Origin of the sequence: Afipia sp. OHSU_II-C1 (assembly GCF_000497575.1) — a bacterium.
In the GTDB taxonomy this organism is placed as follows: domain Bacteria; phylum Pseudomonadota; class Alphaproteobacteria; order Rhizobiales; family Xanthobacteraceae; genus Afipia.
Map to the genome: position 1 here is coordinate 1 of NZ_APJI01000005.1, position 54,733 is coordinate 54,733.

General features: G+C 61.9%; 57 protein-coding genes, 1 tRNA gene and 1 pseudogene (1 of these 59 cut by a window edge). 37 read left to right on the forward strand and 22 right to left on the reverse strand.

Features of this window, described 5'->3' with window-relative positions; translation table 11 throughout:
* Positions 1 to 492: 492 nt before the first annotated feature.
* The gene (locus tag I554_RS0104035) at positions 493 to 1,620 is read right to left on the reverse strand and encodes an S-(hydroxymethyl)glutathione dehydrogenase/class III alcohol dehydrogenase (protein WP_024575064.1); all 1,128 of its coding nucleotides are present in this window, start codon (positions 1,618 to 1,620) and stop codon (positions 493 to 495) included.
* 113 nt (positions 1,621 to 1,733) lie between these two features.
* On the opposite strand from I554_RS0104035, the gene I554_RS0104040 reads away from it, so the two are divergent.
* On the forward strand, positions 1,734 to 2,645 hold the full coding sequence (locus tag I554_RS0104040; RefSeq protein WP_024575065.1) for a DMT family transporter: 912 nt from the start codon (positions 1,734 to 1,736) through the stop codon (positions 2,643 to 2,645).
* Here I554_RS0104040 and I554_RS0104045 read toward each other — a convergent pair.
* Positions 2,642 to 4,096, reverse strand: a complete 1,455-nt coding sequence (locus I554_RS0104045) for a deoxyribodipyrimidine photo-lyase (protein WP_024575066.1) — start codon at positions 4,094 to 4,096, stop codon at positions 2,642 to 2,644. The genes I554_RS0104040 and I554_RS0104045 overlap by 4 nt on opposite strands.
* 125 nt (positions 4,097 to 4,221) lie before the next feature.
* On the opposite strand from I554_RS0104045, the gene I554_RS0104050 reads away from it, so the two are divergent.
* Together I554_RS0104050 and I554_RS0104055 are read left to right on the forward strand one after the other, a co-directional pair.
* Positions 4,222 to 5,958 (forward strand): methyl-accepting chemotaxis protein, encoded by a 1,737-nt coding sequence (locus I554_RS0104050; RefSeq protein WP_024575067.1) that lies wholly within the window; start codon positions 4,222 to 4,224, stop codon positions 5,956 to 5,958.
* A 90-nt stretch (positions 5,959 to 6,048) separates the two neighbouring features.
* Positions 6,049 to 6,450: a DUF2177 family protein gene (locus I554_RS0104055; RefSeq protein ID WP_024575068.1), complete on the forward strand. Its 402-nt coding sequence runs from the start codon at positions 6,049 to 6,051 to the stop codon at positions 6,448 to 6,450.
* 57 nt (positions 6,451 to 6,507) lie between these two features.
* On the opposite strand, the gene I554_RS0104060 is transcribed toward I554_RS0104055, so the two are convergent.
* On the reverse strand, positions 6,508 to 7,167 hold the full coding sequence (locus tag I554_RS0104060) for a peroxiredoxin (RefSeq protein ID WP_024575069.1): 660 nt from the start codon (positions 7,165 to 7,167) through the stop codon (positions 6,508 to 6,510).
* A gap of 383 nt (positions 7,168 to 7,550) precedes the next feature.
* On the opposite strand from I554_RS0104060, the gene I554_RS0104065 reads away from it, so the two are divergent.
* Positions 7,551 to 8,147, forward strand: a complete 597-nt coding sequence (locus I554_RS0104065; RefSeq protein WP_024575070.1) for a hypothetical protein — start codon at positions 7,551 to 7,553, stop codon at positions 8,145 to 8,147.
* Between the two features lie 33 nt (positions 8,148 to 8,180).
* Here the strand turns inward: I554_RS0104065 and I554_RS0104070 are convergent, their stop codons facing one another.
* Positions 8,181 to 10,043, reverse strand: coding sequence for an alkaline phosphatase family protein (locus I554_RS0104070; protein ID WP_024575071.1), 1,863 nt, complete (start codon positions 10,041 to 10,043; stop codon positions 8,181 to 8,183).
* A 162-nt stretch (positions 10,044 to 10,205) separates the two neighbouring features.
* Between I554_RS0104070 and I554_RS0104075 the strand changes: the two genes are divergently transcribed.
* The 3 genes from I554_RS0104075 to I554_RS0104085 are packed head-to-tail and all read left to right on the forward strand — an operon-like array spanning position 10,206 to position 13,413.
* Entirely contained in the window at positions 10,206 to 12,221 is a 2,016-nt protein-coding gene (locus tag I554_RS0104075) for an acetyl/propionyl/methylcrotonyl-CoA carboxylase subunit alpha (protein ID WP_024575072.1), read from the forward strand.
* A 7-nt stretch (positions 12,222 to 12,228) separates the two neighbouring features.
* Complete coding sequence (locus I554_RS0104080) at positions 12,229 to 13,095, forward strand: isocitrate lyase/PEP mutase family protein (protein ID WP_024575073.1); 867 nt, start codon at positions 12,229 to 12,231, stop codon at positions 13,093 to 13,095.
* 18 nt (positions 13,096 to 13,113) lie between these two features.
* Positions 13,114 to 13,413 carry an acylphosphatase gene (locus I554_RS0104085; protein ID WP_024575074.1) on the forward strand — a complete coding sequence of 100 codons (300 nt, stop codon included), beginning with the start codon at positions 13,114 to 13,116 and terminating at the stop codon, positions 13,411 to 13,413.
* A gap of 13 nt (positions 13,414 to 13,426) precedes the next feature.
* On the opposite strand, the gene I554_RS0104090 is transcribed toward I554_RS0104085, so the two are convergent.
* Positions 13,427 to 14,281 (reverse strand): LysR family transcriptional regulator, encoded by an 855-nt coding sequence (locus I554_RS0104090; protein WP_024575075.1) that lies wholly within the window; start codon positions 14,279 to 14,281, stop codon positions 13,427 to 13,429.
* A gap of 114 nt (positions 14,282 to 14,395) precedes the next feature.
* Between I554_RS0104090 and I554_RS0104095 the strand changes: the two genes are divergently transcribed.
* On the forward strand, positions 14,396 to 14,824 hold the full coding sequence (locus I554_RS0104095; protein WP_024575076.1) for a 4-oxalocrotonate tautomerase family protein: 429 nt from the start codon (positions 14,396 to 14,398) through the stop codon (positions 14,822 to 14,824).
* Positions 14,825 to 14,895: 71 nt separating this feature from the next.
* Here I554_RS0104095 and I554_RS0104100 read toward each other — a convergent pair whose 3' ends face one another.
* Positions 14,896 to 16,425 (reverse strand): GNAT family N-acetyltransferase, encoded by a 1,530-nt coding sequence (locus I554_RS0104100; RefSeq protein ID WP_244432707.1) that lies wholly within the window; start codon positions 16,423 to 16,425, stop codon positions 14,896 to 14,898.
* A gap of 248 nt (positions 16,426 to 16,673) precedes the next feature.
* The gene (lipB, locus tag I554_RS0104105; RefSeq protein ID WP_024575078.1) at positions 16,674 to 17,381 is read right to left on the reverse strand and encodes a lipoyl(octanoyl) transferase LipB; all 708 of its coding nucleotides are present in this window, start codon (positions 17,379 to 17,381) and stop codon (positions 16,674 to 16,676) included.
* Between the two features lie 38 nt (positions 17,382 to 17,419).
* On the opposite strand from lipB, the gene I554_RS0104110 reads away from it, so the two are divergent.
* The 3 genes and pseudogenes from I554_RS0104110 to I554_RS26220 all read left to right on the forward strand — a co-directional run.
* Positions 17,420 to 17,683 (forward strand): FliM/FliN family flagellar motor switch protein, encoded by a 264-nt coding sequence (locus I554_RS0104110; RefSeq protein ID WP_192817766.1) that lies wholly within the window; start codon positions 17,420 to 17,422, stop codon positions 17,681 to 17,683.
* Between the two features lie 110 nt (positions 17,684 to 17,793).
* A tRNA-Leu gene (locus I554_RS0104115) sits at positions 17,794 to 17,878 on the forward strand.
* A 236-nt stretch (positions 17,879 to 18,114) separates the two neighbouring features.
* Positions 18,115 to 18,335, forward strand: a pseudogene (locus tag I554_RS26220) (SUMF1/EgtB/PvdO family nonheme iron enzyme); the annotation flags it as partial.
* Here the strand turns inward: I554_RS26220 and I554_RS0104120 are convergent.
* Together I554_RS0104120 and I554_RS0104125 are read right to left on the reverse strand one after the other, a co-directional pair.
* Positions 18,268 to 19,416, reverse strand: coding sequence for a polysaccharide deacetylase family protein (locus I554_RS0104120; protein WP_024575080.1), 1,149 nt, complete (start codon positions 19,414 to 19,416; stop codon positions 18,268 to 18,270). The pseudogene I554_RS26220 and the gene I554_RS0104120 overlap by 68 nt on opposite strands.
* A 76-nt stretch (positions 19,417 to 19,492) precedes the next feature.
* The gene (locus I554_RS0104125; RefSeq protein ID WP_024575081.1) at positions 19,493 to 20,272 is read right to left on the reverse strand and encodes a polysaccharide deacetylase family protein; all 780 of its coding nucleotides are present in this window, start codon (positions 20,270 to 20,272) and stop codon (positions 19,493 to 19,495) included.
* Between the two features lie 157 nt (positions 20,273 to 20,429).
* Between I554_RS0104125 and mgtE the strand changes: the two genes are divergently transcribed.
* From mgtE to I554_RS0104155, 5 genes are all read left to right on the forward strand, one after another.
* Positions 20,430 to 21,860, forward strand: a complete 1,431-nt coding sequence (gene mgtE, locus I554_RS0104135) for a magnesium transporter (protein WP_024575082.1) — start codon at positions 20,430 to 20,432, stop codon at positions 21,858 to 21,860.
* Positions 21,861 to 22,086: 226 nt separating this feature from the next.
* The gene (locus I554_RS0104140) at positions 22,087 to 22,707 is read left to right on the forward strand and encodes a hypothetical protein (protein WP_244432708.1); all 621 of its coding nucleotides are present in this window, start codon (positions 22,087 to 22,089) and stop codon (positions 22,705 to 22,707) included.
* Positions 22,708 to 22,809: 102 nt separating this feature from the next.
* Positions 22,810 to 23,121 (forward strand): helix-turn-helix domain-containing protein, encoded by a 312-nt coding sequence (locus I554_RS0104145; RefSeq protein ID WP_024575084.1) that lies wholly within the window; start codon positions 22,810 to 22,812, stop codon positions 23,119 to 23,121.
* 101 nt (positions 23,122 to 23,222) lie between these two features.
* Positions 23,223 to 24,041, forward strand: coding sequence for an aldo/keto reductase (locus tag I554_RS0104150; RefSeq protein WP_024575085.1), 819 nt, complete (start codon positions 23,223 to 23,225; stop codon positions 24,039 to 24,041).
* 44 nt (positions 24,042 to 24,085) lie between these two features.
* Positions 24,086 to 24,892 carry a YdcF family protein gene (locus I554_RS0104155; protein WP_024575086.1) on the forward strand — a complete coding sequence of 269 codons (807 nt, stop codon included), beginning with the start codon at positions 24,086 to 24,088 and terminating at the stop codon, positions 24,890 to 24,892.
* 32 nt (positions 24,893 to 24,924) lie between these two features.
* Here the strand turns inward: I554_RS0104155 and I554_RS0104160 are convergent, their stop codons facing one another.
* Both I554_RS0104160 and I554_RS0104165 read right to left on the reverse strand, forming a co-directional pair.
* Positions 24,925 to 25,206, reverse strand: a complete 282-nt coding sequence (locus I554_RS0104160; protein WP_024575087.1) for a DUF3253 domain-containing protein — start codon at positions 25,204 to 25,206, stop codon at positions 24,925 to 24,927.
* Between the two features lie 46 nt (positions 25,207 to 25,252).
* On the reverse strand, positions 25,253 to 25,933 hold the full coding sequence (locus I554_RS0104165; protein ID WP_024575088.1) for a DUF599 domain-containing protein: 681 nt from the start codon (positions 25,931 to 25,933) through the stop codon (positions 25,253 to 25,255).
* 139 nt (positions 25,934 to 26,072) lie between these two features.
* On the opposite strand from I554_RS0104165, the gene I554_RS0104170 reads away from it, so the two are divergent.
* The 5 genes from I554_RS0104170 to I554_RS0104190 all read left to right on the forward strand — a co-directional run bounded on the left by I554_RS0104170 (position 26,073) and on the right by I554_RS0104190 (position 29,124).
* The gene (locus I554_RS0104170; RefSeq protein WP_024575089.1) at positions 26,073 to 26,729 is read left to right on the forward strand and encodes a glutathione S-transferase family protein; all 657 of its coding nucleotides are present in this window, start codon (positions 26,073 to 26,075) and stop codon (positions 26,727 to 26,729) included.
* Between the two features lie 15 nt (positions 26,730 to 26,744).
* The gene (locus I554_RS0104175; protein ID WP_024575090.1) at positions 26,745 to 27,110 is read left to right on the forward strand and encodes a YidB family protein; all 366 of its coding nucleotides are present in this window, start codon (positions 26,745 to 26,747) and stop codon (positions 27,108 to 27,110) included.
* A gap of 283 nt (positions 27,111 to 27,393) precedes the next feature.
* Positions 27,394 to 27,585, forward strand: coding sequence for a hypothetical protein (locus tag I554_RS0104180; RefSeq protein WP_006020957.1), 192 nt, complete (start codon positions 27,394 to 27,396; stop codon positions 27,583 to 27,585).
* Positions 27,586 to 27,655: 70 nt separating this feature from the next.
* The gene (locus I554_RS0104185; protein ID WP_024575091.1) at positions 27,656 to 28,630 is read left to right on the forward strand and encodes a hypothetical protein; all 975 of its coding nucleotides are present in this window, start codon (positions 27,656 to 27,658) and stop codon (positions 28,628 to 28,630) included.
* Between the two features lie 56 nt (positions 28,631 to 28,686).
* Positions 28,687 to 29,124: a DUF1489 domain-containing protein gene (locus tag I554_RS0104190; RefSeq protein WP_024575092.1), complete on the forward strand. Its 438-nt coding sequence runs from the start codon at positions 28,687 to 28,689 to the stop codon at positions 29,122 to 29,124.
* 1 nt (position 29,125) lies between these two features.
* Here I554_RS0104190 and panC read toward each other — a convergent pair whose 3' ends face one another.
* Positions 29,126 to 29,977: a pantoate--beta-alanine ligase gene (gene panC / locus I554_RS0104195; protein WP_024575093.1), complete on the reverse strand. Its 852-nt coding sequence runs from the start codon at positions 29,975 to 29,977 to the stop codon at positions 29,126 to 29,128.
* 177 nt (positions 29,978 to 30,154) lie between these two features.
* Between panC and I554_RS0104200 the strand changes: the two genes are divergently transcribed.
* The 5 genes from I554_RS0104200 to I554_RS0104220 all read left to right on the forward strand — a co-directional run bounded on the left by I554_RS0104200 (position 30,155) and on the right by I554_RS0104220 (position 34,296).
* On the forward strand, positions 30,155 to 31,075 hold the full coding sequence (locus I554_RS0104200) for a division plane positioning ATPase MipZ (protein WP_024575094.1): 921 nt from the start codon (positions 30,155 to 30,157) through the stop codon (positions 31,073 to 31,075).
* Positions 31,076 to 31,408: 333 nt separating this feature from the next.
* On the forward strand, positions 31,409 to 32,260 hold the full coding sequence (locus I554_RS0104205; RefSeq protein WP_024575095.1) for an alpha/beta fold hydrolase: 852 nt from the start codon (positions 31,409 to 31,411) through the stop codon (positions 32,258 to 32,260).
* 164 nt (positions 32,261 to 32,424) lie between these two features.
* On the forward strand, positions 32,425 to 32,607 hold the full coding sequence (locus I554_RS0104210; RefSeq protein ID WP_029659806.1) for a hypothetical protein: 183 nt from the start codon (positions 32,425 to 32,427) through the stop codon (positions 32,605 to 32,607).
* 86 nt (positions 32,608 to 32,693) lie between these two features.
* Entirely contained in the window at positions 32,694 to 33,434 is a 741-nt protein-coding gene (locus tag I554_RS0104215) for a hypothetical protein (protein WP_024575097.1), read from the forward strand.
* 127 nt (positions 33,435 to 33,561) lie between these two features.
* Positions 33,562 to 34,296 carry a DnaJ domain-containing protein gene (locus I554_RS0104220; protein WP_024575098.1) on the forward strand — a complete coding sequence of 245 codons (735 nt, stop codon included), beginning with the start codon at positions 33,562 to 33,564 and terminating at the stop codon, positions 34,294 to 34,296.
* A 220-nt stretch (positions 34,297 to 34,516) separates the two neighbouring features.
* On the opposite strand, the gene I554_RS0104230 is transcribed toward I554_RS0104220, so the two are convergent.
* Positions 34,517 to 36,496, reverse strand: coding sequence for a serine hydrolase (locus I554_RS0104230; RefSeq protein ID WP_024575099.1), 1,980 nt, complete (start codon positions 36,494 to 36,496; stop codon positions 34,517 to 34,519).
* Positions 36,497 to 36,897: 401 nt separating this feature from the next.
* Here I554_RS0104230 and I554_RS0104235 point away from each other — a divergent pair, with 401 nt between their 5' ends.
* Positions 36,898 to 37,236: a phasin family protein gene (locus I554_RS0104235; protein WP_006020947.1), complete on the forward strand. Its 339-nt coding sequence runs from the start codon at positions 36,898 to 36,900 to the stop codon at positions 37,234 to 37,236.
* Between the two features lie 72 nt (positions 37,237 to 37,308).
* Here I554_RS0104235 and I554_RS0104240 read toward each other — a convergent pair whose 3' ends face one another.
* Entirely contained in the window at positions 37,309 to 38,658 is a 1,350-nt protein-coding gene (locus I554_RS0104240) for a pilus assembly protein TadG-related protein (protein WP_024575100.1), read from the reverse strand.
* 217 nt (positions 38,659 to 38,875) lie between these two features.
* On the opposite strand from I554_RS0104240, the gene I554_RS26765 reads away from it, so the two are divergent.
* The 6 genes from I554_RS26765 to I554_RS0104270 all read left to right on the forward strand — a co-directional run bounded on the left by I554_RS26765 (position 38,876) and on the right by I554_RS0104270 (position 44,834).
* Positions 38,876 to 39,058, forward strand: coding sequence for a hypothetical protein (locus I554_RS26765; RefSeq protein ID WP_152527731.1), 183 nt, complete (start codon positions 38,876 to 38,878; stop codon positions 39,056 to 39,058).
* Positions 39,059 to 39,326: 268 nt separating this feature from the next.
* Positions 39,327 to 39,662: an ATP-dependent Clp protease adapter ClpS gene (gene clpS / locus I554_RS0104245; protein ID WP_024575101.1), complete on the forward strand. Its 336-nt coding sequence runs from the start codon at positions 39,327 to 39,329 to the stop codon at positions 39,660 to 39,662.
* A gap of 130 nt (positions 39,663 to 39,792) precedes the next feature.
* Entirely contained in the window at positions 39,793 to 42,186 is a 2,394-nt protein-coding gene (clpA, locus tag I554_RS0104250) for an ATP-dependent Clp protease ATP-binding subunit ClpA (RefSeq protein ID WP_024575102.1), read from the forward strand.
* A 209-nt stretch (positions 42,187 to 42,395) separates the two neighbouring features.
* On the forward strand, positions 42,396 to 43,232 hold the full coding sequence (locus tag I554_RS0104255; protein WP_244432716.1) for a lytic transglycosylase domain-containing protein: 837 nt from the start codon (positions 42,396 to 42,398) through the stop codon (positions 43,230 to 43,232).
* A 523-nt stretch (positions 43,233 to 43,755) separates the two neighbouring features.
* Positions 43,756 to 44,493 carry an AzlC family ABC transporter permease gene (locus tag I554_RS0104265; protein ID WP_024575104.1) on the forward strand — a complete coding sequence of 246 codons (738 nt, stop codon included), beginning with the start codon at positions 43,756 to 43,758 and terminating at the stop codon, positions 44,491 to 44,493.
* A complete protein-coding gene (locus I554_RS0104270; RefSeq protein WP_024575105.1) occupies positions 44,490 to 44,834 on the forward strand; it encodes an AzlD domain-containing protein in 345 nt (114 codons plus the stop codon). Before I554_RS0104265 ends, I554_RS0104270 begins: the two co-directional genes overlap by 4 nt.
* 62 nt (positions 44,835 to 44,896) lie before the next feature.
* On the opposite strand, the gene I554_RS0104275 is transcribed toward I554_RS0104270, so the two are convergent.
* From I554_RS0104275 to I554_RS0104295, 5 genes are all read right to left on the reverse strand, one after another.
* Positions 44,897 to 45,322: an HIT family protein gene (locus I554_RS0104275; RefSeq protein ID WP_024575106.1), complete on the reverse strand. Its 426-nt coding sequence runs from the start codon at positions 45,320 to 45,322 to the stop codon at positions 44,897 to 44,899.
* Positions 45,323 to 45,403: 81 nt separating this feature from the next.
* A complete protein-coding gene (locus tag I554_RS0104280; RefSeq protein WP_244432709.1) occupies positions 45,404 to 46,471 on the reverse strand; it encodes an FUSC family protein in 1,068 nt (355 codons plus the stop codon).
* Positions 46,472 to 46,584: 113 nt separating this feature from the next.
* Positions 46,585 to 47,757 (reverse strand): GNAT family N-acetyltransferase, encoded by a 1,173-nt coding sequence (locus tag I554_RS0104285; protein WP_024575108.1) that lies wholly within the window; start codon positions 47,755 to 47,757, stop codon positions 46,585 to 46,587.
* A gap of 99 nt (positions 47,758 to 47,856) precedes the next feature.
* The gene (locus I554_RS0104290) at positions 47,857 to 48,612 is read right to left on the reverse strand and encodes a glycerophosphodiester phosphodiesterase (protein WP_024575109.1); all 756 of its coding nucleotides are present in this window, start codon (positions 48,610 to 48,612) and stop codon (positions 47,857 to 47,859) included.
* A gap of 61 nt (positions 48,613 to 48,673) precedes the next feature.
* A complete protein-coding gene (locus I554_RS0104295) occupies positions 48,674 to 49,141 on the reverse strand; it encodes a RidA family protein (protein WP_024575110.1) in 468 nt (155 codons plus the stop codon).
* A gap of 221 nt (positions 49,142 to 49,362) precedes the next feature.
* Between I554_RS0104295 and I554_RS0104300 the strand changes: the two genes are divergently transcribed.
* Positions 49,363 to 50,220, forward strand: a complete 858-nt coding sequence (locus I554_RS0104300) for a cell envelope integrity EipB family protein (protein ID WP_024575111.1) — start codon at positions 49,363 to 49,365, stop codon at positions 50,218 to 50,220.
* 7 nt (positions 50,221 to 50,227) lie between these two features.
* Here the strand turns inward: I554_RS0104300 and I554_RS0104305 are convergent, their stop codons facing one another.
* Together I554_RS0104305 and I554_RS0104310 are read right to left on the reverse strand one after the other, a co-directional pair.
* Positions 50,228 to 51,553, reverse strand: a complete 1,326-nt coding sequence (locus I554_RS0104305; RefSeq protein ID WP_152527730.1) for a DNA polymerase IV — start codon at positions 51,551 to 51,553, stop codon at positions 50,228 to 50,230.
* Positions 51,519 to 51,803 (reverse strand): DUF3572 domain-containing protein, encoded by a 285-nt coding sequence (locus I554_RS0104310; protein ID WP_024575113.1) that lies wholly within the window; start codon positions 51,801 to 51,803, stop codon positions 51,519 to 51,521. The genes I554_RS0104305 and I554_RS0104310 overlap by 35 nt, the downstream gene beginning before the upstream one ends.
* Positions 51,804 to 51,929: 126 nt before the next feature.
* On the opposite strand from I554_RS0104310, the gene I554_RS0104315 reads away from it, so the two are divergent.
* Both I554_RS0104315 and I554_RS0104320 read left to right on the forward strand, forming a co-directional pair.
* Positions 51,930 to 52,295, forward strand: coding sequence for a response regulator (locus tag I554_RS0104315; protein WP_002712171.1), 366 nt, complete (start codon positions 51,930 to 51,932; stop codon positions 52,293 to 52,295).
* 18 nt (positions 52,296 to 52,313) lie between these two features.
* The gene (locus I554_RS0104320) at positions 52,314 to 53,687 is read left to right on the forward strand and encodes a PleD family two-component system response regulator (protein ID WP_024575114.1); all 1,374 of its coding nucleotides are present in this window, start codon (positions 52,314 to 52,316) and stop codon (positions 53,685 to 53,687) included.
* Here the strand turns inward: I554_RS0104320 and I554_RS0104325 are convergent.
* Positions 53,684 to 54,412 (reverse strand): CBS domain-containing protein, encoded by a 729-nt coding sequence (locus tag I554_RS0104325; RefSeq protein WP_024575115.1) that lies wholly within the window; start codon positions 54,410 to 54,412, stop codon positions 53,684 to 53,686. The genes I554_RS0104320 and I554_RS0104325 overlap by 4 nt on opposite strands.
* A gap of 182 nt (positions 54,413 to 54,594) precedes the next feature.
* Here I554_RS0104325 and I554_RS0104330 point away from each other — a divergent pair, with 182 nt between their 5' ends.
* Positions 54,595 to 54,733, forward strand: partial view of a universal stress protein gene (locus I554_RS0104330; RefSeq protein ID WP_024575116.1) — the 5' end (the start) only. Its footprint extends 740 nt past the window's final position; the window shows 139 of its 879 coding nt (coding positions 1-139); it begins with the start codon at positions 54,595 to 54,597; the stop codon falls past the right edge of the window.

Genomic DNA, 54,733 nt, shown 5'->3' on the forward strand with positions numbered 1-54,733 from the left:
TGCGGCGATTTTGGGCGAGGGGACCGTACTTCCGGGTGCGGACGGGGGAGGTACTCGACCCCTGATCCGGACGGCTTTCGCCGCCTTCGTCCGCTCCGCGTCCAGCCGCGAACGGCAGAGCCACGTAGTTGGCCCGGACGGTGACCCCAGCCTCCCGGACGCGTGTGTGCGAGACACGCGCGCAGGCGCCGCATCCTGCTCCGCTTCAAAGCGCCCTCGAGAAGCGCCCCTCACAAACAGGACATGGCGAACTTAAGCGCGCTTCAGAGCACGGGGATACGTATCCCCATCACGAAATGTTTCGAGCCGCACGCCAGCAATGCTTTCCGCCGTCATTCCGGGGCGCGCGTTCGCGCGAACCCGGAATCCAGGTTCACTCACCGGATTCCCGCAGGATGGATTCCGGGCCTGCGCCAAGCGGCGCATCCCGGAATGACGAACGCAAAGCGGAAAATCGCGGCGTGCGAGGACGAGACACCCGCAGTGCCTCCGTTAGAACGTCACCACGCCTCTGATCGACTCTCCGCGCTTCATCAGGTCGAATGCCTTGTTGATGTCGTTCAGCGGCATCACGTGCGTGATCATCGGGTCGATCTGGATTTTTCCCTGCATGTACCAGTCGACGATCTTCGGCACGTCGGTGCGCCCGCGCGCGCCGCCGAAGGCGGTGCCTTTCCAGACCCGGCCCGTTACGAGCTGGAACGGACGCGTTGCGATTTCCGCTCCCGAGGGCGCAACACCGATGACGATCGACTGGCCCCAGCCGCGATGGCACGCCTCCAGCGCCTGACGCATCACCGTGACATTGCCGGTGCAGTCGAAGGTGTAGTCCGCGCCGCCGATCTGGTCTTCCTTCGTCTTCGTCATGTTGACGAGATAGGGGACAAGGTCCTTGCCGACTTCCGTCGGGTTGACGAAATGAGTCATGCCGAAGCGTTCGCCCCAGGCCTTCCGGTCGTTGTTGATGTCGACGCCAATGATCATGTCGGCACCGGCGAGCCGCAGGCCTTGCAGCACATTCAGTCCGATGCCGCCGAGGCCGAACACGATGGCCTTCGCGCCTTGCTCAACCTTCGCGGTATTGATCACCGCACCGATACCGGTGGTGACGCCGCAGCCGATGTAACAGACCTTGTCGAACGGCGCGTCCTCGCGGATCTTCGCCACGGCGATTTCCGGCAGCACGGTGTAGTTCGCGAACGTCGAGGTGCCCATGTAGTGATGGATCGGCTTGCCGCCCAGCGAGAAGCGGGATGTGCCGTCCGGCATCAGGCCTTGTCCCTGCGTGGCGCGGATCGCGGTGCAGAGATTGGTCTTCCGCGAAAGACAGGACGGACATTGGCGGCATTCCGGCGTGTACAGCGGAATGACGTGGTCGCCTTTCTTGACGCTGGTGACGCCGCGGCCGACGTCGACAACAACACCTGCGCCCTCATGGCCGAGAATAGCGGGGAAGAGGCCTTCCGGATCGGCACCTGACAGCGTGAATTCATCAGTGTGACATACGCCCGTCGCCTTGACCTCGACCATGACCTCGCCCTCGCGGGGGCCTTCAAGCTGAACGGTTGTGATCTCGAGCGGTTTACCGGCAGCGGTGGCGACGGCGGCGCGAACATCCATGAACTGAACCCTTCTTGTAGCTTGCGGCTGTGTCGGTCTGCGTTTTTTGAACGCATGACCCGGCACATTTGATGATTGCCCGACACCATAGGATCGGGCAAGCAGTTGCGCAAATGAGCCAATCGCCGCCCCAGCACACATTCGAATCGATTGCCTCGCGCGCCGCGCCGGCGATCTTCGTCCTGCTGTGGAGCACTGGATTTATCGGCACAAAATACGTGCTGGCCGGCGCGGAGCCGCTGACCTATCTCACAGTGCGGATGGCGCTCGTGGCGCTGCTGATGGGCGTGACCGCAACGATCTGGCGCCCGAAATGGCCCGATCGCGCGGGCGTCATTCACAGTGCGATTGCCGGGCTTCTTGTCCATGGCTTCTATCTCGGCGGGACTGCGGTCGCGATCTTCCACTCCGTGCCTGCGGGGCTGTCTGCGCTCATTCCGGGACTGCAGCCGATCCTGACATCCACACTCGCAAATCGCTGGCTCGGTGAGCGAGTCACGCCGCTGCAGTGGCTCGGGCTCTTGATGGGCCTCGCCGGGACGCTGATCGTCCTGCATGGGCGTTCACTCTCGGGAGAGGCGGGCTGGGGCTGGTTGGGCACGTGCGTTGCACTCATCAGCATCACGCTCGGCACGCTTTATCAGAAGCGCTACTGCACCCATATCGACTGGCGGACCGGGAATTTCATTCAGTTCGTCGCGGCGGGGCTGCTGTTTGCGCTCGGTGCATGGTTGTTTGAGACGCGTGTGATCGTCTGGAATCGCGAGTTTGTGCTCGGCCTCGCCTGGCTTGTCATCGCGCTTTCGATCGGGTCGATCGGGTTGCTCTACTGGCTGATCCGGCATTCGGCCGCGACACGTGTGGCGAGTCTCTTCTATCTGGTGCCTGGCGTCACCGCGATCATGGCGTACGTGCTGTTTGACGAGCGGCTTGATGTGATCTCGATCGCCGGCATGGTGATCTGCGCCGCGGCTGTGCTGCTGGTCAATCGCCCGATGAAGACGGACGTCTCGCCGGGCAGCTAGTCGCGCGTTTTTGCGTAAGCCGCGAGCGCCCGCGCGCGTGCAGCCCTGTGGTCGACGATCGGCTCCGGATAGGTTTTTCCCAGCGTCACGCCGGCTGCGGCCAATTCCATCGGCGTGGCTTCCCACGGCTGATGGATCAGTTTGGCCGGAAGGCGCGCCAGCTCCGGCACCCACTTCGAGACGTAACAGCCGTCGGGGTCGAACTTCTCGCCTTGCAGTATCGGATTGAAAACGCGGAAGTAGGGCGCGGCATCGGCGCCCGAGCCGGCAACCCACTGCCAACTCGCCGGATTGCTACCGGGATCGGCATCAACCAGCGTGTCCCAGAACCACTTCTCCCCCTCGCGCCAGTCGATCAGCAGATGCTTCACAAGGAACGATGCGACAACCATCCGCACGCGATTGTGCATGATGCCGGTGTGCCAGAGTTCGCGCATGCCGGCATCGACGATGGGATAGCCGGTGAGACCGCGCTGCCAGGCGCGCAACGCCTTGCGATCGTTGCGCCATGGGAAGGCGTCGAACGAGGGCTGGAGATTTTTCTCGGCCAGTTGCGGAAGATCGAACAGCAGATGGCGCGAGAACTCGCGCCAGCCGAGTTCGCTCAGGAATTTCCCGACACCGCTGGACACCGCGGGTTTTCTCGCGGCGGCGAAATTGGCGGCGTGCCAGACTTGTCGCGGACTGATTTCGCCGAAGCGGAGATGTGGCGACAGCTTTGAGGTGCCGTCGCGATCGGGGCGGTCGCGCAGGGATGCGTAGTTTGCGATGTCGTTGTCGAGGAAGTCCTGCAGTCGTTCCTGCGCGGTGACTTCGCCCGGCGTCCATGTCTCGCGCAATCCCGACGCCCAATCGGGACGCGTCGGTTCCAGGTTCCAGGAGGCGAGGTCGTCGGTGGCAACCTTCGGGCCGGCTTTCAGTGTCTTTGGCGCGGGCAGGGGCTGCGGCGGGTCGCCGAGGCTCAGGACGCGTTTCCAGAATGGTGTGAATACGCGCAGGCCACGGCCCTCCTTGTTGCGCAGGTTTGAGGGCCTCACCAGCAGGTCGCCCGGAAAGCCGTGCGATGCCACGCCAATACGGTCGAGGGCCGCGGTGACAGCCCGCTCGGCTGCGGCCTGTCCTGGGACATCGCTCTCGATCCAGTGGACCGCGGCGGCACGGGCCTCCTGTGCAAGGCCTGCAATGACCTCCGTGGCAGGGCCCCGGCGCAGGATCAGTGACTGGCCATGCGCGTCTAGGCTTCCGTGCAGGCTCCGCAGCGACTGGGCGAGCCACCATCGCGACGCACTGCCGATCGGCCGTTCGTGCGGGTGTTTGCCGTCCTCGTCCAGGACATAGAGGCAAAGGAGCGGCGCGCCGGTCTCTGCGGCCGCGTGCAGCGCCGGATGGTCGGAAAGCCGCAGGTCGTCACGGAACCAGACGATCAGGGGGGAGGCCGGGGAACCCGTCATTGCGCTGGCGATCGTGACTGCCGCAGCCGGATGCGGCCGCCTGGCGAACTGTTAAGGGGACGGTAAATATAAACTGTCAAAATCAATCGATTTTTCATCGGAATACATTTTCTGAGGACGACACGATGGCACTCGGCTTGGGGAAGAATTCCTTCGGTTTCCTGAAGTTCAAACTCGGGACAAAGGCCACGATCTGCGCGGCGATGCTGATCGCGGCAACCACCTCGATGGTGGTGGGCGCAGCCTACTGGTCGCTGAGCACGGAGTTCGAGGCAAGGGGCAAATCCGACATCGAAACCAGTCTTCGAACGCTGGCTCTGGCATTCGCCGAGACCTATGGCGACGCCAGGATCACCATCAAGGACGGCATTGTCAGCCGCGCCGAAATCCCGGCGATGCCTGAGTTCAAGGATCACCAGACCGTGGACCGGGCGACGTCCTATGTGGGCGGCAACGCAACTCTCTTTGTCTATGACGAAGCGATCCGGCAGTTCGTTCGCCGGACCACCAACGTCAAGAAGGAAAACGGCGACCGAGCCGTCGGGACCCAGTTGGCGCCGGATCATCCCGCGCAGCCGGTTATCCGGAGCGGGCAGGCCTATAAGGGACCCGCTGTGCTGTTCGGCAAGAGTTTCATGACCGCCTATCAGCCGGTGTTCGACCCGGCAGGGAAAATCATCGGAATTCTCTACGTCGGAATTCCGACGGCGCCGCTCGATGCGATGCTTCTTCACGCCATGCAGATGATGACCGCCGCCGCAATCGTGGGAGCGTTGCTGGTTCTCGGTCTGACGATGCTGATCGTGCGCAGCGTGACAAAGCCACTGCGCTCCGTCACCGATACGCTCACGTCGCTGGCAGAGGGCAAGCCCGATGTGACGATCAATCATGTCGATCGTTATGACGAAATCGGCTCCATCGCCCGGACCATTGGCGTGTTTAAGAACAACTCGCTCGAGCGACGCCGGCTTGAGGCGGAGCGGAAGACCGCCGAGGCGGAGTCGGCCCAGCGACGCAAGGCGGAACTGCAAAGCTTTGTGGATGAATTCCAGTCCAACGTTGGCGGCATCATCGACAAGGTGCTGCATTCGTCCGGTGAATTCGAGAGTGCTGCACGCAATCTCATGGAGACCGCGCGCAGCACGGCGCATCTGTCAAAGGCCTCCGCTAATGCCTCGACACAGGCATCCGAGCATGTGCGCAACGCAGCCGCTGCATCGGAGGAACTGACAAGCTCCATTGCCGAAATCAGCCGCCGGGTTCAGGAGTCAAACGGCATTGCCGCCAGCGCCGTTCAACAGGCGGTCGCCACCGATGCGCGGATGGCCGATCTGTCGAAGGCGGGCGATCGCATCGGCGATGTCGTAAAGCTGATCACATCAATTGCGGAGCAGACCAACCTTCTGGCGCTCAACGCGACCATCGAGGCTGCGCGGGCAGGCGAGGCCGGACGCGGTTTCGCCGTGGTGGCGCAGGAGGTCAAAAACCTGGCCGGCCAGACCGCGAAGGCGACCGACGAGATCAGCAGCCACATCGTCAACATGCAGTCCGCTACCCGTGAATCGGTCGCCGCGATCAAGGCCATCGGACAGACCATCGAACAGATCAACGACATCGCGACATCGATTGCTGCGGCGGTCGAGCAGCAGGGGGCGGCGACGGAGGAAATCGCCAAAAGCGTTCAGGCTGCCGCGAGCGTTACTACCGAAGTCGCCGCCAATGTCGGCGACGTTGCCAGCGGTGCGAACCGGACCGGCGAAACCTCAGACGAGATATTCAAGTCGGCGCAGGTGCTGAGCGGCGAAAGCCTGCACCTTCAGGCCGAGGTCGGGCGCTTCCTTGATGGCGTCAGGGCGGCGTGACGGTTTTCTGCGCTGGAACCCTTGCCTGAGTGCAACCGGAACGGCAGTGATGCGTACCTACTGCGGGTCTGGATAGCTCGGGAGGTTCATTTGAAGCGAAATGTCATTCTTTATCTGGCGACGCTGCTGGTCATTGTCCCGATCGATTTTCTGTTTCTCGGACTTGTCGCAAAAGGTTTTTTCACCTCGCAGGTCGGCGAGATGCTGGGCACAATCCGCATAGCGCCGGCGATCCTGTTCTATCTGCTCTATGCGGCGGGCATCCTGATCTTTGTCAGTGCAGGTCCTGACGCGACGTGGCAGTCGACGCTTTCCTACGGCGCACTGTTCGGTTTCTTCTGCTACGCGACGTTTGAACTGACATCGCTGTCGCTGCTGAAACACTGGACCTGGCCGGTGGTGATCGTTGATATCGCATGGGGCTCCTTCGTGACGGCGGTGTCCTCCACGCTGGGGCTGTTCGTCGCGAACTGGCTGACCCCGCGGATTTGACGGCGGCAATAAAAAAGGGACGCAACGCGTCCCTTTTTCTTCTCGGTGTCCGCCGGGTTACCTCGGCTGCGGAACGATCCGGATATAGGGCTTCGGCGATTTCCAGCCGCCCGGATAGATCGTCTTGGCTTCTTCGTCGCTGACCGAGCCCGCGATGATGACATCCTCGCCCTGTTTCCAGTCGGCGGGGGTGGCAACGCGATGCTTGGCCGTCAGTTGCAGCGAGTCGATCACGCGCAGGATCTCGTCGAAGTTGCGCCCGGTGGTCATCGGATAGACCAGCACCAGCTTCACTTTCTTGTCGGGTCCGATGATGAACACCGTCCGCACCGTCGCGTTGTCGGCTGCCGTGCGGCCATCCGCGCCGCCGGTCGTATCGGCCGGCAGCATGTTGTAGAGCTTCGCGACCTTGAGTTCGGTGTCGCCGATCATGGGATAGTTCGGCGCGTATCCCTGCGTCTCCTTGATGTCCTCGCCCCACTTCTCGTGCCGGTCGACCGGATCGACGCTGATGCCCATCAGTTTGACGCCGCGCTTGTCGAATTCCGGTTTCAGCCGCGCCAGCGTTCCGAGTTCGGTGGTGCAGACGGGGGTAAAGTCCTTGGGGTGCGAGAACAGCAGGGCCCAGCTATCGCCGATCCAGTCGTGAAATTTGATGCGTCCCTCGGTGGTATCAGCCTCGAAATCGGGCGCCACCGCGCCAATCTGGATTGTCATGGTTTTGGCCTCACGTACTTGGAGTTGCGAGGAAAATCTCGCTGCGGTGATATATCGGCATATGCTCCAAAACGAAACCGGGTCGCGAAAAGGGCAACGTCTTTCTCTCGAAGGACGGCTCTTCGGAAAATCCGTTCTGCCGCAAGCTGGATTAATGAAAATTCATAATTGTCCGGTGCGCGCTCACTTTTTCGCTATGCCCCGAATTTGACTTTGATGCGCCGCAACGCCGCCGGTTCCGGCTGGCATTGGATGAACCATGCGGACGGTCAGTGCGACCAATCCGCAACCATAAAGGAAAGAAGCGCGCTCCGAATCGCTTCATTAACGCTTCGTTTACATCCGCATGAAAATGCTGCGGGACACAAAAAGAGAATAGTAACATGACGTCCGCCTCGATCATCTCCAACGCTCCGCTTTCCGAACTGATCCGGAAAATCGAAACCAGCTCCGTTGCCGACCGCGATGTGTCCGCTTACGCGCTCGCTTTCGTCCGCGATGGGGTCATCACCGGTGAGGGGCCAACGACCACAGGCCGCGTGCATTTCTCGCGGGCGCTGGATGCGGACGATGCAGCCTGGTGCGCGCGCATTCTCAACGCCGCGGCGAACACCAACGAGCCCATCAGCCGCGCCGAGGCTGAAACCCTTTTCGAGATCAACAAGGCCGCGACCGAGCGCAGCGACGGCGGCCGGTTCGACGATCTTTTCACCAAGGCAATCGTTCATCACGCGGCAGCCGCTTCCGGCCTGCCGGTGCCGCCTCGCTCCGTTGCGCTTTCTCCCGAAACTTCGATCGAGAGCTGGGCGCCCACCACGGCGGTTGGCGTCAATACCGAAGTACTCGAGTGGATCGCCGGCCAGATGCGTGGCACCCGCCGCAACAATCGCGCACTTGCGGTGCTGGTCGCGAGCCTGATCGGCGCGGCGACCATGCCGCTTGCACATACGCTTCCGAACTTCCTCGACCTTGGAATGTAAGGCGAGCGGTTCGCGAAACAGGACGAGCAGGCGTTACTTCACGCCTGCCGTCTTGGCCATCTCCGGAAGGCCAACCGTTTTTCCCGGAAATCCCGCCACATCGAAGTAGTGCTGCTGCTGGACGCGCTGGAATTTCAGCACGGTTCTCAGGCCGTTGGCCGCCGGCTTGCCGGAGATGGTGGTGGCGAACGATTTCGGCGTCAGGCCATTCGGCATCGCTTCCGTTATCACACGGCCCATCAGTATGCCCTTTGGCTTGCGCTTCAGGCCGAGAAGGTGCGCGGCGGTGATGCCGACGTCGGCATTGCTCACGGGCAGTTCACTGACAAAACCGGTTTTGAAATCAGGACCAATCGCCGCCATGAAATTCATGGTGTCGCCCCGGCTGAAACTGCCGTGCATGCCTTGACCCTGCCGGAGCACGGTGTCGGCGATCTCGACAGAACACAGCGTCGGTTCATCGCAATCCGTGGAGTAGGAACGGAAGTTCACGACGATTGCCGGGTGCGGCGTCACCGCCTTGCCCCTTAGGCTGAGAGTCGACAGCGGCAGCGTGCCGGGAAATTTCCCGAGTTTGTCTTCGACGAAAATGCCGCTGACATAGTCCTGCTCCAGCAGCGCCTGCACGGTGCGGCCTGCAAGCTTCTTGTCGCCCTTCGGCAGATAGATCAGATCGGAGCCGCCGTTGGTTGCGACCACGAGGTCCGGCTTCAGCGGGTCTTTGCCCAGCAGACCGTTGCCGGCCTTGGGATAGGCGTTGGCGCCAATCTGCTTGTTGCTGTCGTTGGGATCGAACAGCGGCAGGTTCAGCGTTTTTGCAAGATCGAGTGCGAGGAAACCGAGTGGCAGAAAGCCCGTCGGTGTATCAGGATAGGTGTTCTTCACCGTCGGACTGGTCTTGCTCTCCTTCGAGATCGTCGAGAAGCCGTGATCCGCTGAAACGATGATGTTGGTGCTGGCGGAGAGCCCGAGATCGTCCAGCGCCTTGCGCAGTAGCGCGAGATTGTTGTCGGCGTTCCTGATCGCCGCGAGCGAGGAGGCGCCGTTGATGCCGGGCGTCACGCTGTTGAGGCTGTCGCCCTGATTGTGCTGGGTGCCGTCCGGATCGCGCGACCAAAACACCAGCACGAAAGGCTTGTTGCGCGCCTTGAACATCGGCAGCACGACCTTGCTGGCGACGTCGGCGAGATATTCCTGCTGCTTGATGTTGGCGACGACCGTTCCGGGCGTCTTGGCGTCACCGGCTTTCCCGTTATCGCCGCGGCCAGGTGTCGCGAGGGGAAGGTTTGCGGCGGTCAAGGCGGCCTTCATTTCATCGGACAGCGGAATGCCGATCGGCTTGCCGTCTTTTTCGACCGCGCCGGTCTGATCATCGATCGTGATCGTCTTGGTTCCGGTCCGTTCGGTATGATCGAACAGGAATGTCGGGCCAACCTTGCCGATGGCGGCGGTGCTGAACCCCGCGTCTCGCGCGGCTTTCAGTAGGGTTTCCTCGTTGAGGTAGTCGCCGTTGAAGTCCTTATCGATCTCACCCAAAATCTGGTCATGCTCGATGAACGGTACCACCGTGCCCAATTGGCTCGGAACCGACTGCACGGGATGGCCGGTATAGATCGAGTTGCTGAAGGTGCCGGTGTCGCCGAGATAGTGCCCGGTCGACATCCCGGACGCATTGGCCATGGTGAAGGTCGGGAACAGGGAGTGGGGGTTCTTGAAATTCACGCCCTTGTCGCGCACGGCGGCCATCGCAGGCGCCAGTTCGGGGGTGACCTTAAGCGCGCGGAGCCCATCTGGCACGAACAAAATCAGGTTGCGGGGCTGGCTGTTTTGAGCGAAAGCCATAGCCGATGACAACGCCAAAAAACCGAAGGAAATGAAAGAAATGGTGCGGCGCATGGGAGACTCGCTTTGGCTGGATATGCGGTCAATGCAGGTGTGCGGAGCGGTAGCTTGGTGTAGTTAGGCCCCGCGACAGAATTGTTACAACCAGCCAAGCATGCAAAATTGCGGTTGAAAGCTATTCCGGCCGAATTCCGCCCTTAAGGTCCAAATCACCTCATGTTCAAGAAGATACTGATCGCCAATCGCGGCGAAATCGCCTGCCGGGTCATCAAAACCGCGCGCCGTATGGGCATCAAGACGGTCGCCGTCTATTCCGAGGCCGACCGCGATGCGCTCCATGTCGAGATGGCGGATGAGGCCGTCTTCATCGGGCCGCCGCAGGCCGCCGAGAGCTATCTCGTGATGGAGAAGATCGTCGAGGCCTGCCGCCAGACCGGCGCCGAGGCGGTGCATCCGGGCTACGGCTTCCTGTCCGAACGTGAGGCCTTCCCGCGCGCCCTTGCGGCGGCAGGGATCGTTTTCATCGGCCCCAATCCAGGGGCGATCGCCGCAATGGGCGACAAGATCGAATCCAAGAAGGCCGCGGCCAAGGCCAAGGTTTCCACCGTGCCGGGTTATCTCGGCGTGATCGAAGACAGCGCGCATGCAGCCAAGATTGCCGACGAGATCGGCTATCCGGTGATGATCAAGGCATCAGCCGGGGGCGGCGGCAAGGGCATGCGCATCGCGCACTCGAAGTCTGAAGTCGAGGAAGGCTTCAACCTGGCCAAGGCCGAAGCGAAAGCATCGTTCGGCGACGACCGCGTTTTCGTCGAAAAGTTCATCGTCGATCCGCGCCACATTGAAATTCAGGTGCTCGGCGACAAGCATGGCAACGTGATCTATCTCGGCGAGCGCGAATGCTCGATCCAGCGCCGCAACCAGAAGGTCATCGAAGAGGCGCCGTCGCCGCTGCTCGACGAAGCCACGCGCCGCAAGATGGGCGAGCAGGCCGTCGCGCTGGCCAAGGCCGTGAACTACGATTCCGCCGGCACGGTGGAGTTCGTGGCGGGCCAGGACAAGAGCTTCTACTTCCTCGAAATGAACACCCGTCTTCAGGTCGAGCATCCGGTGACCGAACTCATCACCGGTGTCGACCTTGTTGAGCAGATGATCCGCGTCGCGGCCGGCGAGAAACTCGCGCTGACGCAGAAGGACGTCACGCTGACGGGGTGGGCCGTCGAGTCGCGCGTCTACGCCGAGGATCCGTTCCGGAATTTCCTGCCGTCGATCGGCCGCCTGGTGAAGTATCGCCCGCCCGCGGAGAGCAAGGTGGACGATATCACCGTGCGCAACGACACCGGCGTGCAGGAAGGCGGCGAGATCTCGATCTATTACGATCCGATGATCGCCAAGCTGGTGACCCATGCGTCATCGCGCGCCGCCGCCATCGAAGCGCAGTCGCAGGCGCTTGATGCGTTCTATGTCGACGGCATTCGTCACAACATCCCGTTCCTGTCGGCGCTGATGAATCATCCGCGCTGGCGCGAGGGCAATCTTTCGACGGGCTTCATCAATGAAGAATTTCCGAAAGGCTTTGGCCCGCGCACACCGGAAGGCGAAACCGCAAACCGGATCGCGGCGGTAGCTGCCGCCGTCGATCATATTCTGGGCGAGCGCAAGCGCCAGATTTCCGGCCAGTTGAACGGCCGCGCCGTGTCGCGTGAGCGTCGCCGCGCGGTGTGGCTCGACCGGAACGAAGTGCAGCTCGAAGTCGCGCGGGACGGTGAGGGCATCGCGGTGCGTCTCGTCGGCGCCGACGGCGCGCTCGGACAGCCGGCCACGCTGCTCTCGAACTGGAAGCCGGGCGATCCGGTCTGGCAGGGCACCATCGCGGGACACCCCGTCGCTGTGCAGGTGAGGCCGATGCCGAATGGCTTCCGGCTGGCCTATCAGGGTTATGAACTGCCTGTGCAGGTCTTCACCGAAACCGAAGCGGCCGCCGCGCGCCTGATGCCGGTGACGTCAGCCGCCGATACCGGCAAGAAGGTGCTGTGCCCGATGCCGGGTCTCGTGATCTCGATCGCCGTGACCGAAGGTCAGGACGTGAAGGCCGGCGAGACCCTTGCGGTCATCGAGGCGATGAAGATGCAGAACGTCCTGCGCGCCGAGCGCGACGGCGTTGTGAAGAAAATCGCCGCCACACCGGGCGCGACACTGGCTGTCGATGCGCTGATCCTCGAATTTGCTTGAGGGTGAAATGGTCCCGCAGGAGAAGCGCGAAGCATTCCGTGCCATCCTGTCGGGCCGTGACGTGGTTCGCCCCGGTTCGGTCTACGATCCGATCTCGGTGCGCATCGCCGAGGATGTCGGGTTCGAGCTTGGGCTGCTCGGCGGATCTGCCGCGTCGCTGACCATTCTGGGCGATCCGGACCTGCTGCTGATCACGTTGTCCGAGCTTGCCGAGCAGGTGCGCCGCATTTGCCGCGCCGGAAAAATCCCCGTGCTGGTCGACGCCGATCATGGTTACGGCAACGCGCTCAATGTCCGTCGCACCGTTCAGGAGCTTGAAGATGCCGGCGCTGCGGGTCTCACCATCGAGGACACGCTGCTGCCGCAGGCCTACGGAGAGGCCAAGCCGCAGGTGATCTCGATCGAGGAAGGTGTCGGGAAGATGAAGGCTGCGCTCGACGGGCGCTCCGATCTGTCGCTCGTCATCGTCGGCCGCACCGGCGCAGCGTCGATCACCAATATCGACGATACGGTCGCGCGCGCGAGGGCCTATGAAGCGACCGGCGTCGATGCGCTGTTCTTCACCGGCCTGAAAACCCGCGCCGAATTGCAGGCCATCGCCGCTGCGACGAAACTGCCGATCATCATGGGCAGCGCCGATGGCGAACTTGCCGACATGGCGTTTCTTGCCAGTCAGCGCGTAAAAGTCGCCAATCAGGGACATCAGCCGATTGCGGCCGCAACGCAGGCTGTTTACGAAACGCAAAAGGCGTTGCGCGACGGTGTTGCACCGAAGGACTTGAAGGGATTGCCGTCGGCGGAGCTGACCAACCGCGTGATGCGCGGTGCGGACGTGAAGATACGCAACGACGAATTCCTCGGACTTAAGAAATAAATCCGCGAGGCCGGTTCGATGAGCGACGTCATTCGCCACATCATCGTGCGAGGGAAGGTGCAGGGCGTCGGATACCGCGCCTGGATCGAGGGCGAGGCAGTGGCTCGGGGGCTCGCCGGATGGGCGCGCAACCGCAAGGACGGCACGGTGGAAGCGGTGCTGTCCGGTTCCGAATCCGGTGTGGCGGCATTGATCGAAAAATGCCGGCACGGTCCCGGCATGGCGCGCGTGACGGCCATCGACAATGAACCGGCCGGCGATGACATGTTGAAACTGCGCACGTCCGGCGAACGCTTCTCCGTGCTGCCGACGATCTAGGCCGCAGTGAAAGTTACCTTGCCGCAGCTTCCTTGCGGAAGGTCGCGGCCAGAATACGCAGCGCGGCCCGTTTCGATGCGTCGCTGACTCGGGAATAGAGCATCACCTGCGATGCGCTCAGCCGAGGTAATCCGAATGCCGGTCCGACATCGATCATTCCCGCGGGTGCGATCCGTTTCGCCAGCGGCGCGACAGCAAGGCCCGCCGCCGCTGCGGCAACGACGGCGCTCACACCGCCGCCGATGAAAGCCTCGGTCCATTTCACCTTTGCCTTGTCGAGCGCCCGCGTCGCGCTGGCGCGAACGCCGCACGGCGCTGCCAATGCCGCGACGCGCAGCGTTTCGCCTCTGGCCCAGCGGAATCCGGGCGAGGCGAACCAGCCAAAGTCATCGATGCAAAGTGTTTCCCCGCCGCGCCGGCTGCCTTCCTGACGCACGACAACCGCATCGAGGTCGCCGCCGTCGAACGCATCCAGCAACGTTCGTGAAAAATCGATGGTGACCGCCAGCGTTAGCGACGACGATGCGGCGTTCAGTTTTTCAAGAATGGGCACGAGTTCGGGACCGGCGGCATGATCGCTGATCCCGAGAGTCAATTGCTGGCTCACCGGAACAGATCCCGCGACCGCGCGATCATGGGCAGCCATCAGCACGCGCGCGTTTTCCTGAAAGGCCGCGCCGTCGGCGGTCAACCTGACGGCGCGGGGAGAGCGCTCGACCAGCCGCTTTCCGAGCGTGGCTTCAAGGCGCTGGAGTTTCATGCTGACGGCCGCCTGCGTCGTGCCGAGGGCCTCGGCGGCGCGGGTGAAGCTTTGAAGTTCCGCTACCAGCAGAAAGGCCTGAACGGTGGGAATGTCGAGGGTATTCATTTCATCATCACATATCGTTATGATTGGTATATCAAATCATAAGATGCCAATATGATGAGGACTGGTCTACCTTCTCTTCATGCGCTGCGGCGCAGTCAATTCAGGAGAAAGTCCATGCCCCTCATCACAGTCCAGTACACCTCACAACGGAATGCTCCCTCGCTGAAGGCCGATATCGCGGCCGCTGTCACCAAGTTGTCGGCTGACATTCTGCACAAGGATCCCAAGGTCACCGCCGTAATCGTGCAGTCCGTCGATCCCGCCGACTGGTTCGCAGGCGGACGATCGCTGGCGGAGCAGAAGCTGGCCAGCGTCTGGGTCGATATTCACATCTCGGACGGGACCAACAGCAAGGACGAAAAGGCTGATTTCATAGCCGAGACGTTCAAGCGGATGGATGACCTGCTGGGACCGCTGCACAATGAGAGCTACATTTACGTCCATGATGCGCGCGCGGATGCTTACGGGTTTGGCGGCCTGACGCAGGAGCGCCGCTATATCGCCGGCAAGCTGGCGGCCGCGCCACGCAGCGCCGCGGCTTGAGATTGGTTCGCAGGCTTATGAGCAGGCGCCGTCGAGGATTGCAGGATTATCCTCGAAGGCCTGTCTCCGCCTCAGAGGCTTTGATCGAGGCTGATGTGCGGGGTCGTCTTTAGAATGCTGTTCCGTTGGGCAAGGGCCAGATCGTAGTCCGGCTTCAGCGCAATGGCGGAGTTGAAGCTTGTGAGGGCTTCCTGATGCCGCCCGAGTTGCTGGAGGGCGAGGCCGCGATTGTAATGGAGCATTGCGATGAGCGGCTGAAGGCCGATCGCGAGCCTGAGCTGTTGCTCCGCAGCTTCAAACCTGTGTTGCTGGAGTAGCGCGACGCCGAGGAGATATGTCGCGTCGACGTGCTTCGGTTCAGCTTGCAGGATGGCCCGGTACATTTTCTCCGCTTCCGCGATCTGCCCGCGTTGATGAAAGCCTTTGGCCGCGTTGAGATTGGCCGGTACCGCGCGCCGCCGCTCGGCGTCGAGATTCTTCAGCAATTGAGCCGCGTCGGAATGATTGGGATCGGCATCCAGAATCTGGCGGCAGGCTTGGGCGGCTTCCTCAAGGCTGCCCTCCTTTTTCATGCGTAGTGCACGATCGAACACCACCGGCAAGGTCAGGGGCTCAAGCGCTCCGCGAGGGTTACGCTGGTCACGCGTGCTCACGCGCAGACATTCGACCCGCCGATCGATGCCGCCGAAATCATACTTGTAGGGAAAGTCACCGGTCTGAAGATCGTAGACCGCGAAACCTTTCTCGATGCCCCAGCGGACGCATTGCAGGTGAAGCACGAAGCCGGGAGGCGGGCGTTTGACGTTAAGGTCGCGTCCATTCAGCAGGCTGATCAGCGAACGGTTCTTCCAGTCGATCAGGCTGGCCTGAATGCCGATCCGGTTTTCTCCCTGCCAGAGAATCGGCAGGTACAGCGCATTGTCCGCGAAGCAGCACCGCAGCATGTTGCGGAAATTATTCATCATGCCGTAGGGCAGCCGCGGATGGTACCGCGCGGCGAGCTTGGCAGCCCATTGCAGTTCCCAAAATTTCAGAAGCGCCTCGATATCGTCTTCAATCGTCTCCGGCGTGGGGGTGGTGATCCTGTATTCGCCGTCTTCAGCCTGCCGCAAGGCGGCGCGCGCATTCCGCCGCGCCTTCGCATCGAGCCTCTCGTAAAGGAAGGCATCCCAGGTACCGGGCAGGTTCACATAGACATAGATGTCGTGATCGATGCCGTCGCCGTCGTCGGGGCGCTGGATCTTGTCGGTGATGAAATCGGATGATGGAAACTCGTCCAGGAAGAGCTTGAGGCGCTCCGGCGAGGCGAAGATGTTTTCAAGGTGAAGTCGCGCCCAGTTCAGCCGCTTGGCGTGGCTGGCGAAGGCGAGAATTGTTTGTTGCGCGAATTTGGGATCGCAAATGAAGCCGGTATAGCCGGCGAAGTATCCGCCGCCGGTGCGCAGTTCGTTGTGGAATTTGCCGTCTCGGCCCTGTTCGGTCCGCAATTGCAGCGGGAAGAAGCCGACATAGTCCGAGGAGTTGGCGTTCTCTTTTGCAGCCAGAACGATCCACTGACAGCCGAGCTTTTCAAACCACCCCGCAATCCATGTCCAGGACATGTAGAACTGCGCTTCGGGGTCCGCTTGATACACAGCCTCCCAATTGCTCCGAACGCGGAGCAACGTGTCCCTGGTTCTGATCACATCCACATGCATGGCGTTGACCTTTGCTCCGGAGAGCGCTGGCGCACGAATGAGAAGTGTCTGCAGGCGAAGGCTGTTCTGGCTGTATGTCCTTGCTCAAAAACCGAGATTGGCCCGATTACGCCATGGAAGGGCGGCTATTGGCAAGGCTGTTCCCGGTGGCCTCAGGCGCCAAAGACGTCCTTGAAGGCCTGCCTCAGGGCCACGTCCACGTCTGTCATCGCCACCGGCAGGCCCAGGTCGACAAGGCTGGTGACGCCGTAGCGCGGGTCTTCGACCCCGCAGGGGACGATGCCCGAGAAGTGCGTGAGGTCCGGCTCGACGTTGATCGAGATGCCATGCAGTGAGACCCAGCGCTTCAGGCGCACGCCGATCGCGGCGATCTTGTCCTCATGCGAGGGGCCTTTCTCGGGCCGCGCCACCCAGACGCCGACCCGGTCCTCGCGCCGTTCGCCGCGCACATTGAAGGCGGCGAGGGTGCGAATCGTGAATTGCTCGAGACTGGCGACATAGGCGCGAACGTCGGGCCGGCGGCGTTTGAGGTCGAGCATCAGATAGACCACCCGCTGGCCGGGGCCGTGGTAGGTGAACTGTCCGCCGCGCCCGGTCGCAAACACGGGGAAGCGCGCATCGAGCAGATCGACGGCCTTTGCGCTGGTGCCCGAGGTGTAAAGCGGGGGGTGTTCCAGCAGCCAGATCAGCTCGGGCGCATTCCCGGCGGCGATGTCCGCAGCGCGCTTTTCCATGGTCTCGACAGCGTCCTGGTAGGCCACTGGCGAATCCGCCACCCGCCACTCGGCGGGCGGGCCGGAGCGGGGAAAAAACGACGTCAAAGCAAGGTCTTCGCGGCGCTCCTGGAGCATATTAACCATTGAGTAACCATAATCGTGCTGATCTGCGTCCATCATTCATGTGTGGGTGTCAAATCAAAGTGGCAACTCTCGATAACGTCTCGGTCGATCTGATGGTGGTTCTGGGGACCACCTCGATGCCTGTCCATCAGGTGATGCGGCTCAGCCGCGGCGCGATCATCGAGCTCGATGCGACCGAGCAGGACGAGGTCAAGGTGCTCGCCAACAACCTGCCCATTGCCAGCGGTGTCGTGGTCGTCAACCGCAACCGCATCGCGGTCGAAGTCAAGCAAATGTTGCCCCGGACGCCGGATCACAGATAGTCGGGAAAAGCCTTGCCGAACCATCGGCCTAGGCCTTGTCCCCCCAATCCTGATTTGTTACACGGGCGCCGTTGATCCGCGCCGGGTGCGAATCCGGGGCCGATCTTTTAGCGCTCGTGGCGGAATTGGTAGACGCGCTGCCTTGAGGTGGCAGTCCGTAACAGGGTGGGGGTTCGAGTCCCTCCGAGCGCACCACCTCACAAAGCATTGAATTTATTTAGCTTCTCTCCGACGTGCCGGGCATGGCGCGCAGGTGTGGGGATGGACGTTTCCGTCTCGGTCCTGGACAGCTTTTTCGTGGCGTCTGCGACCGGCGGTTGTGGATCGCGTGTAGAGCGCCGCCATCTGCCATCCGCCCACCGAACAAATGAGACCGACCGTTGCGGTGAGAACTCTCAAATCGGGTTGCGGACGATCTGCGAACGGACGGGATGATCTGGATTCCAGGCGGCATCTTTCGCATGGGGTCGGACAACCACTACTCCGAAGAAGCCCCCGCCCATCGCGTTACTATCGATGGTTTCTGGATGGACAGGACGCCGGTTACCGGCAGTTCAAGGAGTTTGTGAAGGCCACCGGTCACGTCACCGTCGCGGAGGTTTCTCCAGACCCCAAAGACTATCCCGGCGCATTGCCGCATATGCTGTATGCGGCGCGCTGCCGGGCAGCCGCGCCACACTGTGCGGTTTGCTTGCTGCCGAGATGTCCGTGTGTGCCGCCCGTTTGTGAAACGACAGTTCGGCGGGTTGCCGCAGCAGGATTGCGGATGCTCGCGAGGCCGCTTTCTGCCGTCCCAGCCAGACCGAGCGCACTGAACGCGAGGCGTCGCGAGCCGGTGTTTCCACTGCACCGAACATGAAGCCGCTCGGAGGCTTTGCTGCGATAGCCGGGCCATGAATCCAGTACGGTACCCATTGTGCAGGGCTTGTGACGGTCCTGGGCCGTTCAGGCGTCGCAGGGACGACTTGGACGACGCGATAGCCGCGCGTCTTCAACTCGCGAAGGATCACAGGCAATGCGGCTTGTGTCCGCGCCTGAATGTCGTGCAACAGCAGGACACCTTTTCCCTTCGCCTCGAGCCGGGACAGCGCATAGTTGACGACCTGCGTTGAGGAAATGTGCCGCCAATCGTCGGCGGGGAAATCGGCGCTCCATGTCATGAGGCCCCGCTTGCTGAGTTCGGCTTCGAGCAGATCGCCGCGGCGCAGACCTGGAATCCGGAAGAACGGCGCGAGTTGCGAAGGATCGGCGAGGGCGGCCGAGACGTGGGCGATGCCGTCGTCGATTTCGGCCCTCATGCGCTCGGGCGGTAATTTGCCGAAGAACGTCGGATGGTTCTCGCTGTGGGTGCCGACGGTGTGCCCGGCATCGTGAACGCGGCGCACATCCTGCGGGAATTCCTTGGCCATGCGGCCGACGATGAAGAACGTCGCCTTGACGCACTCAGACGCAAGGATGTCGAGGATGGCATTGGTATGAGCCGGCAGCGGGCCGTCGTCGAAGGTCAGAGCCACCTCATGATCTTCGAGGGGAAGCGTCTCGCCGTATTGCATGGTGCCGATCCGCGGATGCTCCTTCGGATCCACCACGATGGTGCGCGAGGTGCCGAGCGCATCGTGCCTGCCGTTGCACTCGGCCGCATGGGCAACGGTGGCTCCAAACGAAGCGGCAGCCAAGGACAGGCCGAGCGCTGCGAGGAGCGCAGTGCAGGTTCCGCTGGCGGTTCGGCGCATGGACAATCCGTTGTGACGCGAGATCGTCGTGCTTAACGCCGGGGCCGTGAACGCATGCTTAATCCGGCGGGTATTCCTATCGGTCATTCGACGAACTCTTGATCGGTCGGGGACCGACCAGATGAACGACCTTGTAGCCGTTGCGCCGGAGGTACTGCAGAAACGCGGGCAACATTTTGGCGGTCTGGGCCTTGGTGTCATGGAAAAGGATGATTCCATTTCCCTCGTAGTCGAGCCGTTCGATGATGAGGTTCAACTGCTGCTCCGGAGTCATCGGATTCCAGTCGCTGGCCCAAAGGTCGGCACCGAAAACCGCGATCCCGCGTGATTGAAGGCTGCTCAGCAGGGCGGGGGTCGAAGCAAAGCCGGGAAAGCGGAAGAAGGGTGTCGAGGGTACGGATGTTGCCACGCCATGCAGGGCTTTCTCGTCGGCGGCGATCCCGCGATCGATTTCCTCCAGCGCACGTTGCTGGCCGATCTTGTCGAGCGGCTGATGGGACCAGGTGTGATGGCCGATGCTGTGGCCGGCGGCCGCAATCCTTTTGACAATGGCCGGGTTGGCCTCCGCGTTTCTGCCAATCAGGAAAAACGTGGCCAGCACGCATTCGTCGGCCAGTGCGGCCAGGACTTTCGTTGTGGTCGCGGGGAACGGGCCGTCATCGAATGTCAGGGCGACTTCCTTGTCAGCCAGCGGCAGGGTTTGCGGGAAGCTCTTGAGGCCGACGCGGGGAAATGCCTGCGGGTCGACCGTCATGACACGAGAGGTGCCGAGCGCGTCCTTGCGCGGGCACTCCGCGGCGCTGGCGATCGAAACCGACGCGACAAAGGAGAGCAGTGCGGCCCTTAACACAGTCATGACAAATCCGGAGTGTGATGGTTCGCGTCCGCATCGTTCTGCAAGATACGGATTTCGCGCGCCGCACATTTATCATTGCGCGCGGCGGTGTCGATTGGGTATTGCCTGAAACGCATACGCAAATCAGCAGACCTCCATTGAATCAGTGAGGCACGGCATGGCCGATCAACAAGACCTTGCCGAGGCGGACGCCGCTCACGATTCCGTGCTGGACCACTATCCCATGAGGGCCGAAGACGGCGAAATTCGTCCCCGGTTCGTCGGGATGATCGCGGATGCGGTTGAACAGGGCGATTCCGCGTTCCTGCGGAAGGTCGTCGCTGAACTCCACGAGGCTGATCTCGGCGATCTGGTCGAGGCGCTGGAGCCCGATCTGAGGCCTCGGCTGGTGGAACTGACCGGCGCGGCCTTCGACTTCTCGGCCCTCAACGAGGTCGATGACACGGTTCGAGAGGAAATCCTCGAGGAACTGGAGCCGGAAACGGTCGCCGAAGGCGTCCGAGAACTGGACTCCGACGACGCCGTCGAACTGCTCCAGGACCTGGACGAGGAAGACAAGGAGGAGATTCTCGAAAAGCTGCCGCAGTCCGAGCGCGTCGCGCTGGAGCGCAGCTTCCATTATCCCGAAAATTCCGCCGGTCGCCGCATGCAGACGGAATGCATTGCCGTGCCGGACAGCTGGACCGCGCTGCAGGCCATCGAATACATGCGCGATACACCGGGGCTGCCGGACCGGTTCTACGAAATCTATGTTGTGGACAAGGACAAGCGCCTGAAGGGCGCGGTGCCTCTCGATGCGCTTTTGCGGGCCCGTCGTCCGGGGCCGATCATGGATCTGGCCGACGAGGACCGCCGCCGGGTGCCGGATCACGAAGATATCGCCGAAGTGGCGCGCATGTTCGGCAAGTACAATCTGGTCGCGGCTCCGGTGACCGATATCGACGACCGTCTCGTCGGCGTCATCACCATCGACGACGTTGTCGACGTGATCGAGGAGGAGGCCGACGAAAACATCAAGGCGCTGGGCGGCGTTGCTCCTGACGAAGAACTGTCGGACTCGGTGTGGACCATCGCCAAGAGCCGGTTCAACTGGCTGCTGGTCAACCTGGCCACCGCGTTTCTTGCGTCGGCGGTGCTCGGCCTGTTCGAGGGCGAATTGCAGAAGATGGTTGCGCTTGCGGTGCTTGCGCCGATCGTGGCCAGTCAGGGCGGCAACGCCGCGACCCAGACGATGACCGTCGCGGTGCGCGCGCTCGCCACCCGCGAACTGGGTTCAAGCAATGCCTGGCGCGTGGTGATGCGTGAAGGTCTCGTCGGTCTGGTGAATGGACTGGCATTTGCGGCCATCACCGGCGTTGCGGCGGCGGTGTGGTTCAAGACGCCGGGGCTCGGCATCGTCATCGGCCTCGCGATGATCTGCAATCTTGTGGCCGGCGCACTGGGCGGCATTCTGATTCCGATGGCGCTTCAGCGCTTGCGTGCAGATCCGGCGGTGGCGTCGGGCACCTTCGTGACGACCGTCACCGACATCGTCGGTTTCTTCGCGTTTCTTGGTATCGCCACGATGTGGTTCGGCCTCAAAAGTTAACGCTGCCTGTTTCGGCATAGGCTCCCTGCGTTTGCATGGGTCCATGCGCACACCAGCGCCTCATTCTCGCCACCTGCCGCAATAAAACCAAGTCATCGCAGGCCGCAAAACATCGATATTTTAGCGGCCTCTTTGAATCTTAGGCGAACGTGACGTTGTCGCACGCGACCGTCCATCACGCCAAAATCATCCGGAGCTAAAAATTTTGATACGAACGATCTCCGCCGTGGCGGCGCTTTGCGCGTTGTCGTCTGTGGCCGAAGCGCGTGTTCGCACACCGGCCGTGTCGCCCGAATGCAATATCACCATGCCTTGCATCGGTGTCGACAATCCCGTTCACGCACGTCAGCGTCATCAGCGCAGAGCCGAGCCGGCATTTTCCATGATGCAGCCGGCTGCATCGCCTCGCCTGAGCAGGCGACAACAGCGGGCGCTAGAGCGTGCGCAGCGTAACTCCGAGCCGGCGCCGCGTGCGGTTGCCGAACGCGCATCCCACGCATCGGAAGGGTACTCCACCGGTCTCGTCGGTCCGCTCGCAGCCAAGCTGGCATCGATCCAGGCGGCTTGCCCCGGAACGCATGCGATCTCGGGCATTCGTCACACGCGCATCGCGGGCACGCGGCGGATGTCGCTGCACGCGCAGGGCAAGGCGGTGGACGTGCGCGGTCCTTACGGCTGCATCTACGCACAGCTCAAGGGCTGGAGCGGCGGTTACTCGACCGACTCCGGACGCGTGCAGCATATCCACATTTCCTATGACGAGGCGGGTGGCCGTGAGATGGGCCTGCGCTTTGCTCACGGTGGCGGCCGCCGGTCGTGGCGCGAAGCCAACGCACGGATGCGCTGACCTGAAGAAAGAGACCGTCCGGAAATATCGGCTTTCCGGACGGTTTTTCGTTAACCTGCGATTAACCATGTTGGGCCGACCCTCCGGCTGCGGAGGTGTCACATGCAACGGCTACGGCTGAAGGCAGACGGACGGATTGTCGAGGTGCTGGATGGGCGGGAAGCCCCGCTGGTGCCTGACATGCGGGGCAATGAGCCAACGCCCAGGGCCGCCGCAGCGCCGGTCGTGCGCGATCTGCGCCTTCGCGCAAAACTGACGCAAGCCGAGTTTGCCTCGCGCCTCGGCGTACCACTCGAAACCATCCGCAACTGGGAGCAGGGCAAGCGCTCGCCGCGTGGTCCTGCGCGCGCGCTGCTGACCGTGATCGCGCATGAGCCTGATATGGTTTTTGCCGCACTCGCGCGGCGATCCTGACCGGGGATGATTCATTTCCGCCCGCCTATTCTTGGCAATGTGGCCTGCGCGGTTCAGGATGGTGCGCTTTCCGGCATTCAGGAACGACGCTGAGGCACGAGATGCACACCGTTGAAGCGAACGGCGCCAACATTCCGGTAATGGGCCTCGGGACCTGGGAACTGCGCGACCGTCTCTGCGCGCGTGTTGTCGAGCAGGCGCTTCGGCTCGGCTATCGCCATATCGATACGGCACAGATCTACGAGAACGAACGCGAGGTCGGCGAGGGCGTGCGTGCCTCCGGCGTCAAACGCGCCGACGTGTTCGTGACCACCAAGGTTTGGACCACGCATTTCGCGCCGAACGACCTGCTGCGCTCGACCAAGGAAAGCCTTGCGCGTTTGCGCATGACCGAAGTCGATCTGCTTTTGCTGCATTGGCCCAATCCCCAGGTTCCGCTGGAAGAAACACTCGGCGGACTTGTGGAGGCGCAAAAGCTGGGTCTCACACGTCACATCGGTGTGTCGAATTTCACGGTGGCGCTGATCGAGGAGGCGGTGGCGAAGTCCGCGGCGCCGCTGGTTTGCAATCAGGTCGAGTATCATCCGTATCTCGAACAGAACAAGGTGCTGACGGCTTGCCGTGACAACGGGCTCGCGCTGGTCGCGTACAGTCCTGTGGCGAAGGGGCGCGTCAAGAACGCGGAGGCGCTGAATCGCATCGGCGCGCGTTACGGCAAGAGCGCGGCGCAGGTCTGCTTGCGCTGGCTGGTCCAGCAGAACGTGGTCGCCATCCCGCGCACGTCCAAGGTTGAGCGGCTGTCGGAAAATCTCGACGTCTTCGATTTCAATCTCACCGACGAGGAAATGGGCGAGATCTTCGCGATGGGGACGCGCGGCGGCCGCATCACCGATTTCGGTTTCGCACCCAGATGGGATTGAGTGTGGCTTGATCTTGCCGCGGGGATCGCCCATTCAGGGCGATCATGTTCTTTTCGATCTCCAAGATACTCGGCTTCTTTGTCGTACCGTCCAACACGGTCGCGATACTTTGCGCGCTCGGTGCGCTGCTGCTGACGACGCGATTTCGCAAGGCCGGATCGCGTATTCTTGCAGTCGGCGTCGTATCGTTGCTGGTGCTGGGATATTCGCCGCTCTGCAATGTGTTGATGCTTCCGCTCAGCGAGCGCTTCCCGGCCTGGAGCGCCGCCGGGCGCGCGCCTGACGGGATCATTGTCCTCGGCGGGGCGATCGACCCTGAGCGCAGCCAGGCGCGGGGCTCGCTCGAAATGGACGCCGCCAGCGAGCGGATCGTGGCCATGCTGCAACTGGCCCGCCGCTATCCGTCAGCGCGCATCGTGTTCAGCGGAGGCAGCGCCAACCTGATCGAGACGCCGGTTCCGGAGGCGCCGATTGCGGGAGACCTGCTGGAAGATTTCGGAACGGCGCGCCAGCGCATCGTGCTCGAGAGCCAGTCGCGGACAACGGACGAGAACGCAACCTTTACCCGCGATCTGGTTTCGCCGAAGTCCGGCGAGCGGTGGCTGCTGGTGACATCGGCCTTCCATATGCCGCGCTCCATCGGAGCGTTCCGGAAGGCCGGCTTCGACGTCGAAGCCTATCCGGTGGACTGGCGCACGCGCGGTTGGCGCGATGCGACGGAGTTTTCCATGAACCTGAGCGCTGGTCTTGCCCGCACCGATGTCGCCGTCCACGAGTGGATCGGACTGATTGCCTATTGGGTGACAGGGCGCAGCAGCGAACTGTTTCCGGGACCGCGCAGGGTCAACTAGGGCACGATCCCGGCCCGAAGGGCCAAAGAACTTCAGTCATGCCGTGGCAGGCCGAGACGATAGACGCCGCGAAAATCGTTCGGGTCTGCCGGCTTGCCCTTGCGATAAATCACAAGGCGGCCGGCCTGCGCGAGCGCCACGGCGGACCTCCTGATCGGGACCAGCAAGTCATGCCAATCGTCTCCGGCCGCGATGGCGTGTGCAATCTCCGGCGCACTGAGGGTCTTGGCATCGGCACGCGCCAGCACGCCGAGAATGGCGTCGTCGAGCGATACGTTATCGAGAACTTTCGAATCGGAATTGGTCATGACCATGCCATGACGCATCTGAACCCGTGCGGCAAGCACACAGGTGCAGGAACTATTTCGACATTGCGCGATAGGCGTCGGAATCGAACTGGCGGCGCCATATCACGACCACAATGGCCAACGTGGTTGCGATCAGGACCCATGGGCTGATGAACCATCCGAGATAGCCTAGCGCAAACAGAAAGGCGCGCTGGCCGCGATTGAAGTGCCGGCCCGCTGACTGGAACAGTTTTGTGGTCCGCATCACATGCGATTGCGCTTCGGGCGTATCTCGCTTCTCGGCAAACGGCATAGCGCCGAGCAGGATGGCGACGTAATTGAACAGTCGATAGGCCCAGGAGAATTTGAAGAACGCATAGACGAAGATCACGATCAGCCCGACGCATTTGATCTCCCAGAGCGCAGGAGAGCTTCGGATGCCGAGCGGCAGCGTAGAGAGCACCGACATGGCCTCTTCGGTCGATCGCAGCAGCGTCAGTCCGCCGCCGATAGCCAGCAACGTGGTGGATGCGAAGAAGGCCGTGCCGTTTTGCAACGAGGCCATGATCTGCATGTCGACCATCCGTGCCTCACGGTCGAGGATGCGCCGCACCCACACCTCGCGATAGATGCTCATGCGGGCGTTCAGGCTGTTGCGTCCATGCGCGGTACGCTCGAGCGTGATCGCATAGACCATCCACGCTAGAACGAAGAACGCGATCGCCACGAGGTCGGCAGTTGCAAACAGGTTCACGATTCGATGCCTTCCGAGGAACCGTTGCCACGATAGAGCATGAACCGGACAAGTGCGAAGCGGTTTCGGCTGCTTTGATGGGCCGGTTGCCTGTCGCGCGCCGGGCATGGCAAGGTCGCCTCGCAGGAGAACTCAATCGATGGCCTTGACGCTCGTTATTGGAAACAAGAACTACTCCTCGTGGTCGATGCGGCCGTGGATGGCGCTGAAAGGTGCCGGAATCGCTTTCGACGAGATCGTCATTCCGCTCTACACCGGCGATGCGGACAAGCAGCGCATTCTGAATGTCACCCGGTCGGGCAAGGTGCCGGCGCTGGTCGATGGCGAGATCACGGTCTGGGATTCGCTTGCGATCATCGAGTACGCCGCGGAGCGCTACCCCGATGCGCGTCTGTGGCCGCAGGATGTCGCTGCCCGCGCTCACGCACGCTCGATCTCGGCGGAGATGCATTCGGGCTTCATGCCGCTTCGCAACGAATGCGGCATGAACATTCATCGCCCGATCCATTCAAAGCCGCTGTCCGACGACGCCAAGGCGAATATCGCGCGCATCCAGCAGATCTGGACCGAGTGCCGGGCCCGGTATGGCGGGCAGGGGCCCTACCTGTTCGGCGCTTTCACTGGCGCGGACGCAATGTTTGCGCCGGTGGTCCATCGCTTTCGAACCTACGCCATCGATGTAACGCCGCCGGTCCGCGACTATATGGACACAATGCTGGCGGATGCGGCTTTCCGGGAATGGACCGATGCGGCGCTGGCCGAAACGCTGATGATCGAAAGATTTGAGACCGATTGAGCCGGGGAGTGCGCCATGGGAATTCTCGACATGCTGACCAGCGTGATGGCGGCGCGCGCGGCAAGCGAACTCGACCAGACCGTCATTCCGGTGGTCCTCAGTGAGGTGCTCGGCAGCGATCGCCAGGGCGGGCTGTCCGCGATCGTGGCCAGGCTCGAGCAGGCCGGGCTGGGCGATCAGGTGAAGTCCTGGATCGGCACTGGCCAGAACCCGCCGGTGAGCGCACAGCAGCTCCAGGAGGTGTTGGGCAACGATCTGGTGAGGCAACTTGCGGTCCGTTTCGGTATTCCGGTGGACCAGCTTTCGACAGTTCTCGCACAGGTTTTGCCGGCGGCCGTCGACCGGGCAAGTCCTGAAGGGACGTTGCCGGTCACGGCGTAAGCTTGCGTTGCTAACGCACTGAACTTGCCCGGGAATCGTTTCGCTGCGCCGATATGGCAAAATTGCGGCGTTGCACCCGGCTGGACCCTGCCTTGTTGCTCGCGCAAGGCCCTCGAAACACGACCAAGATATTGATAAATAATAGCTATTTCGTCGTTACCCATGTGCTGGTTTATCTGGCAAATGGGGGCTCCACGTGCTATACACCTGCCGGGCGTCAAACTGGCTCTGCCGGATAACGGCAGGCCGCCAAAATGCGCGTATCGCGTGATGGAGCAGAGTGTTGAAGCACAAGTACATCGTCGGAGAGACTGTCTATTTCACGGCAAGCAACGTGGCGCGGCCCGCTGCGAGCGGAACCTACGAGGTGATCCGCCTCCTGCCGACAGACGGTGACGACTGCCAGTACCGTATCAAGAGCTCGACCGAGGCCTTTGAGCGCGTGGCCAAGGAAAGCCAGCTCGCCGTCGCCTGATCAATTCGGCCTGACGGAATTTCGCCGCGGTTGCAAGGCTTGGTCTGGTTCGTTGTGAAGGGGACCTTGCATGAACCGGGCCTGGGCCACGTCGATCGAGAACTTTTGGCATTCGCAGAGCTTGCCGATGTGGCTGACCATTGCCGCAGTGGGCTTCTTTGCGATTGTCCTGCTGGTCACGCTGTTTCGCGCTGAGCGATCGGTCGCGAACGGCGCGCTCACCGTCATCACTTTGCTGGCCATCGGCATCGCGGTCACCACCATGATGCGCGCATCCGGCGTGAGCGGCGGTTCGCCCGGCGATCTCAAGTTCTCCATTCAATCCGGAGCATCGCTGCCGGCCCTGGCCTGTCTCGACGGGCTTGCCGGGGAGAGCGTCGAGGCGGCTTGCGAAAAGGCGCTGTTTGCCTCGGCCGATTCCGTTGCCGCCGGCGTGTCCTATACCGCCGGCCAGATCACGCGGCTGGCCGCTTTCGGCAATGTCGCTGCTGCCAACAAGGTCATGACGCCCGAACTCAATACCCTGAGGCGGACGATCGAACGCGACCGTTACGGACTGGTCGCGCAGGTGCTCAAGACGCGGGAGGGATGCTCGCTCTCGGCGCCGTGCCCCTTCTTCCAGTCCCTGACCAACTCGGGTCAGATCTCATCCAACATGAGTGAAAACCTCTACGACGGCTTTGTCGGCCGCTATGCCGCCGCGTGGAACGCACCGCCTGCCGCTGTAGCCGGTGCGGGGACGGCTCCTATCGCGGCGCTTGGCACGGCACCGCTGCCGGGCAGGCCGGTGTCGGGCGATTTCCCGAGTGCGGCCTCGATTCCTCCGATCAACATCATGACGCCTGAGCCGTCTGCGCAGGGTGCTCAAGCCGCTCCGCGCTCGTCGGAGCCCGCAGCCGCACCAGCCTTTCGTAACGTCCCGGGCGCGGTCATCAATCCCCAGCCGGCGCCGGCTGCTGCGAAAAAGGCCGCGCCACAGCCACAGAAATCGCGTGCACAAGCTCCCGTGCAGCTTGCGCCTCCCAAGGAGAGCGATGATAACTGATCGCTCTTCTTTCACCTGAAGCGCGATGTCCTGGCATCGCGCCGGCGATTCCGAATATGCCGCTTCATCTCGTCAAGCTCAGCGTCGGTGCCACGTCCATCAAGGATCTTCGGGGCTGGATTGCCGAACGCGTGAAGCAGGCCAAGGCGAAGGGCCAGCCAGCGCGCCATATCCACGTCACCCGGATGTCGCCCAAGCGCGTTGACGAACTGCTCGATGGCGGATCGATCTACTGGGTGATCAAGGGCGAGATCGCCGCGCGTGAGAAGATCCTCGGCATCGAGCCGTTCCGCGACAAGGACGGCATCGGACGATGCCGCCTCGTGATGGAGCCCAAGCTGATTGCCGTGTCGCCGCGGCCGATGCGCCCGTTTCAGGGCTGGCGCTATCTCGATCCGAAAAGCGCGCCGCCCGATCTGGGCAAGGCCGCTGCCGGCGTCGCCGCAATGCCAGAGCCGCTGCGGCGCGAACTGCGCGAACTGGGCCTGCTGTAAGCTACGCCTTGATGTTATCGATCAGCCGGGTCGTTCCGATTTTCGCGGCCACCAGCAGCCGCACCGGTCCATCGTCAAACGATGAAACCGGTGCGAGCGTTTCCGCGTGCCGCGCCTCGAGATAGTCGAGCGCAAAGCCGGCCTGACGAATGAGATCGGCGCCGTCGGACAGCGCTGCCTTGAAGCTGTCACCGTCCCGCATCCGCTTCGCCGTAGCCTTGAGTGTGCGAAACAGCACGGTCGCGGTGCTGCGCTGGTCGGGTGACAGGTAGACGTTGCGCGACGACATCGCGAGGCCGTCTCGTTCGCGGATGATCGCGCCGCCGATCACCTTCACCCCGAGATCGAGATCGCGCGCCATGCGCGTGACCACCTTGAGCTGCTGAAAATCCTTTTCGCCGAACAGCGCCATGTCCGGGCGCACCTGTGTGAACAGTTTGGCGACAACGGTGGCGACACCGCCGAAGAAATGCGGACGGAATTTATCCTCGAGCCCCGCCAGTGCCGGGCCTTCCGGCGCAACTCTGGTTGCGAAGCCGTCCGGATACATCGTCTTCACATCCGGATTCCAGATCAGATCGACACCCTCTGCCTTGAGACGCGCGAGGTCTTCCTTCCATGTGCGCGGATAGGAGCCGAGATCTTCATGCGCCGCGAACTGCGTGGGGTTCACGAAGATCGACACGGCGACCTTCTGTGCACGGCGTTTGGCAAGACGAACCAGCGACACATGGCCGTCATGGAGCGCACCCATGGTCGGCACGAGGGCGAGAGTCGCATTGCGTTTGCCGAGCTCGGCGCGCGCGCGATGAAGGGATGAAAGCGAACGTGCGATGATGGGGGAGCGGGTCATTCGTGCCGATGTCTGGAAGCGGGTGATCGGGGCGCAGTCTTAACAAAGCTGGCGGTGCGAGCCAACGACCACCGGTAGCCCACGCCCGGACCCGCCGATTCATCATGAAGTAGGGTCCATTCGAATTTTACTTGATTCTTTCTGGACTTGGCCGAAGATATCCACAGGGGTTCACGTATGCTTTTGCAGACGAGTCAGGGGCAATCCGGGTCGGCGCATGTCGTCGTGCTGGGCAACGAGAAGGGCGGGTCGGGGAAGTCCACCACGGCGCTTCACGTCGCCGTTGCCTTGCTCAAGGCCGGGCAGCGCGTTGCCACCATCGATCTCGACTCCCGTCAGAAGAGTTTCACCCGCTACATCGAGAATCGCCGGGCGTGGGCCCAGCGCACGGGCCTGTCCCTCGAACTGCCGCACCACTGCTGCGTTGCCCTGGGCTCCAGCATGCAGATCGGCGAGAACGAGATGTCGGAGTTCGAGCAGTTCGCCGCCGCGGTCAGCGCGGTGGAGCGGACCTACGATTTCATCGTCATCGATACGCCGGGGACCGACAGCTACCTGATGCGTCTGGCACACTCGATGGCCGATACGCTGGTCACGCCAATCAACGACAGTTTCCTCGATTTCGACGTTCTTGGTTCGGTTGATCCGGCGACCTATTCCGTGATCGGCGAAAGCCACTACGCAACCATGGTGAAGGTTGCGCGCAAGCAGCGCCGCGACCTCGACGGCGCCAGCACCGACTGGATCGTTGTCCGGAACCGGTTGTCGATGCTTGGATCGCGCAACAAGCAACTGATCGCGGAGGGGCTCGACCAGCTCTCGTTCCGATTGGGTTTCAGACCGGTCGACGGCTTCGCCGAACGCGTGGTCTATCGCGAGTTCTTCCCGCGCGGCCTGACCGCACTCGACGATCTGGATGAGGCGACCCTGGGCACCCGCCCGAACATGGCCCATGTGACCGCCCGGGAGGAGGTGACCGGCCTGTTGCGCCACCTGAAGCTTCCGATCGACGAGCGAGGCCGCCGCCGGGCCGCGACCCGTGCCGAATGGTTCGCCCAGGTGGACCGTCCGCTGGAAAATCACGGGCTTACAGCCTAATTTCGAGGCGTTGCGCCCGGTTTCGCAGCGGTTCCCAGTTCTCGGTTCCGCCGCCCAGGCTCAAATTGTTGATCTAGGCCAAGAACTTTTCAGCCAATTCGTGCTTGGTTATTCATGACCCGTAGACGAAAGCACGCATCCAGGTGCCATTGGCATGTTTGATGCATTGCACAATTTACTGGTCTAGGTCAGACACATGACGGGAAATTAAGTTGGTTTGTCGCTAGTCTGTCATCATCTATCTAGACAAGTGCGAAGGATTCTAAAACACTGTGTTGTGAAGGGCAGTCTGGACCAGGATTCCGGCTGATACCTGACAGGTTCGAGGACGAGATGAAGCGCGGAATTTTCATCCTGCTTGGTCTGTTTGCGATCGTGGTCGTCGCATACTTCACCGCGAGCAAATGGGCGATCCGTCACGAGACGCTGACGTTCTACGATGCTGCGCGTAACCGCCAGATCGACGTCGCGATTGCCGTGCGCCGGGACAAGGAGATGCAGGCAAATGCCGGCATGCTGACCTTGCCAGTCGCCGTCGTTAATCACGGCAATACCGTCAAGTTCACCGAGTATTCCTTCCTTGCCAACGTGCTCGCCGCCCGCGGGTATTTCGTGACGAGCATTCAACACGATCTGGCCGGCGATGCGCCCTTGGTCACCAAGGTGGGCGAGTTGTATGTCGGCCGCCTGCCGGTCTATCAGCGCGGCGTGGCGAACATCGAATTCATTGTCGATCAGATGCGGAAGATTCAGCCTAACGCGAATTACGATCAGCTTACGCTGGTTGGACATTCGAACGGTGGCGACATCTCGATGTATTTCGCCAAGATGCATCCGGATAACGTGAAGAAGATTGTCACGCTCGACAATCTTCGCGTGCCGTTCCTGACCGAAGGCAAATTCAAGATTCTCTCGTTCCGTTCGAAGGATCCGGTGTTCAAGGCCGACCCTGGCGTCGTGCCTGATGACGATACGTGCGAGCAGTCTGGTATCACTGTGGTCAACACAGGTTTCCAGCATACCGACATGAGCGATCGCGGACCTGACAATGTGAAGACATCGATTCAGGGTGTCCTCGACAAGTTCCTGGAAAACGAGAGCAAGCTTGGGCCGGTCGATACGACCAAGAAGATCGCCGTGCCGAAGCCCGACTCCGTGGCGCAGGTCGCTCCTCCTATCAACTAACCGTCTGATCGCTCGGTTACCGATGCGCCGGGCTGCCCGGCGCGTCGCACGTTTGCGTGAAACAACACCTTCGCACGCGATTCCCGCTTGCTCTCGCCATATTCCATTGGTGGCATGACTTCTGCTTGGTTCGTTGCGTCTAAGTGGCAAGCGAGGTGAGAGTCATGGCCGTCAGCAACTCTTTTCAATCTCCCAGCCTGGTGCCGTCGGCGCGGGACCGGATCACTTCAGTCATCAGTGACGATGAATGCATGTCGCGTCTTGCGCGCGCCGTGGCTGAGCACGATGACCGGCGGCTCCGCGAAGTCGCGGAGCTCATCGGACGGCTTGCGGTGCCGATCGAGTAGGGCGGTCCTCAAGCGGTTTCCGGCCGGAGAATTGACCAACCGCTTCCCGCGCTCCACATAGGACTCGCACCCAACTGCGAGTTCCCATGACGCGCGATCCGACCATCCCGAAATCCGGCGAGCAGCCCCTTACAGGGCGTAATCGCACGGATGCGCAGACATCGGCGTCGGCGGACATCGCAGCGTTTGTTGCCAAGGCGCGCGCCATGACCCCCGGCAAGGCGGGCACGGGCCGGCTTATCTTTGCGCTGGACGCGACCATGAGCCGCCAGCCGACATGGGACATGGCGTGCCAGCTTCAGGCCGACATGTTCCGCGAGGCCGGCAGCATTGGCGGGCTCTCCGTTCGCCTCGTCTACTATCGCGGCCTGAGCGAATGCCGTGCGAGTCCGTGGATCTCGGACACGGCGCATCTCGCGAGACTCATGAGCAAGATCGACTGCCAGGGTGGACAGACCCAGCTTGGCCGCGTGCTGGCGGATGCTCGGCGCGAGGCTGTGGCCTCTGGTGTGCGAGCCATCGTGTTCGTGGGCGATGCGATGGAAGAAAACGTCGATGCGCTGTGCGCCACTGCCGGTGAACTCGGCTTGCTCAAGGTGCCGTGCTTCATGTTTCAGGAAGGCAACGATCCGGCGGCGGAGGCGGCGTTCCGTGAGATCGCGCGGCTGACGGGCGGGGCGTGGTGCCGCTTCGATATGGGCTCGGCGGCGCAATTGCGCGAACTTCTCCGTGCGGCGGCAGCCTATGCCGCGGGCGGCCGGGACGCTCTGATGAGGCTGGCGAAGAATACCTCGGGCGCTGCGGCCCTGCTCGGGCAAATGAAGTAGGCCCGCGAAGGCGCGGCGTTATTTCGCAATATGTCGGCTTAACAAATCCCGATATCACCATAGATCAGGTATGCGTGTCGGTGGCACACACTGCTGCCGAGAGATTTGCAAGGATGATCAAAGGCCCATGCCAACCCTGATCGCAGGCATCGTTGCCGTCGCGCTGCTTTATGTGGCGCTGAACATCATCAAGGGCGCCGATCCGAAATGGCTCGCGAAAATCATCCGCGGCGGCGGCGGCGTGGTGACGTTGGCCGCTGCCCTGTTCATTGGGGCTCGAGGCGAACTCGCAGTGGCGATCCCGCTTGGCATTTTCGGCGCGGGTCTGCTCGGCTGGTCGCCGTTCGGTGCGCAACTCGGTTCGGCCTGGGGCAACTATGGCCCCGGCGCGTGGAAATCACAGGGGCAGAAGTCCCAGGTAAGGTCCCAGTTTATAGAGATGACGCTCGACCACGACACCGGAGCGCTTGAGGGGCTGATTACTGCCGGACCCGAAGCGGGGCGTGTACTGGACGAGTTCACGCTCGACGAACTCATTGCTCTTGCGCGAGGGTTCGACGCCGAGAGCTGGGCGCTTCTGGAAAGCTATCTGGACCGCCGGTTTCCCGCCTGGCGTGAGCACGCGCAGGGCGAGGGGGCAGGCCGGGGTGGAAGCGAGGATCGCCGCGCGGCGCCGGGTGGAAAAATGACGGCGGAGGAGGCCTATCAGATCCTTGGCCTGAAGCCGGGTGCGGGGCGTGACGAAATCAGCCGGGCTCATCGTGGGCTGATGAAGAAACTGCATCCCGACCAGGGGGGCTCGACGTACCTCGCTGCCCGTGTGAACGAAGCCAAGGACACTCTTCTTCGCAATCATCGCTGACTCCAGCACGCAACATCACGCTACAAACTGCGAGCAGCCGTCTTCTCTGATTGAAATGCCCCTGCGGACGCCCGCCGTTGTCCGGCGTGATCAATCCTGCAATTAAGGTTTTAGAGACCAAATCTTGAAAAATGGTTGCGTGCGCGCGCGGCGACAAAAGAAAAAGCCCGCGACAGCATCGCGGGCTTTTTTGTTTCGGTTTTCGGATCGCAGGCCGTGATCAGTTCCTGATGGCGATGCAGGAAATATCGGAACGCTTCAGCGTGCGGCATGCAGCCTCGGCGGAGTCCTGATTGAGGCCGGCGAAGCGAGCGCGATAGAGCGTCTTGTTGCCCTTCGACACGGTCTCGGTGAAGGGATCGGCGTCGCTCAGCAGTCTGCTGGCTGTGCCGCGCGCCGCGTCGAGACGCTGACGGGCTTCGCTTTCAGTTTCGAGCGCGCCGACTTGAATGATCCATCCCGAGCGCGCCACGGTCTTGATCGCGCCGTTGTGCTGAGCGGTCTGGGTCGGCTGCGCCGGCGGCAAGGCGGCCTGCTGGACGGGCTGCGGAGCAGGCTGCTGCTGCGGAGCCGTGGAAGTCTGGAGAGCGACGGCTTGCGCGCCGAGTGTGGTAGGCGGTGCGCCGCGTCCGGGATCGGCATAGGCCATCGTCTGGGCATGCGGTGTCGATGACGACGGGGCAGGGGCGGAGCCGATAATCCCCTGACCGATCCCGTTGCTGGTGTTGGGCTGGGCGGGAAGCGGTGCCGGGAAGTCGCTGCGCGTCTGGTTGTAGGCGACTGGCCAGGGCTCGGCCCGGCGATCGGCCCTCGATTCAGCCCTGGATTCAGCCTTGGGCTCGACCCTGGTTTCCACCTTGGTTTCGGCCTTGGCGACGACGGTCTTCGAGGTCTCTGCGACTTCCGTCTTCTGCGGTGCCGGAATAGCGCTGGTGGCAACCGGAGCAGGCGCGTTTGGCGCTGCGGACGCAACCTTGGTTTGACCCATGCGAACCTGAACCGTCTTGACGCGAACGGGAGTCATCGGCTCGGCGGAGCCGGGAATGGCTGCGAGAGCCTGCGAGGAGATCACGCCGCTGGTAAGGGGAGCCGGTGCCGGCTTGTCCTGAGTTTCAGCCGCGACCTTGGCAGGTGCTGCTGCCGGGGCGCGCGGCGCGGGAAGTGGAACAGGTTCCGGCGGAGCGGATGCAACCTTGATCGCGCCTTGCACCTGAACAGCCGCGGCGGGCTTGGACTTGGTCTCAACCTCATCGTTGTCGTCGGCGCTCGCGACCCTGGTGTCGCCGCGTTCGGTGATGGCGGCAACGGTGCGGCGGGTCGAGGCCTCGTCGAGGTTTTCGGCGAGCAGGTTGCGCATGATTGCGTCGCGCGAACCGCCGCTGCGTCCGCCCATCACTACGCCGACCAGATAGCGATTGCCGCGCTTCATCGAGGTCACGAGGTTAAAGCCGGAGGCGCGGGTATAGCCGGTCTTGATGCCGTCGACGCCTTCGACGCGGCCGAGCAGCTTGTTGTGATTGCGGATCGAGCGGCCCTTGTAGTTGAACGCTTCAGTGGCGAAGTAGCGATAGTATTTCGGGAAGCGATCCTGAATGGCACGGCCAAGCGTGGCCTGATCGCGAGCGGTAGTGACCTGTTCGCTATCCGGAAGACCCGACGCGTTCTTGTAAACCGTCTTGCTCATGCCGAGCGCGCGCGCCTTGCGCGTCATCGCCTTGGCGAAGTCGTCTTCGTCGCCGGCAATCGCTTCGGCGATCACAACGGCGGCGTCGTTGGCGGAGCGGGTCACGAGACCCTTGATGGCGTCTTCGACGCGAAGTGTCTGACCGGGACGCAGGCCCAGCTTGGTCGGCGCCTGCTGCGAAGCGTGGGCTGACACGTCCATCATCGTATCGAGCTTCATCTTGCCGCTCTCCAGCCGTTCGAACAGCATGTAGAGCGTCATGATCTTGGTGAGCGAGGCGGGATGGCGCAGGCTGTCGGCGCTGGTGGCCTGAAGCGTGCTACCGGAATTGGCGTCGACGATGATGGAAGAGAACGCGGGGCTGTAGCTGGATACGGCTGCGTGGCTGCGGTGCCTGTGACGCCGCCGGGCGTCGGCAGTGTCGATCGTAAAGGTGACGGCCACGGAGACGGTGGCGACGCCGAGAAGGCAAAGACCAAGCGTGCGCAGTGACGCTGACGATTTGACCCCAAGCATGAATATCCCCGTCCGATTCCCAGTTTATTCGCCTCGTTCTGAGGCCAAATTTGGTCCGGCCGTAGCCCAATTCGGGAAGCTGGGCCGTCCATGCGAAGCGGCGGCTCGTGAGGCCGGCGCCGGATGTCGCCCATCCAGGCTAAGGCATTGGAACCGCGCCGCTTTTCGAATTCATCGCGAAACGCGAAAAGCGCAGGGAATCAAAGTAGGTGGCCACGGTTTCAAAAGGGTTAAGCAAGCGTTTCCGCGATGCTGCGGTTTTGTCTCGGATTTAAGACGTTTGTGCGACGCACAAGATTCTTGACTTCTATTGTGCGTTGCAGTACCACTAAAGTCGTGGTTAGGGAGCCGGGTACCTCCCGGCAGGTCAGGTCATCAGTCTGGGAAAAGGACACTCTGTAATGGTCAAGGTTGAAGAATTTCAGCAGTTCGGCAAAGAGCAGTTCGACGCAGCGGTTGCATCCGCCAACACCTTCTCGAGCGGCCTTCAGTCGATTGCCACCGCTTACGGCGACTACGCCAAGAAGTCGTTCGAAGACACCAAGACCTTCGTTGAGAAGCTGTCGGGCGTGAAGTCGATCGAAAAGGCCATCGAGCTTCAGACCGAATACGCCAAGACCTCGTACGAAACGTTCGTTGCTGAGTCGCAGAAGATCGGCGAACTCTACACCGATCTCGCCAAGCAGGCGTTCAAGCCTTTCGAAGGCATCGTCGCGAAGGTTTCGGCGACCACTCACTAATTTTACGGTTCTCTACCAAGAGAAAAGCCCGGCTTTGCAGCCGGGCTTTTTTATTGTCGCGATTTGTTTTGCTTACTTCGCGATGCGCAGTTTCGAGAGCGCGGTGCCGATCGAACTGAACGCCGTATTGATGCCGCTGGCGCTGGTCGTCGAGAAGTAGGTGCTGCTGCTGCTCGCGCAGTACGACATCACGCTCGATGTGGCATCGTTGGCCGTGTTCACCTGAATCGTATAGATCTGGATGCCGCTGGCCTTAGCGTTGTCGCACAGCAGTCTCTGGCGGGCATCGATCGACGACTGACTCGAACTGAAGCGGTTCTGGGTGTTGTCGCCGTCCGAGAGCAGAATGACGACCTTCGTATACTTGAAGTTGGAGTCTTCAGCCGGCGCGTTCAGCGGCGCCTGTTGAAGCAGCGAGATCCAGCCCCATGCCATGCCGATGGCCTGGTTGGTGTTACCGTCGGGCTGCATCGCGTCGACCTTGTCCTTGAGCGCAGTCCAGTCGTAGGTGAGAGGAAGAATCTCGGCCGGGCAATCCGGATAGTTCTCCGCCGGAAACTGGGTGGCGCGATCCGTCATATTGGTTGCGGTCGCGGTCGTGTTGTAGGGCGCGGTGCTCAGCGTGTCGTAGCTCTGGTCGCGATCCGAAACGCAGCCGGTCCAGTTGTTCTTCTTCGTCGAGGTCCAGTTGCCGCTGGCGCTGTTACAGTCGCTCTGCGTCATGAAGCCGAGGGCGCCGCCCCACCAGTTGGTGCACTGGCCGAGGTCCCATCGCAGCCAGTTGGCGTTCTTGTTGCCTGTTCCGACGTTGACGTCTTTCGCGAACGGAATAATTGAGATGTAAACGTCGCCGTCGGTCTTCGCGGCCGTCTTCAAGGTATCGATCAGGTTCTTGGCTGCTGTTTTCAGGGCATCCATCTTGCCTGCGCTCGCCATCGATCCGGTGTTATCGAGCGCCAGCGCCACGCGCAGCTTGGTGGTGCCCCAGACTGTGGTTGAACTTGCGCCGAAGTCGAGCTTGGGAAGACCGACCATTTTCATGAAATCGGTGTCCATCGAGCCGGAGCCGGTCAGAACGACCTTCGAGCCCTGGGCCGTGCTGCTGGTGTAGACCGCAGTCACGGTAATGTTCTGCGCTTCGGGATGCTTGAAGAGCGCGTTGAAATAAGCCTGCGCTTTCTGGTTGATCTGGGCCGTGGTCAGGCTGGTCGCGTCCTTGGAAATCATCAGGGCCGCGGTATCGAGCGCCGACTGCATGGCGGTGCGGGCGTTGTTGACGCGGGCGTAGTCGACGGCCGCGCCGACGAAGCCCAGGAGCGGGACGATTGCGATGGCGAACAGGACGGCCACGTTGCCGCTTTCCGCTCGGCGGAAGCGGGCGAGTGATCCGCGGACCCGACTGAAAATCGATGCATCGTTCATGGCGTCACCAGAAGAGTAAGGTTCTGGGATGCGGGATAGGCCGGAGGCGTGAAGAGGTAGTAAAATGCTGCGGTGAATAACGGGTACACCTGAGGACAAGCCCGTCTGCGGTGCCTGTGTTGCGGGTTCATGGTGAAGGCCGGATTTCGCACTTCGTTCGAATTTTATCGATTCGCCCACCGGATCAGCGGCATCTGAGGTACGGGAACGCTTGAAAATGGATGCAATGTTCATGGCGGCCACCAAAAATGGATCCTGCCATGTCGTAGAAGCCGGCGATGAAGGGGCGGTAAAAGTTGACGCCAATCTACGTAAAATGCCTCACAAAGCGGCTTGTTCCGGCTTCAATCCGGATACATCCTCAACACCGTCTCAATCCGCCACGACGAAATTGACGTGAATTTCGGGCACTTGCATTAACCACAGGCGGTGGTTGCACTGCCGTGGTGCTGTCTGCCGGACACGGTTTCAGCCGGTAACGGTATGCTTGCGGGCGGGCGCACGGCGACCCATATTGTTAATGTGATCAAAAGGCGCTTTGCCTCGGGCAGGGGCGCCGTTTTGTGGGGATTTCGAACTTTCAGGCCATGCTGCACGTGTCTTCATACCAGGAACCAGTCCCGGCACCCGAGGTGTCCGGTGAACGAACCACCTTCTTTGGCCTGCGCATGAGCAAGGACGAGAACGACGGCAGCGGGCGGGGCAGCGGTCCAGGCACGTCTGTCATTACCAAGGTCAAGCCGAAGACCAAGCGACCGAACCTCTATCGCGTCCTGATCCTGAACGACGACTACACCCCGATGGAGTTCGTTGTTCATGTTCTAGAGAAGTTCTTCAACAAGGACGTTGAAGCCGCCACTACGATCATGTTGCATGTGCATCATCACGGCATCGGCGAATGTGGCGTTTTTACCTACGAAATCGCTGAAACCAAGGTGACGCAGGTGATGGACTTTGCGCGAAAACATCAGCATCCTTTGCAATGCGTGATGGAAAAGAAGTAGCATTTGAGTCTCGTTCGTTTTGTGGGAACCGGACGAGATGATGAGGACGCGAACAGGTTGCAGGAACTGATCAAGCCGGGACCGGACGACAAACGATCGAATGAAATGGCGGGGGCCATAAGGGACGCGAATGCCGACTTTCTCTCAGAGCCTTGAACAATCCCTGCACCGTGCGCTTGCCATCGCAAACGAGCGGCACCATCAGTATGCGACGCTCGAACATCTGCTGCTCTCGCTGATCGACGACTCGGACGCTGCCGCCGTGATGCGCGCATGCAGCGTCGATCTCGACAAGCTGCGCGGCAGCCTGGTCAATTACCTCGAAACCGAATTTGAAAATCTGGTTGCGGAAGGCTCCGACGACGCCAAGCCGACGGCCGGGTTCCAGCGCGTGGTGCAACGCGCCGTCATTCATGTGCAGTCATCCGGCCGCGAGGAGGTCACCGGCGCCAATGTGCTGATCGCGATCTTCGCGGAGCGCGAAAGCCATGCCGCGTACTTCCTGCAGGAGCAGGACATGACGCGCTATGACGCGGTGAACTACATCAGCCATGGCATTGCCAAGCGCCCCGGCGTGTCCGAGGCGCGGCCGGTGCGCGGCGTCGACGAGGAAGCCGACGCCAAAGGCAACGACGACTCCAAGAAGAAGGGGGAGGCGCTCGAGACCTATTGCGTCAACCTCAACAAGAAGGCGCGCGACGGAAAGATCGATCCCGTCATCGGCCGCAACGCCGAGATCAACCGCGCCATTCAGGTGCTGTGCCGCCGCCAGAAGAACAATCCGCTGTTTGTCGGCGAAGCCGGTGTCGGCAAGACCGCGATCGCTGAAGGTCTCGCCAAGCGCATTGTCGACAGCGAAGTGCCGGAAGTGCTGGCCGCTGCGACCGTGTTCTCGCTCGACATGGGCACGCTGCTTGCGGGCACGCGCTATCGCGGCGATTTTGAGGAACGCCTCAAGCAGGTCATCAAGGAACTGGAAGCGCATCCCAATGCGATCCTGTTCATCGACGAAATCCACACCGTGATCGGCGCCGGGGCGACCTCGGGCGGCGCGATGGATGCGTCCAACCTGCTGAAGCCGGCGCTGGCGTCGGGCACGATCCGCTGCATGGGATCGACCACGTACAAGGAATATCGTCAGCACTTCGAGAAGGACCGCGCACTGGTGCGCCGGTTCCAGAAGATCGACGTCAACGAACCGACGGTCGAAGACGCGATCGGCATCCTCAAGGGCCTCAAGCCTTACTTCGAGGACTACCACAAGCTGAAGTACACCAACGACGCCATCGAGGCGGCGGTGAACCTCTCGGCGCGCTACATCCATGACCGCAAGCTGCCGGACAAGGCGATCGACGTGATCGACGAGTCGGGTGCGGCGCAGATGCTGGTGCCGGAGAACAAGCGCAAGAAGACCATCGGCATCAAGGAAATCGAGACGACCATCGCGACGATGGCGCGGATTCCGCCGAAGTCGGTGTCGAAGGACGACGCCGAAGTGCTCAAGCATCTCGAGACGACGCTCAAGCGCACGGTGTTCGGTCAGGACAAGGCGATCGAGGCGCTGGCCGCGTCGATCAAGCTCGCCCGCGCGGGCCTTCGCGAGCCGGAGAAGCCGATCGGCTCCTACCTGTTCTCGGGTCCGACCGGTGTCGGCAAGACCGAAGTTGCCAAGCAACTGGCGGCGTCGCTCGGCGTCGAGCTGATCCGCTTCGACATGTCGGAGTACATGGAGCGGCATACGGTGTCGCGCCTGATCGGCGCGCCTCCGGGCTATGTCGGTTTCGATCAGGGCGGCCTGTTGACCGATGGCGTGGACCAGCATCCGCACTGCGTGGTGCTGCTCGACGAAATCGAGAAGGCGCATCCGGATCTCTACAACGTGCTGTTGCAGATCATGGATCACGGCAGGCTGACCGATCACAACGGCAAGCAGGTCAACTTCCGCAACGTCATTCTCATCATGACGACGAATGCTGGCGCGGCCGACCTTGCACGTCAGGCGTTCGGCTTCACGCGCAACAAGCGGGAAGGCGACGATCAGGAAGCGATCAACCGGCAGTTCGCGCCGGAGTTCCGCAACCGTCTCGATGCCATCGTGTCATTCGCGCATCTGAACACCGATGTGATCGGCATGGTGGTCGAGAAGTTCGTGCTTCAGCTCGAAGCGCAGCTCGCGGATCGCGATGTGACCATCGAACTGTCGGAGCCTGCGAAGGCCTGGCTGATCGAGCATGGCTATGACGAGCAGATGGGCGCGCGGCCAATGGCCCGCATCATTCAGGAGCACGTCAAGAAGCCGCTGGCGGACGAGGTGCTGTTCGGCAAGCTGAAGGGCGGCGGCCATGTCCGCGTTATCCTGGTGAAGGACGAGCAGGGTACCGACAAGATCGGTTTCGAGTTCGTCGAAGGACCGGTCACGCCGAAGCCTGAGAAGTTGCCCGGATCGCGCAAGCGTTCCACGCCGCGCAAACCCAAGGGCGGGGATGGCCCGAAGGGTCCGGCCAAGCCGCTGATGAAGGTCTGAGGCGAAGCACAACAGAACAACGAAAACCCGGCGGTCTCACGATCGCCGGGTTTTTGCTATCCTGATCCGTATCCCGACATTCTCGGCTGTGTGCTCTGGAAATGAAACGGCGAAACCCGGATAGGTGGTTCGCGGCTGGTGTTGTGACCATAACGCTGGCGATGACCACTCTTGCGCGCGGCGATGAGCCGGATCCATCGGCGCCGCCGATGCCCGCTGCTGCCACGGCCAGGGATGGCAACGCGCGCGAGGCGATGTGCCTGATGATCGAATCTGCCGCGTCCGCGCACGGCCTGCCTCTGGAATTCTTCGCCCGCGTGATCTGGCAGGAGAGCCGGTTTCAGCCTGATGCGGTGGGACCGGTGACACGGAGCGGCCAGCGCGCGCAGGGCGTCGCGCAATTCATGCCGGGCACGGCCAGCGAGCGGCGGCTGCTCGATCCGTTTGATCCGGTGCAGGCGCTGCCGAAGTCCGCCGAATTCCTGCAGGAGCTGCGCGAACAGTTCGGCAATCTCGGGCTCGCAGCGGCCGCCTACAATGCGGGGCCGCGGCGGGTGCAGGAATGGCTCGCCGGCACCGGCTACATGCCGTCCGAGACCCGCAACTACGTCTATGCCATCACCGGGACGCCTGTGGACGACTGGGCTGCGGCCGGCAAGAGCGGCGCGATCAAGGATCGCACGCCGCCCGCCGGCTGCCGCGAACTCATGGCGCTGTTGCAGCGCGCGCCGAACCCGTTCGTCACCGAGCTTGCGCAGCGCGTGAAGCTGGGCGCGGCGATGCCGTGGGGTGTACAGCTTGCTGCGGGTTTCTCGCGTGACAAGGCGCTGGCGATGTACGCCCGTTCCATGAAGCGACTGAGCGCAGTCATCGGCGATCGCGATCCGAGCCTTCTCAGTTCGATTTTCCGCAACCGCGGGACACGTCCGTTCTATCAGGTGCGCGTCGGCGCTGACACGCGCGCTGCCGCCAATGAGTTGTGCGATCGCATCAGGCGGGCAGGACAGGCGTGCATCGTGTTGAAGAACGCGGAGCAGCATGGTTAACCGCTGCGGGCGCTGAGCGCGGACGAAATTCAGGAAATCTCTTGCGACGGTTAACGCAGCAGCCAAATCGCATGCAAAAAGAAACCCAATATTTGCAGGCATAACTTGAGTTCGCGCGCGAGATTTTATCCTCAACAGAATGCTAACGCGATGCGGGCATTTTTCGCTTAAGTTTTGCGAAACCGTTTTCCAATCATCTGACCGGGGGCAGCGAAACCGTTTCGCCGCAGTCTGTGAGGAGGCCGTCGTGCTGACGTTCGGAATTATCGGTATTGCATTTGCAACCTTGTGCGTTCTCGGTTCGCTGTCGTCATCCGCGCGCGAGCCGTCGATCTGATTTTGGATCTGATTTTGACCCGCCCTTTGCGGTGAATGTTCTCGGCGCGCACCGATAGCGATGCGCGCCCCGCAAGCTGTGCAATTGAGCGGTACGGCTCCGCGAAATTAGCGCCTCCGATCCCTTGACGGCGGGGGTGTTTCAACCGCGTGATGAATTAAACGATTCACCCGGTATTTTGCCCCCTTGGCACTTCCCGTCCTCGATTCTCCGAAATGGCAAAGCGCGCCCGCCGCATTCGCGCTGGGTGTAAAATCCGCGCTGTCGTCGATCCTGGCGCTGGTCCTGTTCGGGACCTTCATCGGCGTCGGCGCATTCGCCCATGACACCGGCTTCACGCTGGGCTGGGCGCTGGCGAGCACGGTGCTGGTCTGGGCCGGGCCTGCACAGATCATCTTGATCTCAACATTCCATGCCGGGGCCACAGTGCTGGAATCGGCGCTCGCCGTCACCATCAGCGCGATCCGCCTGCTGCCGATGGTGGTCTCGGTGCTGCCGATGTTGCGGTCGCCGGAGACGAAGATGCGACAGCTTGCGCTGCCGGCTCATTTCGTGGCGGTGACGGTCTGGGTCGAAAGCTTTCGCCTGCTGCCGCAGGTGCCGCGCGAGCGGCGGATTGCATTCCTGAACGGCCTCGGCAGCGGGTTAGTGTTCCTGAGCAGCGTGGCCACGGCGATCGGCTACGGACTTGCCGCGAACCTGCCGCCGCTGCTGGCTGCGGGAATTCTCGCGCTGACGCCGCTGACGTTCCTGCTATCCACGGCACGCAACGCGCACAGGCTGGTGGACAAACTGGCGCTGGCACTCGGGCTTGCGCTTTATCCGCTGGTGCAACTGCTGCAAACCGGCGTGGATATCATGATTTGCGGTCTGACTGCGGGCACGATTGCCTATGGTGTCGATCGCATCCGGAGGCGCGCATGAGCGGGCTGTTCGGGGATGGGCACGCCATCTTGCTGCTGCTGTTCGCAGGCTTCCTGTCGAACGAGGTATGGCGCGTGCTCGGCCTTGTGATTGGCGGAAATATCGATGAAAGCTCGGAATTCCTGGTCTGGGTGAGGGCGGTCGCTGCCGCCATCCTTGCGGGCGTCATCGCACAGATTCTGATTTCACCGCCCGGAGCGCTCGCGACGGTGCCGGGTGTGGTCCGCTACAGCGCGGTTGCTGTGGGGATTGCCGTGTTTCTGGCCACACGTAGGTCGGTTTTCGCCGGCGTGATCGGCGGTGAAGTCGTCGTGCTCGCCGGCAAATGGTGGCTGGGCTGACGGTATGATCCCGAAAACTCGAAACCGGTTTTCGGAATAGATCATACCGAGGCCAAAGCGTCTCAGCCGTTCAGCGCTGCGATTAGCCGTGTGGCGTGATCCTCCAGCACCTTGACGTCCTCCTTGCGGCTTGCCGGCGGCAGCAGCGCAACGCCTTCAACCCGAGGCATGACGTGGACATGAAGGTGATAGACGACCTGTCCGGCGGAAGGCTCGCTGAACTGTTGCAGCGTGATCCCGCTTGCGTTGAAGGCCTTCATGGCGGCCACCGCGATTTTCTTCGCCGTGCGGGCGACATGGGCGAAGCTGTCGGGCGAGATGTCGAGAATGTTGCGGGCCGGGGCCTTTGGAATCACCAGCGTATGACCGGGACAGCGCGGCATGATGTCCATGAAGGCGAAGGTATGTTCGTCCTCATAGACCTTGTGACAGGGAATCTCGCCGCGCAGGATTTTCGCGAAAATATTGTTGGTGTCGTAAGCGGTCATGGGGCATCCCGGAGAAGAGGCGCGTCACAATCGCTGCCCCGCGCCGCGCGGTCAAGCCGGGTTGTTCGAGCCTCATGCATGTCAGGAATTCACTGTGCGCTCGGGTATGCCGGTCGCAATCTCGTCGATCCGGTCGGCAAGGTCGGTCAGATCGCGGTGAAGACCGTCCAACGTGTAGGCCAGTCCGAACGTCCGTCCGACGGCGTTGAAATCGAGTGCGCGCATGACGCCGGACTGTCGCAAGCCGCTGAATGTCTCCGTGAACGCCAGATGCACCGCGGGCAGGTCCGTCCGTGGAACCACGGTGACGGCGTCGAGCGCGGTTGCGCATCGCTGCGTCAATTCGGCTTCGGCGCGGAGCAGGGCGGCTGCCGCAGGCGCCAGGGTCGAAGCGATCGCGGCGGGAAGGGGCTCGCGGAGCACGTTGCCGATGGCGACCAGATCGTTGCGCACGCGCCAGAGGGTTCGCGGAATTGCGGAAGGAATGCGATGATCGGCGAGGCGAGAGGCGCGCTCCCTGTCGGCATCTTTCAGGGCTTGTTCGACTGCTGTCAGCGCTTGCCGCAAGGCGGCGTGCTCGAGAGAGGGCGCCAGCGGTTCGCCGCGTTCAAGCGCCTCCGCCTCGGCGAGCAGGAGTTTTTGTATCCGCGTCAGCACGGTGATCGAGCGGGCCACCACGACGGCATGGGAACGCGCGGGAAATATCAGCACCGTTGCCAACACGCCGATCAGGCCGCCCAGTCCGATCTCGATGATGCGGTCGAGAACAAATTGTTCGACCGGCGCGCCGGCCGGTTCGGTCAGCAGCATGATGGCCGCCGTGACCGGCGCCACCCGCAATTGAGGCCGAACCGCCGCGCCCCACACGGTGACGCATGTGACGAGCACAAGGGCGATACCAATTCCCAGCGATGTATTTGAATGGAAAGCTGCCGCAAGCCCGCCGAAGATCGCGCCAGCGAGGGTGCCGATCATGCGTTCCGTGGCCGCGCCCAGCGTCCCGCCGATCGAGCCTTGCATCACGATAATGACGGTGAACACCGCCCAGTAGCCCTGTGGCAGGCCGAGAGCCTTGTAGGCAGCGTAAGCCGCGCCGACGGCAATGGTGACACGTACGGTCTGGCGCAGCTCGGAGGACCGGCGCGTCAAGAACTCTCGAATCCGTGCAGCGATTGAAATCAAGGCGTTTCCCGCAGCGGCACTGTGATCAGCAAGCGGAACTCAGGTTAAGCGGCTTGTGCGGCGGTCACAACGCCTGCGTGTCAGTCGTCACCGTTGGCCTTGCGGAATGGACCGGCCTCGGTGAGTTCGCGCACAGCCTCCTGCACGTAGCTGCGCTCATGCTTGAGATAGTCGCGGATTGCCCGGCGCAGCGCCGGATCGGCGATGTAGTGGGCGGAGTAGGTGGTTTGCGGCAGGTAACCTCGGGCGATCTTGTGCTCACCCTGCGCGCCGGCTTCGACGCGCTTCAGGCCGTGCCGGATCGCGAAGTCGATGGCCTGATAGTAGCAGACCTCGAAGTGCAGGAAGGGATGATGCTCGATGGCGCCCCAGTGGCGGCCGAACAGGGTGTCGGAGCCGATGAAGTTGATCGCGCCGGCGATCCATTTCCCGTCACGTTTCGCCATCACAAGCAGCACGTCTTTCGCCATGGTCTCGCCGATCATGGTGTAGAAGGCGCGGGTGAGATAGGGCCGCCCCCACTTGCGCGAGCCGGTCTCCATGTAGAACTCGAAGAACGCGTCCCATGCATCGGGCGTGATGTCGTCGCCGGTCAGGGCGTGAATGCTGATGCCGTTGGCAAGCGCGTCGCGGCGTTCGCGGCGGATCGCCTTGCGATGACGCGAGGCCAGGGTGGCGAGAAGATCCTCGAACGTGCCGTAGCCTTCATTGCGCCAGTGGAATTGCTGATCGGTCCGTTGCAGGAATCCGTGTTCGGCGAGGGTCGTCCATTCGTCTTCGCGGGCGAAGGTGACATGCACGGACGAGGCGTGGGTGGCGCCACACAGCGCGATGAGGCCGCCGGCCAGCGTTTCGCGGACACGCGCAGCTTCCGGGCCATTGCGCACCAGCAGCCGAGGGCCTGTTGCTGGCGTGAACGGGACGGTGGCCTGCAATTTCGGATAATAGCTGCCGCCCGCGCGCGCATAGGCGTCGGCCCAGCCGTGGTCGAACACGTACTCGCCCTGCGAGTGATTTTTCAGATAGCCCGGCACGAGGCCCACGACCTGGCCTGCCATGCGTGCCACCAGATGGCGTGCGGCCCAGCCGGTGCGCGCGATGGCAGAGCCCGACTCTTCCAAGGCGGCAAAGAAAGCGTGCGTGACAAACGGGTTGTAGCCGCCATCCGAATTGGCACACGCATTCCACTCGTCGGCCGTGATCTGGCCGACCGAGGAGACCGCTTCAAGGGTGATCTCGCAGGAATCCGTCAAAGAGCAGGTGTACCGTGGCCGTGAGAAACCGAAACCGTTCAGGAGTATAGATCGGTTCTTACGCGGATGACTTCAAGTATCTGGCATCCCGCTTTCGGCCTACTCCGGGATGAAACCCTCGAAAGTCATCTGGTCGGCATATCGGGTGCTGCGTGCGCGCTGTTCCGGGGTCCGCACAGTCCATGTGATCAGCGCGCAACTGAAGATGTTGCGCGCGATCCAGGGCGCTGGTGCTGGAAGATCGTCGACCCGGTAGCTGACGAAATGTGGCTGCGTGCGGAAGGCGTGGCGCAGGCCGGTCATCTCGCGGGTTTTCTCGGGAGGCAGCCGCGTCCACTCGCCGTCGGTATAGTGTCGTTCGGCGACGATGCCGCGCGGCAGGCCGGGCATCAGGTCGCGGATCGCGATCACCTGATCGGGATCGAACGACATCGCCGCCACCGGTCCGCTGTACGAAGCCAGCACTTCGGCCATCCGCCTCACCACCGTCCGGCTGCCGTCGAAGCGGCTCTTTATCTCGAGCACCAGCGGGACACGTCCGGCGACGCGCGTGCAGAGATCACCCAGGGTCATCATCCGCTCAGCCGTGTGCTTGAAGCCGACCTGCTTGAGCTGTGCCGCGGTCAATGACAGCAGTTCGCCGGTGCCTTGAGTCAGGCGGCCGAGCTCATAGTCATGATGCACCATCGCTTCATTGTCAGCGGTGGGCTGAAGATCGACCTCGATCGCGAAATTGCCCGCGACCGCAGCGTCGATCGCGGACGGCATGTTCTCGATGATGCCGCGCGCACGGTCATGCAACCCGCGATGGGCAATCGGCCGTGCCGTGAGCCATGCAGGCGCGCGCGCAGTCATCGGCTTGTTTTGGTGAGCATGATCTTGTCCAAAAATCGGTGCCCATTTTTCGGGATCATGCTCAGGCGACCTCGAAAATGCCTTCGACTTCGACGGCGGCGTCCGAAGGCAGGGCGGCCACGCCGACCGTGGTGCGGGCATGGCGACCCTTGTCGCCGAACACAGCGACCATCAGGTCCGACGCGCCGTTGAGCACCTTGGGGCCCTCAAGGAAATCCGGTGTTGCGTTGACGAAGCCGCCGAGGCGCACGACACGTGCAACCTTGTCGAGATCGCCGAGCGCCATCTTGACCTGCGCCAAGAGGTTGATCGCACAGCCGCGTGCGGCGGCCGCGCCTTGCTCGGTGGTGACGCCGGCGCCGAGCTTACCCTTTGCGATCAGCTTGCCTTCCGGGGTGTTGCAGACCTGGCCGGATACAAACAGAAGATTTCCGGTGCGCACGAAGCCGACATAATTCGCGACGGGAGGGTTGGGCTGATGCAACACAATGCCCAGTTCGTTCAACTTCTGCTCGACCGTTCCCGCCATATCAGTCCCCGATGTTTGTTGATATTTGCCCGGAATGAAGTCCGGCATTTTAAGCCGATATGTCGGGCGCGCCATACTTCGCCCATCGTGGAGCGACATGCAAGCACGTCAGCCCGGTGGATTTGGCCCAGATATTTCGGGCGATTCCACGGCTTTGCCCCGGTTGCGGCGCAATGCTGCGGCTATTATTCTTCGATTCTCATTGTCTTAAAGGAGACACCATGCGTCGCGCGCGCCGGATTTCAGGTTATGGATTGGCTGCCCTGTCCGCTGTGTTTCTGGCGTCGGCATCAGGCGGAGCGCATGCGGCGCCGAGCGTGGCATTTCTCGCGCATCAGGCCGTCTATGATCTGAGCCTGAAGACATCGCGCGGCAACGCCAGTGTCAGCAATGCGCGCGGCCGTATCCTGTACAATTTCGCCGGCAGCTCCTGCGAAGGCTATACCACCGAATTCCGGCAGGTGTCGCAGCTCGATACCGGCGAGAACAAGACCACGCTGAGCGATCTGCGTTCGACGAGCTGGGAAGACGGCGAGGGGAAGAGCTACCGCTTCAAGATCGAAACCCGTATGAACGATACCGACACGACGTCGATCGACGGCATGGCGGAGCGTGACGGCAAGACGATCAAGGTCAAGCTCAAGAAGCCCAAGGCGAAGACGTTCACCATCGAGGGCGCGGTGTTTCCGACGGAGCAGGTCAGACGGATCATCGAGGCCGCGCGCGAGGGCAAGTCGCTGCTCGAACTCGTGGTCTATGATGGCTCCGACGACGGCGAGAAGGTTTACAACACGCTGACCGTCATAGGGCAGCCGATCCCGGGAACAAAGGCGCCGGCAAAGCCGGATGCGGCCAGCGCCAACGAGAAGTTCAAATCCCAGACCCGGTGGCCGGTCACCGTCAGCTACTACGACCGTGCAGCGAAATCGAATTCCGGCGAGCAGACGCCGGTCTATGCGATGTCGTTCGAGCTTTATGAGGACGGCGTCTCGCGCGCGCTCTCGCTCGATTACAACGATTTCGTCATCGCGGGCGCGATGGACAAGATCGACATCAAGGAAACCAAGCCCTGCAAATAGGCGGGCGCTATTCCGCCTTGGCCGGTCCATCATAGGCAATACCGCGCATCACCGCGGCATTGCCGAATTTCTTGCGGACATCGTCCATCGCGCGTTCGGCGTGTGCCAAGCGCCGGTCGAGCAAATCCTGATCGTCGGCTTCGGCACCGGGTTTCAGTGCGCTGACGCCCGCTCCGATCAGCCTGAACGCGGTACCGTCGATCTCGCGGCTGAGCATTTCGCGCACTGTCGCAAAGATTCTGGTGGCAAGCTGGGTTGGGACCTGAAGCGATTGCGAGCGGGTGCGCTGCCTGAAATCCGCAGTTTTTAGTTTCAGCGTGATGGTGGAGCCGGAGAGATCGCCGCTCTTGAGGCGCGAGGAGACTTTTTCGCACAGCCGCCACAGGATTCTTTCCAGCGTCGCGAAATCCCGCACGTCAGATTCCAACGTCGTCTCGTTGGAAATCGTTTTGGCGCCGCGATCGGCGACGACCTTGCGGTCATCGATGCCGCGCGCCAGCCGCCACAGCCTCCGTCCCTCGGGACCGAACTGTTTCATCAGATCGATCTCGTCCGAACGCTGCAGATCCTTGATGAGCCGGAAGCCGCGTTGCGACAGTTTCTCCTGCGAGGCAGGACCGACGCCGTAGATAAAGCCGACGGGCCTTTCAGCGAGCATGTCGCGGGCTTCGTCCTGGTCGAGTGCCGCGAAGCCGCGGGGCTTGTCGAGGTCGGAGGCGATCTTGGCGAGAAACTTGTTCACCGACAGGCCGACCGACACGGTGATGCCGATGTCGCGCTCGACCTGGGCTGCGAACCGCGCAAGTACCTTGGCCGGGATCATGCCGTGCACGAGTTCCGTGCCGCTGAGATCGAGGAATGCCTCGTCGATCGAAAGCGGTTCCACCAGCGGCGTCAGCGCCATCATCGCCTGGCGAACTTCGCGCCCGACGCGGACATACTTCGCCATGTCGGGACGCACGACCACCGCCGAGGGGCACAGGTCGAGCGCCTTGAACATCGGCATCGCCGAGCGCACACCATAGGTGCGCGCGATGTAGCAGGCGGCGGAAACGACGCCGCGCTTGCCGCCGCCGATAATGACCGGCTTGTCGGCGATGTCCGGATTGTCGCGCTTCTCGACGGTTGCATAGAACGCATCGCAATCGATATGCGCGAGCGCCAGTGTTCTGAGAGAGCGATGCCGAACCATACGGGGCGAGCCGCATTCAGCGCAGCGCATCGCCTTTACCGCCGTGTCCGACAGGCAGTCGCGGCAGAAACCCGGCGAATCGGCTGGCGGACGGTCGCTCACTGAATCATTCCCAACGTGGTTCCAGCACCTCGCGCGCATTGGCGACGGCCTGCGGTGTCAGCTGCGAGGCGTCGGCGAAGGCCTTCACGGTCGCGTCATCGCGCACGATGAAATCGAGCACGCCCGCGAGGAACTTCGGGTCTGCGGCGGCGGTCCGGAGGGTTTGAGGGCCGATACCGCTCTCGGTCAGGAACAACCCTAGCCGTTCGGGATCGGACGCCAGGAAGGAGAGCGCCTGAATCGCAACGAATTCAGCGACTTCCTGAGGGGTTTTAGGGCCCTTTGTCATTGATCGTGTTTGCCTTTCCGTAACTTATCGTCTCTATTTTGAACCCATCATGCCCGAGTCATCACGGCGTGGCGAATTCAATGGTTTCAGCACGTACGGGCATTTTGCGGGAATTGGAGGGCCAGGATGGCCAAAACCGTCCTGATCGTGGAAGACAACGAGCTCAATATGAAGCTCTTTCGCGATCTGCTTGAGGCCCATGGGTATCAGACAGTCGGCACGCGCAACGGGGTTGAAGCACTCGACCTCGCTCGCAGACACCGGCCCGATCTCATCCTCATGGATATTCAGCTACCCGAAGTTTCCGGTCTCGACGTGACTCGCTGGATCAAGGCGGATGTCGAATTGCGTGCGATCCCGGTGGTCGCGGTAACGGCTTTTGCCATGAAAGGCGATGAAGAACGTATCCGTGAAGGCGGATGCGAAGCGTATTTGTCCAAACCGATCTCGGTTGGGAAGTTTATTGAGACGGTTCGACGGTTTGTCGGCTAGGAAAGTTTGGAGAATTCGATGTCCGCGCGCGTTCTGGTCGTTGACGACGTTCTCGCCAACGTAAAGCTGCTCGAGGCGCGGCTGTCCGCGGAATATTTCGACGTGGTGACGGCGAATTGCGGAACGCAGGCGCTGGAGATCTGCGAGCGTGCGGAATGCGACATCGTGCTGCTCGATGTCATGATGCCCGACATTGACGGCTTTGAGGTCTGCCGCCGACTCAAGTCGAATCCGAAAACCCATTTCATCCCGGTCATCATGGTGACGGCGCTCGACAGTCCGTCCGACCGCGTGCGCGGGCTCGATGCCGGCGCCGACGATTTTCTGACCAAGCCCGTGTCGGATGTCGTGATGATCGCGCGGGTGCGGTCGCTGACACGCTTGAAGATGATGACCGACGAATTGCGCATGCGCGCGATCACGTCGCTCGAGATCGGCGTCAACGCGCCGGAGCGCGACGCTGTTGCCGATACAGGCAGGGGCGGGCGTATCCTGCTGGTGGATGACCGGCCGTCGTCCTACGAACGGCTCGCTCCGGTGCTGGCCACCGAGCACAGCGTGGATGTCGAGCCGAATCCGGCTGAAGCCGTATTCCACGCCGCCGATGGCAATTACGACTTGCTGATTGTCTCACTTGGCCTTGAGAATTTCGACGGCTTGCGGCTTTGCAGCCAGGCGCGCTCGCTGGAGCGGACGCGCAGTGTGCCGATCCTTGCCATTGCCGATGCCGACAACAACGCGCGGCTGCTGCGCGGGCTGGAGATCGGCGTCAACGACTACCTGCTGCGGCCGGTGGACAAGAACGAACTGCTGGCGCGCGCGCGCACCCAGATTCGCAAGCGCCGCTATACCGATCACCTGCGCGACAATGTGCAGAACTCGATCGAAATGGCGATCACCGATCCGCTGACCGGGCTGCATAACCGCCGCTATATGGAAAGCCATCTCGCCACATTGGCAGAGCAGGCCTCGATGCGGGCCAAGCCGTTGGCACTGATGATGCTCGATATCGACTACTTCAAGTCGATCAACGACACCTATGGCCACGATGCCGGCGACGATGTGCTGCGCGAATTCGCCGTGCGCATCCGCAAGTCGATCCGTGGGATCGATCTGGCCTGCCGCTACGGCGGCGAGGAATTCGTCATCGTCATGCCTGAAACCGACCTGCACGTGGCGGGGATGGTTGCCGAGCGCCTTCGCCGCTCGATTGCCGGCGAGCCTTTCACGATCGAGAAGGGCGTCAAGCGCATTGAGGTGACCATTTCCATCGGCATCTCGACCCTGGAAACCAAGGGCGAGCCGATCGGTGCCGTTCTCAAGCGCGCGGATCAGGCGCTGTACCGCGCCAAGCACGATGGCCGTAACCGCGTGGTCGCCGCGGCGGCTTAACTCGCTTTCGTTCTTTCTTCTTCTTTCGGCTCGAAGTATGCGCCGGATAAGGGGTCAACCCAGCACAGGTGATCGTGCACCTGCTTGACGCCCGCGACATTCTCGGCGGCTACGATGATGGCTTGCCGCGTGCGCTCGTCCGTGATGACGCCGCAGATATCGACCACACCGTTGCGGACAAACACCTCCAGCCCGGAGGGGCCCCAGTCATGACGCCCGATCTCTTTGAGAATGCGGGTGTGAATGTGTGAATCGTCCGCAGTGGGGTCGGGGACATCGCGTGCGAGGCCTGCAACAGCCCGGACGAAATTCTGGCGGCTGATGATTCCGGTGAGCTTGTTGTTGCCGTTCATCACGGGAACGCGCTTGATGCGATACCTTTCCATGATGGCTACGACATCGGCGAGCGGAGTGTCTTCAGTCACGGTTTGCACGTCGCGCGTCATGATCTCATCAACCCGGCGTCCGGCGGTCTGGACATAGTCCGCGGCCTGACGTCCCGGGCCCAGAATGAAATCAAGCCAGCGCGGCCGTTTGCGCTGCGTGCCGATCTCACGCCGGCGCAACAGGTCGCGCTCGGTGACAATACCGACCAGTGCACCCTTCAGGTCAACGACAGGAAGGCCGCTCAGATGGTTGTCGAGCATAAGCCGAGCGGCATCAGCGATCGAGTCACTAGGGGCAACCTTGATGACTTTACGGGTCATGATGTGATGGGCTTTCATGAGGTCACCTTTGCATGCGGGTCTGACTGATGCGGCCCGAATGGGCTTTCATTTGTTTAGTGTGATCGCTTCTCCTTCAATCACCTTGATGCACATCAAATGGCGGAGGTTCTCCCGCTGCTTTGAGCCATATCAAGCCAGAAGGTTCCGGCTCCGGCTAAGTTGAGCCCAAGGAGATTGCCATGGCCATCAGGGACTTCTTGCTTCCGCTTGTCAGCTATCCGAAGCCGACGACAAAGGCTGCGATCGAGACGGTGTTTCAACTGAGCGAAAGTCTTTTGTCGGCGGGAGCCCGCAACGGGAATCATTCGACCATCTCGC

Bases quoted from the DNA above. Each gene is read 5' to 3' on its own strand.
- I554_RS0104035 (WP_024575064.1), bottom strand. From the start codon at position 1,620: ATGGATGTTCGCGCCGCCGTCGCCACCGCTGCCGGTAAACCGCTCGAG.
- I554_RS0104040 (WP_024575065.1), top strand. From the start codon at position 1,734: ATGAGCCAATCGCCGCCCCAGCACACATTCGAATCGATTGCCTCGCGC.
- I554_RS0104045 (WP_024575066.1), bottom strand. From the start codon at position 4,096: ATGACGGGTTCCCCGGCCTCCCCCCTGATCGTCTGGTTCCGTGACGAC.
- I554_RS0104050 (WP_024575067.1), top strand. From the start codon at position 4,222: ATGGCACTCGGCTTGGGGAAGAATTCCTTCGGTTTCCTGAAGTTCAAA.
- I554_RS0104060 (WP_024575069.1), bottom strand. From the start codon at position 7,167: ATGACAATCCAGATTGGCGCGGTGGCGCCCGATTTCGAGGCTGATACC.
- I554_RS0104065 (WP_024575070.1), top strand. From the start codon at position 7,551: ATGACGTCCGCCTCGATCATCTCCAACGCTCCGCTTTCCGAACTGATC.
- I554_RS0104070 (WP_024575071.1), bottom strand. From the start codon at position 10,043: ATGCGCCGCACCATTTCTTTCATTTCCTTCGGTTTTTTGGCGTTGTCA.
- I554_RS0104075 (WP_024575072.1), top strand. From the start codon at position 10,206: ATGTTCAAGAAGATACTGATCGCCAATCGCGGCGAAATCGCCTGCCGG.
- I554_RS0104080 (WP_024575073.1), top strand. From the start codon at position 12,229: ATGGTCCCGCAGGAGAAGCGCGAAGCATTCCGTGCCATCCTGTCGGGC.
- I554_RS0104085 (WP_024575074.1), top strand. From the start codon at position 13,114: ATGAGCGACGTCATTCGCCACATCATCGTGCGAGGGAAGGTGCAGGGC.
- I554_RS0104090 (WP_024575075.1), bottom strand. From the start codon at position 14,281: ATGAATACCCTCGACATTCCCACCGTTCAGGCCTTTCTGCTGGTAGCG.
- I554_RS0104095 (WP_024575076.1), top strand. From the start codon at position 14,396: ATGCCCCTCATCACAGTCCAGTACACCTCACAACGGAATGCTCCCTCG.
- I554_RS0104100 (WP_244432707.1), bottom strand. From the start codon at position 16,425: ATGTCCTGGACATGGATTGCGGGGTGGTTTGAAAAGCTCGGCTGTCAG.
- lipB (WP_024575078.1), bottom strand. From the start codon at position 17,381: ATGGTTAATATGCTCCAGGAGCGCCGCGAAGACCTTGCTTTGACGTCG.
- I554_RS0104110 (WP_192817766.1), top strand. From the start codon at position 17,420: ATGTGTGGGTGTCAAATCAAAGTGGCAACTCTCGATAACGTCTCGGTC.
- I554_RS0104120 (WP_024575080.1), bottom strand. From the start codon at position 19,416: ATGCGCCGAACCGCCAGCGGAACCTGCACTGCGCTCCTCGCAGCGCTC.
- I554_RS0104125 (WP_024575081.1), bottom strand. From the start codon at position 20,272: ATGACTGTGTTAAGGGCCGCACTGCTCTCCTTTGTCGCGTCGGTTTCG.
- mgtE (WP_024575082.1), top strand. From the start codon at position 20,430: ATGGCCGATCAACAAGACCTTGCCGAGGCGGACGCCGCTCACGATTCC.
- I554_RS0104145 (WP_024575084.1), top strand. From the start codon at position 22,810: ATGCAACGGCTACGGCTGAAGGCAGACGGACGGATTGTCGAGGTGCTG.
- I554_RS0104150 (WP_024575085.1), top strand. From the start codon at position 23,223: ATGCACACCGTTGAAGCGAACGGCGCCAACATTCCGGTAATGGGCCTC.
- I554_RS0104155 (WP_024575086.1), top strand. From the start codon at position 24,086: ATGTTCTTTTCGATCTCCAAGATACTCGGCTTCTTTGTCGTACCGTCC.
- I554_RS0104160 (WP_024575087.1), bottom strand. From the start codon at position 25,206: ATGGTCATGACCAATTCCGATTCGAAAGTTCTCGATAACGTATCGCTC.
- I554_RS0104170 (WP_024575089.1), top strand. From the start codon at position 26,073: ATGGCCTTGACGCTCGTTATTGGAAACAAGAACTACTCCTCGTGGTCG.
- I554_RS0104175 (WP_024575090.1), top strand. From the start codon at position 26,745: ATGGGAATTCTCGACATGCTGACCAGCGTGATGGCGGCGCGCGCGGCA.
- I554_RS0104185 (WP_024575091.1), top strand. From the start codon at position 27,656: ATGAACCGGGCCTGGGCCACGTCGATCGAGAACTTTTGGCATTCGCAG.
- I554_RS0104190 (WP_024575092.1), top strand. From the start codon at position 28,687: ATGCCGCTTCATCTCGTCAAGCTCAGCGTCGGTGCCACGTCCATCAAG.
- panC (WP_024575093.1), bottom strand. From the start codon at position 29,977: ATGACCCGCTCCCCCATCATCGCACGTTCGCTTTCATCCCTTCATCGC.
- I554_RS0104200 (WP_024575094.1), top strand. From the start codon at position 30,155: ATGCTTTTGCAGACGAGTCAGGGGCAATCCGGGTCGGCGCATGTCGTC.
- I554_RS0104205 (WP_024575095.1), top strand. From the start codon at position 31,409: ATGAAGCGCGGAATTTTCATCCTGCTTGGTCTGTTTGCGATCGTGGTC.
- I554_RS0104210 (WP_029659806.1), top strand. From the start codon at position 32,425: ATGGCCGTCAGCAACTCTTTTCAATCTCCCAGCCTGGTGCCGTCGGCG.
- I554_RS0104215 (WP_024575097.1), top strand. From the start codon at position 32,694: ATGACGCGCGATCCGACCATCCCGAAATCCGGCGAGCAGCCCCTTACA.
- I554_RS0104220 (WP_024575098.1), top strand. From the start codon at position 33,562: ATGCCAACCCTGATCGCAGGCATCGTTGCCGTCGCGCTGCTTTATGTG.
- I554_RS0104230 (WP_024575099.1), bottom strand. From the start codon at position 36,496: ATGCTTGGGGTCAAATCGTCAGCGTCACTGCGCACGCTTGGTCTTTGC.
- I554_RS0104235 (WP_006020947.1), top strand. From the start codon at position 36,898: ATGGTCAAGGTTGAAGAATTTCAGCAGTTCGGCAAAGAGCAGTTCGAC.
- I554_RS0104240 (WP_024575100.1), bottom strand. From the start codon at position 38,658: ATGAACGATGCATCGATTTTCAGTCGGGTCCGCGGATCACTCGCCCGC.
- I554_RS26765 (WP_152527731.1), top strand. From the start codon at position 38,876: ATGGATGCAATGTTCATGGCGGCCACCAAAAATGGATCCTGCCATGTC.
- clpS (WP_024575101.1), top strand. From the start codon at position 39,327: ATGAGCAAGGACGAGAACGACGGCAGCGGGCGGGGCAGCGGTCCAGGC.
- clpA (WP_024575102.1), top strand. From the start codon at position 39,793: ATGCCGACTTTCTCTCAGAGCCTTGAACAATCCCTGCACCGTGCGCTT.
- I554_RS0104255 (WP_244432716.1), top strand. From the start codon at position 42,396: ATGCCCGCTGCTGCCACGGCCAGGGATGGCAACGCGCGCGAGGCGATG.
- I554_RS0104270 (WP_024575105.1), top strand. From the start codon at position 44,490: ATGAGCGGGCTGTTCGGGGATGGGCACGCCATCTTGCTGCTGCTGTTC.
- I554_RS0104275 (WP_024575106.1), bottom strand. From the start codon at position 45,322: ATGACCGCTTACGACACCAACAATATTTTCGCGAAAATCCTGCGCGGC.
- I554_RS0104290 (WP_024575109.1), bottom strand. From the start codon at position 48,612: ATGACTGCGCGCGCGCCTGCATGGCTCACGGCACGGCCGATTGCCCAT.
- I554_RS0104295 (WP_024575110.1), bottom strand. From the start codon at position 49,141: ATGGCGGGAACGGTCGAGCAGAAGTTGAACGAACTGGGCATTGTGTTG.
- I554_RS0104300 (WP_024575111.1), top strand. From the start codon at position 49,363: ATGCGTCGCGCGCGCCGGATTTCAGGTTATGGATTGGCTGCCCTGTCC.
- I554_RS0104305 (WP_152527730.1), bottom strand. From the start codon at position 51,553: ATGCGCGCGAGGTGCTGGAACCACGTTGGGAATGATTCAGTGAGCGAC.
- I554_RS0104310 (WP_024575113.1), bottom strand. From the start codon at position 51,803: ATGACAAAGGGCCCTAAAACCCCTCAGGAAGTCGCTGAATTCGTTGCG.
- I554_RS0104315 (WP_002712171.1), top strand. From the start codon at position 51,930: ATGGCCAAAACCGTCCTGATCGTGGAAGACAACGAGCTCAATATGAAG.
- I554_RS0104320 (WP_024575114.1), top strand. From the start codon at position 52,314: ATGTCCGCGCGCGTTCTGGTCGTTGACGACGTTCTCGCCAACGTAAAG.
- I554_RS0104325 (WP_024575115.1), bottom strand. From the start codon at position 54,412: ATGAAAGCCCATCACATCATGACCCGTAAAGTCATCAAGGTTGCCCCT.